Origin of the sequence: Streptomyces sp. NPDC005794 (assembly GCF_042871445.1) — a bacterium.
Classification (GTDB): domain Bacteria; phylum Actinomycetota; class Actinomycetes; order Streptomycetales; family Streptomycetaceae; genus Streptomyces.
The window spans coordinates 57,672-111,985 of sequence record NZ_JBIAIN010000011.1; the positions used below are offsets into that span (position 1 = coordinate 57,672).

At 70.5% G+C, this 54,314-nt stretch carries 53 protein-coding genes, 3 pseudogenes and 1 riboswitch (1 of these 57 only partly in view); of the genes and pseudogenes, 21 read left to right on the top strand and 35 right to left on the bottom strand.

Annotation, left to right across the window (positions count from 1 at the left end; genetic code table 11):
* Positions 1 to 109: 109 nt before the first annotated feature.
* Positions 110 to 235 (top strand): annotated as a pseudogene (fecE, locus tag ACFYQ5_RS19080) (Fe(3+) dicitrate ABC transporter ATP-binding protein FecE); the annotation flags it as partial.
* Here the strand turns inward: fecE and ACFYQ5_RS19085 are convergent.
* From ACFYQ5_RS19085 to ACFYQ5_RS19100, 4 genes are all read right to left on the bottom strand, one after another.
* Positions 228 to 1,586 carry an MFS transporter gene (locus ACFYQ5_RS19085; RefSeq protein WP_389198813.1) on the bottom strand — a complete coding sequence of 453 codons (1,359 nt, stop codon included), beginning with the start codon at positions 1,584 to 1,586 and terminating at the stop codon, positions 228 to 230. The pseudogene fecE and the gene ACFYQ5_RS19085 sit on opposite strands and share 8 nt — an antisense overlap.
* Positions 1,587 to 1,623: 37 nt before the next feature.
* A complete protein-coding gene (locus ACFYQ5_RS19090) occupies positions 1,624 to 2,544 on the bottom strand; it encodes an amidohydrolase family protein (RefSeq protein WP_389198814.1) in 921 nt (306 codons plus the stop codon).
* A 108-nt stretch (positions 2,545 to 2,652) separates the two neighbouring features.
* Positions 2,653 to 3,336 carry a 4-carboxy-4-hydroxy-2-oxoadipate aldolase/oxaloacetate decarboxylase gene (gene ligK, locus ACFYQ5_RS19095; RefSeq protein WP_389199097.1) on the bottom strand — a complete coding sequence of 228 codons (684 nt, stop codon included), beginning with the start codon at positions 3,334 to 3,336 and terminating at the stop codon, positions 2,653 to 2,655.
* 27 nt (positions 3,337 to 3,363) lie between these two features.
* Entirely contained in the window at positions 3,364 to 4,389 is a 1,026-nt protein-coding gene (locus tag ACFYQ5_RS19100) for an amidohydrolase family protein (protein WP_389198816.1), read from the bottom strand.
* Positions 4,390 to 4,590: 201 nt separating this feature from the next.
* Here ACFYQ5_RS19100 and ACFYQ5_RS19105 point away from each other — a divergent pair, with 201 nt between their 5' ends.
* Positions 4,591 to 5,289: a GntR family transcriptional regulator gene (locus ACFYQ5_RS19105; protein ID WP_389198818.1), complete on the top strand. Its 699-nt coding sequence runs from the start codon at positions 4,591 to 4,593 to the stop codon at positions 5,287 to 5,289.
* 27 nt (positions 5,290 to 5,316) lie between these two features.
* On the opposite strand, the gene ACFYQ5_RS19110 is transcribed toward ACFYQ5_RS19105, so the two are convergent.
* The 5 genes from ACFYQ5_RS19110 to ACFYQ5_RS19130 form a co-directional block, all read right to left on the bottom strand.
* Positions 5,317 to 5,811, bottom strand: coding sequence for an FBP domain-containing protein (locus ACFYQ5_RS19110; RefSeq protein ID WP_389198820.1), 495 nt, complete (start codon positions 5,809 to 5,811; stop codon positions 5,317 to 5,319).
* Positions 5,812 to 5,861: 50 nt separating this feature from the next.
* Positions 5,862 to 6,362, bottom strand: a complete 501-nt coding sequence (locus tag ACFYQ5_RS19115) for an NUDIX hydrolase (RefSeq protein WP_389198822.1) — start codon at positions 6,360 to 6,362, stop codon at positions 5,862 to 5,864.
* A gap of 80 nt (positions 6,363 to 6,442) precedes the next feature.
* Positions 6,443 to 7,342, bottom strand: a complete 900-nt coding sequence (locus ACFYQ5_RS19120) for a hypothetical protein (protein ID WP_389198824.1) — start codon at positions 7,340 to 7,342, stop codon at positions 6,443 to 6,445.
* A complete protein-coding gene (locus tag ACFYQ5_RS19125) occupies positions 7,339 to 8,352 on the bottom strand; it encodes an SPFH domain-containing protein (RefSeq protein ID WP_389198826.1) in 1,014 nt (337 codons plus the stop codon). The genes ACFYQ5_RS19120 and ACFYQ5_RS19125 overlap by 4 nt, the downstream gene beginning before the upstream one ends.
* A 208-nt stretch (positions 8,353 to 8,560) precedes the next feature.
* Positions 8,561 to 9,205 (bottom strand): TetR/AcrR family transcriptional regulator, encoded by a 645-nt coding sequence (locus tag ACFYQ5_RS19130; RefSeq protein ID WP_389198827.1) that lies wholly within the window; start codon positions 9,203 to 9,205, stop codon positions 8,561 to 8,563.
* 163 nt (positions 9,206 to 9,368) lie between these two features.
* On the opposite strand from ACFYQ5_RS19130, the gene ACFYQ5_RS19135 reads away from it, so the two are divergent.
* The gene (locus tag ACFYQ5_RS19135) at positions 9,369 to 10,184 is read left to right on the top strand and encodes a phosphatase PAP2 family protein (protein WP_389198828.1); all 816 of its coding nucleotides are present in this window, start codon (positions 9,369 to 9,371) and stop codon (positions 10,182 to 10,184) included.
* Positions 10,181 to 11,152, top strand: coding sequence for a hypothetical protein (locus ACFYQ5_RS19140; RefSeq protein WP_389198829.1), 972 nt, complete (start codon positions 10,181 to 10,183; stop codon positions 11,150 to 11,152). Before ACFYQ5_RS19135 ends, ACFYQ5_RS19140 begins: the two co-directional genes overlap by 4 nt.
* Here the strand turns inward: ACFYQ5_RS19140 and ACFYQ5_RS19145 are convergent.
* Both ACFYQ5_RS19145 and ACFYQ5_RS19150 read right to left on the bottom strand, forming a co-directional pair.
* Complete coding sequence (locus tag ACFYQ5_RS19145) at positions 11,149 to 11,727, bottom strand: PadR family transcriptional regulator (RefSeq protein WP_389198830.1); 579 nt, start codon at positions 11,725 to 11,727, stop codon at positions 11,149 to 11,151. The genes ACFYQ5_RS19140 and ACFYQ5_RS19145 overlap by 4 nt on opposite strands.
* Before the next feature lie 33 nt (positions 11,728 to 11,760).
* Positions 11,761 to 13,776: an FAD-dependent oxidoreductase gene (locus ACFYQ5_RS19150; RefSeq protein ID WP_389199098.1), complete on the bottom strand. Its 2,016-nt coding sequence runs from the start codon at positions 13,774 to 13,776 to the stop codon at positions 11,761 to 11,763.
* Between the two features lie 205 nt (positions 13,777 to 13,981).
* On the opposite strand from ACFYQ5_RS19150, the gene ACFYQ5_RS19155 reads away from it, so the two are divergent.
* Positions 13,982 to 14,521, top strand: a complete 540-nt coding sequence (locus ACFYQ5_RS19155) for a DoxX family protein (protein WP_389198832.1) — start codon at positions 13,982 to 13,984, stop codon at positions 14,519 to 14,521.
* Between the two features lie 42 nt (positions 14,522 to 14,563).
* Positions 14,564 to 15,406, top strand: coding sequence for a DUF1206 domain-containing protein (locus ACFYQ5_RS19160; protein WP_389198833.1), 843 nt, complete (start codon positions 14,564 to 14,566; stop codon positions 15,404 to 15,406).
* Between the two features lie 4 nt (positions 15,407 to 15,410).
* On the opposite strand, the gene ACFYQ5_RS19165 is transcribed toward ACFYQ5_RS19160, so the two are convergent.
* From ACFYQ5_RS19165 to ACFYQ5_RS19180, 4 genes are all read right to left on the bottom strand, one after another.
* A complete protein-coding gene (locus ACFYQ5_RS19165; protein ID WP_389198835.1) occupies positions 15,411 to 16,790 on the bottom strand; it encodes a cryptochrome/photolyase family protein in 1,380 nt (459 codons plus the stop codon).
* Positions 16,787 to 18,298, bottom strand: coding sequence for an SDR family oxidoreductase (locus ACFYQ5_RS19170; RefSeq protein WP_389198836.1), 1,512 nt, complete (start codon positions 18,296 to 18,298; stop codon positions 16,787 to 16,789). Before ACFYQ5_RS19170 ends, ACFYQ5_RS19165 begins: the two co-directional genes overlap by 4 nt.
* A 122-nt stretch (positions 18,299 to 18,420) precedes the next feature.
* Positions 18,421 to 18,657 carry a twin-arginine translocase TatA/TatE family subunit gene (locus ACFYQ5_RS19175; protein ID WP_389198838.1) on the bottom strand — a complete coding sequence of 79 codons (237 nt, stop codon included), beginning with the start codon at positions 18,655 to 18,657 and terminating at the stop codon, positions 18,421 to 18,423.
* 127 nt (positions 18,658 to 18,784) lie between these two features.
* Entirely contained in the window at positions 18,785 to 19,759 is a 975-nt protein-coding gene (locus ACFYQ5_RS19180; protein ID WP_389198839.1) for a sporulation protein, read from the bottom strand.
* Positions 19,760 to 19,915: 156 nt separating this feature from the next.
* On the opposite strand from ACFYQ5_RS19180, the gene ACFYQ5_RS19185 reads away from it, so the two are divergent.
* From ACFYQ5_RS19185 to ACFYQ5_RS19205, 5 genes are all read left to right on the top strand, one after another.
* Positions 19,916 to 20,410, top strand: coding sequence for a MarR family winged helix-turn-helix transcriptional regulator (locus ACFYQ5_RS19185; RefSeq protein WP_389198841.1), 495 nt, complete (start codon positions 19,916 to 19,918; stop codon positions 20,408 to 20,410).
* A gap of 95 nt (positions 20,411 to 20,505) precedes the next feature.
* A complete protein-coding gene (locus ACFYQ5_RS19190; RefSeq protein ID WP_389198842.1) occupies positions 20,506 to 22,635 on the top strand; it encodes an MMPL family transporter in 2,130 nt (709 codons plus the stop codon).
* Between the two features lie 353 nt (positions 22,636 to 22,988).
* Positions 22,989 to 23,657, top strand: coding sequence for a TetR family transcriptional regulator (locus ACFYQ5_RS19195; protein WP_389198844.1), 669 nt, complete (start codon positions 22,989 to 22,991; stop codon positions 23,655 to 23,657).
* The gene (locus ACFYQ5_RS19200) at positions 23,654 to 24,430 is read left to right on the top strand and encodes an SDR family NAD(P)-dependent oxidoreductase (protein ID WP_389198845.1); all 777 of its coding nucleotides are present in this window, start codon (positions 23,654 to 23,656) and stop codon (positions 24,428 to 24,430) included. Before ACFYQ5_RS19195 ends, ACFYQ5_RS19200 begins: the two co-directional genes overlap by 4 nt.
* A gap of 63 nt (positions 24,431 to 24,493) precedes the next feature.
* Positions 24,494 to 25,534, top strand: coding sequence for an NAD(P)-dependent alcohol dehydrogenase (locus ACFYQ5_RS19205; protein ID WP_389198847.1), 1,041 nt, complete (start codon positions 24,494 to 24,496; stop codon positions 25,532 to 25,534).
* 59 nt (positions 25,535 to 25,593) lie between these two features.
* On the opposite strand, the gene ACFYQ5_RS19210 is transcribed toward ACFYQ5_RS19205, so the two are convergent.
* From ACFYQ5_RS19210 to ACFYQ5_RS19230, 5 genes are all read right to left on the bottom strand, one after another.
* A complete protein-coding gene (locus ACFYQ5_RS19210; RefSeq protein WP_389198848.1) occupies positions 25,594 to 27,078 on the bottom strand; it encodes a SulP family inorganic anion transporter in 1,485 nt (494 codons plus the stop codon).
* Between the two features lie 1,013 nt (positions 27,079 to 28,091).
* Positions 28,092 to 28,958: an energy-coupling factor ABC transporter ATP-binding protein gene (locus tag ACFYQ5_RS19215; protein WP_389198849.1), complete on the bottom strand. Its 867-nt coding sequence runs from the start codon at positions 28,956 to 28,958 to the stop codon at positions 28,092 to 28,094.
* On the bottom strand, positions 28,955 to 29,704 hold the full coding sequence (cbiQ, locus tag ACFYQ5_RS19220; protein WP_389198851.1) for a cobalt ECF transporter T component CbiQ: 750 nt from the start codon (positions 29,702 to 29,704) through the stop codon (positions 28,955 to 28,957). Before cbiQ ends, ACFYQ5_RS19215 begins: the two co-directional genes overlap by 4 nt.
* Positions 29,705 to 29,710: 6 nt before the next feature.
* Positions 29,711 to 30,079, bottom strand: a complete 369-nt coding sequence (locus ACFYQ5_RS19225) for an energy-coupling factor ABC transporter substrate-binding protein (RefSeq protein WP_389198853.1) — start codon at positions 30,077 to 30,079, stop codon at positions 29,711 to 29,713.
* The gene (locus ACFYQ5_RS19230; RefSeq protein ID WP_389198855.1) at positions 30,079 to 30,786 is read right to left on the bottom strand and encodes an energy-coupling factor ABC transporter permease; all 708 of its coding nucleotides are present in this window, start codon (positions 30,784 to 30,786) and stop codon (positions 30,079 to 30,081) included. The genes ACFYQ5_RS19225 and ACFYQ5_RS19230 overlap by 1 nt, the downstream gene beginning before the upstream one ends.
* 29 nt (positions 30,787 to 30,815) lie before the next feature.
* Positions 30,816 to 31,000, bottom strand: a riboswitch (cobalamin riboswitch).
* Positions 31,001 to 31,061: 61 nt separating this feature from the next.
* Between ACFYQ5_RS19230 and ACFYQ5_RS19235 the strand changes: the two are divergent.
* Positions 31,062 to 31,328, top strand: a pseudogene (locus ACFYQ5_RS19235) (chorismate-binding protein); the annotation flags it as partial.
* Between the two features lie 72 nt (positions 31,329 to 31,400).
* On the opposite strand, the gene ACFYQ5_RS19240 reads toward ACFYQ5_RS19235, so the two are convergent.
* From ACFYQ5_RS19240 to rpmG, 8 genes are all read right to left on the bottom strand, one after another.
* Complete coding sequence (locus ACFYQ5_RS19240; protein WP_389198856.1) at positions 31,401 to 32,156, bottom strand: class I SAM-dependent methyltransferase; 756 nt, start codon at positions 32,154 to 32,156, stop codon at positions 31,401 to 31,403.
* Positions 32,157 to 32,242: 86 nt separating this feature from the next.
* The gene (locus ACFYQ5_RS19245; protein WP_389198858.1) at positions 32,243 to 33,457 is read right to left on the bottom strand and encodes an aminotransferase class V-fold PLP-dependent enzyme; all 1,215 of its coding nucleotides are present in this window, start codon (positions 33,455 to 33,457) and stop codon (positions 32,243 to 32,245) included.
* Complete coding sequence (locus tag ACFYQ5_RS19250; RefSeq protein WP_389198860.1) at positions 33,454 to 34,773, bottom strand: pyridoxal-phosphate dependent enzyme; 1,320 nt, start codon at positions 34,771 to 34,773, stop codon at positions 33,454 to 33,456. The genes ACFYQ5_RS19245 and ACFYQ5_RS19250 overlap by 4 nt, the downstream gene beginning before the upstream one ends.
* The gene (locus ACFYQ5_RS19255; RefSeq protein WP_389198862.1) at positions 34,763 to 36,247 is read right to left on the bottom strand and encodes a Y4yA family PLP-dependent enzyme; all 1,485 of its coding nucleotides are present in this window, start codon (positions 36,245 to 36,247) and stop codon (positions 34,763 to 34,765) included. Before ACFYQ5_RS19255 ends, ACFYQ5_RS19250 begins: the two co-directional genes overlap by 11 nt.
* 401 nt (positions 36,248 to 36,648) lie before the next feature.
* Positions 36,649 to 36,891, bottom strand: a complete 243-nt coding sequence (rpsR, locus tag ACFYQ5_RS19260) for a 30S ribosomal protein S18 (RefSeq protein ID WP_389198864.1) — start codon at positions 36,889 to 36,891, stop codon at positions 36,649 to 36,651.
* A gap of 43 nt (positions 36,892 to 36,934) precedes the next feature.
* Complete coding sequence (locus ACFYQ5_RS19265; protein WP_389198866.1) at positions 36,935 to 38,089, bottom strand: CobW family GTP-binding protein; 1,155 nt, start codon at positions 38,087 to 38,089, stop codon at positions 36,935 to 36,937.
* Positions 38,089 to 38,343, bottom strand: coding sequence for a type B 50S ribosomal protein L31 (locus tag ACFYQ5_RS19270; RefSeq protein ID WP_389198868.1), 255 nt, complete (start codon positions 38,341 to 38,343; stop codon positions 38,089 to 38,091). The genes ACFYQ5_RS19265 and ACFYQ5_RS19270 overlap by 1 nt, the downstream gene beginning before the upstream one ends.
* 46 nt (positions 38,344 to 38,389) lie before the next feature.
* On the bottom strand, positions 38,390 to 38,554 hold the full coding sequence (rpmG, locus tag ACFYQ5_RS19275) for a 50S ribosomal protein L33 (RefSeq protein WP_389198870.1): 165 nt from the start codon (positions 38,552 to 38,554) through the stop codon (positions 38,390 to 38,392).
* Between the two features lie 68 nt (positions 38,555 to 38,622).
* Between rpmG and rpmB the strand changes: the two genes are divergently transcribed.
* A complete protein-coding gene (gene rpmB, locus ACFYQ5_RS19280; protein WP_359465241.1) occupies positions 38,623 to 38,859 on the top strand; it encodes a 50S ribosomal protein L28 in 237 nt (78 codons plus the stop codon).
* The gene (gene rpsN / locus ACFYQ5_RS19285) at positions 38,859 to 39,164 is read left to right on the top strand and encodes a 30S ribosomal protein S14 (RefSeq protein WP_389198872.1); all 306 of its coding nucleotides are present in this window, start codon (positions 38,859 to 38,861) and stop codon (positions 39,162 to 39,164) included. Before rpmB ends, rpsN begins: the two co-directional genes overlap by 1 nt.
* A 161-nt stretch (positions 39,165 to 39,325) precedes the next feature.
* On the opposite strand, the gene aztD is transcribed toward rpsN, so the two are convergent.
* From aztD to aztB, 4 genes are read right to left on the bottom strand one after another with little or no spacing between them, the layout of a single operon-like run.
* Complete coding sequence (aztD, locus tag ACFYQ5_RS19290; protein ID WP_389198873.1) at positions 39,326 to 40,519, bottom strand: zinc metallochaperone AztD; 1,194 nt, start codon at positions 40,517 to 40,519, stop codon at positions 39,326 to 39,328.
* Positions 40,520 to 40,568: 49 nt separating this feature from the next.
* Complete coding sequence (gene aztC / locus ACFYQ5_RS19295; RefSeq protein ID WP_389198874.1) at positions 40,569 to 41,522, bottom strand: zinc ABC transporter substrate-binding protein AztC; 954 nt, start codon at positions 41,520 to 41,522, stop codon at positions 40,569 to 40,571.
* A complete protein-coding gene (locus ACFYQ5_RS19300) occupies positions 41,519 to 42,733 on the bottom strand; it encodes a hypothetical protein (RefSeq protein WP_389198876.1) in 1,215 nt (404 codons plus the stop codon). Before ACFYQ5_RS19300 ends, aztC begins: the two co-directional genes overlap by 4 nt.
* Positions 42,730 to 43,641, bottom strand: a complete 912-nt coding sequence (gene aztB / locus ACFYQ5_RS19305; protein WP_389198877.1) for a zinc ABC transporter permease AztB — start codon at positions 43,639 to 43,641, stop codon at positions 42,730 to 42,732. The genes ACFYQ5_RS19300 and aztB overlap by 4 nt, the downstream gene beginning before the upstream one ends.
* A gap of 65 nt (positions 43,642 to 43,706) precedes the next feature.
* Here aztB and aztA point away from each other — a divergent pair, with 65 nt between their 5' ends.
* Positions 43,707 to 44,408 (top strand): zinc ABC transporter ATP-binding protein AztA, encoded by a 702-nt coding sequence (gene aztA, locus ACFYQ5_RS19310; RefSeq protein ID WP_389198878.1) that lies wholly within the window; start codon positions 43,707 to 43,709, stop codon positions 44,406 to 44,408.
* A 43-nt stretch (positions 44,409 to 44,451) separates the two neighbouring features.
* Positions 44,452 to 44,808: pseudogene (locus ACFYQ5_RS19315) on the top strand (transcriptional repressor); the annotation flags it as partial.
* Positions 44,809 to 44,983: 175 nt separating this feature from the next.
* Here the strand turns inward: ACFYQ5_RS19315 and ACFYQ5_RS19320 are convergent.
* Both ACFYQ5_RS19320 and rpmF read right to left on the bottom strand, forming a co-directional pair.
* Positions 44,984 to 46,159, bottom strand: a complete 1,176-nt coding sequence (locus tag ACFYQ5_RS19320; protein ID WP_389198880.1) for a GTP-binding protein — start codon at positions 46,157 to 46,159, stop codon at positions 44,984 to 44,986.
* 8 nt (positions 46,160 to 46,167) lie between these two features.
* A complete protein-coding gene (rpmF, locus tag ACFYQ5_RS19325; protein ID WP_389198882.1) occupies positions 46,168 to 46,338 on the bottom strand; it encodes a 50S ribosomal protein L32 in 171 nt (56 codons plus the stop codon).
* Positions 46,339 to 46,521: 183 nt separating this feature from the next.
* Between rpmF and ACFYQ5_RS19330 the strand changes: the two genes are divergently transcribed.
* From ACFYQ5_RS19330 to ACFYQ5_RS19350, 5 genes are all read left to right on the top strand, one after another.
* A complete protein-coding gene (locus ACFYQ5_RS19330; RefSeq protein WP_389198884.1) occupies positions 46,522 to 50,328 on the top strand; it encodes a helix-turn-helix domain-containing protein in 3,807 nt (1,268 codons plus the stop codon).
* Between the two features lie 288 nt (positions 50,329 to 50,616).
* Positions 50,617 to 51,261 (top strand): CHAP domain-containing protein, encoded by a 645-nt coding sequence (locus tag ACFYQ5_RS19335; RefSeq protein WP_389198886.1) that lies wholly within the window; start codon positions 50,617 to 50,619, stop codon positions 51,259 to 51,261.
* Positions 51,262 to 51,293: 32 nt separating this feature from the next.
* Positions 51,294 to 51,812: a hypothetical protein gene (locus ACFYQ5_RS19340; RefSeq protein ID WP_389198888.1), complete on the top strand. Its 519-nt coding sequence runs from the start codon at positions 51,294 to 51,296 to the stop codon at positions 51,810 to 51,812.
* A 105-nt stretch (positions 51,813 to 51,917) separates the two neighbouring features.
* On the top strand, positions 51,918 to 52,307 hold the full coding sequence (locus ACFYQ5_RS19345) for a peptidase inhibitor family I36 protein (protein WP_389198890.1): 390 nt from the start codon (positions 51,918 to 51,920) through the stop codon (positions 52,305 to 52,307).
* 296 nt (positions 52,308 to 52,603) lie between these two features.
* Positions 52,604 to 53,038, top strand: a complete 435-nt coding sequence (locus ACFYQ5_RS19350; protein ID WP_389198892.1) for a VOC family protein — start codon at positions 52,604 to 52,606, stop codon at positions 53,036 to 53,038.
* A 213-nt stretch (positions 53,039 to 53,251) separates the two neighbouring features.
* On the opposite strand, the gene ACFYQ5_RS19355 is transcribed toward ACFYQ5_RS19350, so the two are convergent.
* Positions 53,252 to 54,314 carry the 3' portion of a hypothetical protein gene (locus ACFYQ5_RS19355; protein ID WP_389198893.1) on the bottom strand. The gene runs 107 nt beyond the window's last position, so the window shows 1,063 of its 1,170 coding nt (coding positions 108–1,170); the start codon falls outside the window, past its right edge — the gene reads right to left on this strand; it ends in the stop codon at positions 53,252 to 53,254.

Sequence of the window (54,314 nt, forward strand, 5' to 3'; positions counted from 1 at the left end):
TCTTCGCCCGGCCTCATGGTCAGCGCCGCGCTCGGCATCGCGGGCTGCCTCACCCGGACCCTGGCGGGCAACCGCCTCGCCACCCCCGGCAGGGCCTGCTGCGCCAGGGGGCCAACCGGACGAGACGGTCGACGAGGCCCTCGTGAAGGAGCTCTACGGAGTGGACGCCGACATACTCGGCGCACCGGGCGACGGCTCCCCGGTCGTGGTGCCCAGGGCCCGGCCGCTCAGGTAGCGGACGTGACGGGCGTCGTCTTCCGCACGGCCGGACGGGACGGCCGGGTCCGGGGGCCGAACACGGCCAGGGCCACGGCGCCCACCATCCACACGCCGGCGATGAAGTAGAAGACGCTCTGGTAGCCGGTGCGGTTGTAGAGCGCCGCGATGATCAGCGGACCCGCGGCGTTCGACAGCCGGCCGATCCCGTAGGTGATGCCCGTCCCCAGGGAGCGGCTCCGGGTGTCGAAGAGCTCGGGGGAGTAGGCGTACGCCAGGGCGGTGTAGCCGCGCTCGAAGAGGTTCACCAGGAAGCCGAAGATCACGATCAGGATCGGGTCGAAGGTCAGCCCGTACAGCAGACCGCACAGCGCGATGACCGTGCCGAAGGCGACGAGACACCACTTGCGCTCGAACCGGTCGGTGACCAGGGAGGCCAGGAAGGAGCCGAGGGGCGCGCCGACGGTGGTGAGAGCGATGTAGAAGACGGACTTCTCGACGCTGAAGCCCTCCTTGGACAGCAGGGTGGGCGCGAAGCTCGAGTAGCCGAAGAAGCCGATGGTCTGGGTCACCCACAGGACGGTGAGCAGGAGCGTCGGTGCGAGGTACCTCTTCTGCAGCAGCAGACGCACCGGCGCCCTGACCGCCGGGGGCTCCTCGACGGGCTCCGCCGGTTCCGCCAGCGGCCCCTTCTCGGCGCTCACCGAGGCCTCGATCTCACGCAGGACCGCGTCGGCCGCGGCGTGGTCACCCTTGCTCTCGTGCCAGCGGGGGGACTCCTTGAGGTGCTTGGAGAACAGCACCAGGAGGACGCCGAGCGCACCCCACAGGTACACCAGCCGCCAGGACCAGTCGCTGAGCGGGACGACCAGACTGGCGATCAGGTTGGTGGCCGGTGTGCCGCAGATGCCGATGACCATGGCGTACGCCTGGTACTTGCCGCGGACGGCGGCCGGATACATCTCGTTGACGTAGATGACCGCCACGACGGTCATCGCGGACAGGCCCGCCGAGGTGAGGACCCGGAAGACGCCCAGTGAGAAGACGTCCCACGAGAACACCGAGACGAACGAGAAGAATCCGAAGAACAGTGTGGTGCGGAGCAGGGTCTTCTTGCGGCCCCACCGGTCGGCGACGGCTCCCGCGACGATGGAACCGATGAACATGCCGACGAACGACAGCGAGGTGACGTAGGCGACCTGATTGACCGTCACGCCCCAGAGGTCGATGAGCTTGGGGGCGGTCGTCGCGAAGCTGTTGATGTCCGCGAACTCGAAGAAGTAGGCGAAGGCGACGGCCAGCAGGGTGGTCTTGTGGAAACGGGAGATCGGCAGCCGGTCCAGCCGGTTCGCCGCATTGGCGTGCTGCATGGGGACGGTCCCTGTCGGAGTGCGGGTGGGGAGGGAGTCAGATGCCTTCGCCGGGCCAGTACAGGCTCATCGGGTTGTCGACGAGGAGGCGGCGCTGCTCCTCGGAGGTGACCGCGACCTGCGGCACGTAGTCGACCAGGAGCCCGTCGTCGGGCATGTGGTCGGTGAGATTGGGGTGCGGCCAGTCCGTGCCCCAGAGCACCCGGTCCCCGAACTCCCGGACCACGCGGCGGCCGAAGGGCACGACATCCGCGTACGGGTGCTCCTCCCCGTCGAGGGCGGCGGGACCGGTCACGCTGAGGCGCTCGGGGCAGGTCACCTTCACCCATACGTCGTTGGCGCCGACGAAGCGGAGGAAACGGGTGAACTGCGGGCCGCCCACCGGCAGAGTCACGTCCGGCCGGCCCATGTGATCCACCACGAGGGGGGTGGGCAGGGAGCCGAAGAAGTCCTCCAGCTCGGGAAGATCAGCGCTCTCGAAGTAGAGCACGATGTGCCACCCCAGCGGAGCGATCCTGTCGGCGATTCTGGTCAGGTCCTCCTTCGGGGAGGTGTTGACCAAGCGGCGAAGGAAGTTGAAACGCACCCCGCGCACCCCCGCCGCGTCCAGCTCGCGCAGTTCGGCGTCGGAGATGTCCGGCCGGACGGTCGCGATGCCCCGCGCCCGGTCACCGGCCGAGCGGACGGCGTCGGTCATCGCGGTGTTGTCGGCGCCGTGACAGGTGGCCTGGACGATGACGGCGCGGCTGACTCCCAGACGGCCGTGCAGAGCGGCCAGCCGGCTCTTGCCCGCGTCGCACGGCGTGTACTTGCGCTCGGCGGCGAAGGGGAACTCGTCCTGCGGGCCGAACACATGGCAGTGGGCGTCGACGGCGCCCGCCGGGAGCCGGAACGCGGGTACGGACGGCTCCTGGTGCCAGTCCAGCCAGCCAGGGGTCTTGGGGGAACGCACACTCATGGGATCTCCTCGTGGTTCATGGGGGGAGGCGCGGGGTGCACCCGGGTGCGCGGGGGCGGCGGACCGGGCGGGGTCGCCCGCGTCCGCTTCGCGTCGCCGCGCCCTCGGTCAGTCGATGTAGCGCAGCCCCGCGGCCTCGAGCGGGCCACGCATGCCGTACATGTCGAGGCCGAGCTCTCCCGCGGCGAGGCGGCGGCGCTTGTCCGCCTCGTTGTCCTCACGGCGGCGGGAGGCGTTCGCGACCTCCGCGACCCGGCCGGCGGGTACGACGACCACGCCGTCCGGGTCCGCCACGACGACATCGCCCGGGTGCACCAGCGCGTTGGCGCACACGACGGGCACGTTCACCGAGCCGAGGGTGGCCTTGACGGTGCCCTTGGAGTTGACGGCACGGCTGAAGACGGGGAAATCCATCTCCCGCAGTTCTCCGACATCACGGCACCCGCCGTCGATGACCAGACCCACGCCACCGCGAGCGCGGACCGACGTGGCGAGCAGCTCGCCGAAGAACCCGTCCTCGCACTCGGTGGTGCACGCCGCCACGAGGACGTCGCCCGGCTGCAGTTGCTCCACGGCCACATGCAGCATCCAGTTGTCACCCGGCTGAAGAAGTACGGTCACCGCGGTGCCGCGGAACGCCGCCCCCGGATAGACGGGGCGGATGTACGGGCGCATCAGACCGGTGCGGCCCATGGCCTCATGGACCGTGCTGACACCGAACGGCTTCAGGGCCTCGACGTCCGCACGGTCCGGGCGTTCGACCGTGCGGTGGACGACTCCGAGTTCGTACATGGCTGTGCTCACTTCCTTCCGCGGGGTTCAGCGGCCCTGACGCTTCAGCAGGGCGTCCAGGCGTGGGTACACGGAGCGCGCGTTGTGCTCCTGGATGTCGGCCAATCCTTCCGGGGACAGCCCGGCGGCCTCGGTGTAACGGCGCGTGTCGTCGAAGTGGTGACCGGTCCGGGGGTCGATGTCGCGGACGGCGCCGATCATCTCCGAGGCGAAGAGGATGTTGCGGGTGGGGACGACGTCGAAGAGGAGGTCCGAGCCGGGCTGGTGGTAGACGCACGTGTCGAAGAAGACGTTGTCCAGGACGTGCTCCTCGAGCGGCGGCTTCCCGAGTGCCGTCGCCAGACCGCGGAACCTGCCCCAGTGGTAGGGGACCGCGCCGCCGCCGTGCGGAATGACCAGCCGGAGCGTGGGGAAGTCCGTGAACAGGTCGCCCTGCACGAGTTGCATGAACGCGGTGGTGTCGGCGTTGAGGTAGTGCGCCCCGGTCGTGTGGAACGCGGGGTTCACGCTGGTGCTGACGTGCACCATCGCGGGGACGTCGTACTCGGTCATCTTCTCGTACAGCGGGTACCACGAGCGGTCGGTGAGGGGAGGGGCGGTCCAGTGGCCCCCGGAGGGGTCCGGATTGAGGTTCAGCGCGACGGCGCCGTACTCCTCGACGCACCTGGTGAGTTCCGGTACGCAGGTGGCGGGGTCGGTGCCGGGTGACTGCGGAAGCATGGCAGCGGGGGCGAAGCGTTCCGGGTAGAGCCGGCTGACGCGGAAGCACAGCTCGTTGCAGATGGCCGCCCACTCGGCGGAGGTGCTGAAGTCGCCCACGTGGTGGGCCATGAAGGACGCCCTGGGCGAGAAGATCGTCATGTCGATGCCGCGCTCGTCCATCAGCCGCAGCTGGTTCGGCTCGACGCTCTCGCGCAACTCGTCGTCGCTGATCTTCGGATCGGCCCTCAGCGGGGAGGCGGACGGGTCCGAGAGTCCGGCGATCTGCTGATTCCGCCAGGTCTCCAGCGCGGGCGGGGCCGTCGTGTAGTGGCCGTGGCAGTCGATGATCATCGCGTTCCTCTGTGAAGTGCCTGCGGGTGTTGCCTGCACGCATCGCCTGCGCGCACGAGCCGGAGGGATGCTCGCCGGGCTGTCCCACCCGGCCGTCCGTTCACGTCACCGTAACGGTCGATGAAATTGTTGACAATATGCCTGACGAGAAAGTTTCAGGCATCATCGCTGGTGTCGCGGTGTGGGTTCACGCGGTGTGGGATGTCCCGACGATGTGCGAAAGGCGGAGGGGTGACGTCGAATCAGGTCACCGGCCGGACAGGCCGGAACGCGGTCTCCAGCGGTATCCGGGAGGCGCTCGCGGCGGGCGACATGGTGCCCGGACAGCGCCTGGTCGAGCAGGAGTTGTCCGAGGTCTTCCGGGCGACGCGGAGCTCGGTGCGGGAGGCGCTGCAGGATCTTGCCGCCGAAGGGCTGGTGGAGCTGATTCCCCGGCGCGGGGCGCGGGTGCGGGTGATCTCGGTCGAGGAGGCGATCCAGATCACCGAGTGCAGGGCCCTGCTGGAAGGTCTGTGTGCCAGGCGGGCGGCGGAGTACGCCTCCGACGAGGTGCGTCAGGAGCTGAAGGACATCGGCTCGGCGATGAGCAGGGCCGTGGCGGACGGTGACCCGGACGCCTACTCGGTGCTGAACCGCAGGCTGCACGAATGCGTCGGTGAGGTCAGCGACCAGAAGGTGGCGCAGGCCCTGCTCGAGCGGATGAACGGCCAGATGGTGCGCTACCAGTTCCGGCTCGCTCTGCGCCCGGGCCGTCCGGCGCAGTCGCTGCCGCAGCACCTGGCGATCATCGACGCCGTGGTCGCGGGCGACCGCGACGCGGCGGAGGCGGCCGCGCGGGCGCACGTCGAGAGCGTCATCGCGGCGCTGAAGGACACCCCCGTGGCGATCCGCCTCGGCTGACCGGGCAGCCGGTCACGCCCCGCCCGGTCAGGCGGCGAGCAGGCCGAGGAACGCGGAGAGCTTGCTCCTGGTCCGCTCGATCTGCTGTTCGAGGGTAAGTGACTCCTCGAAGCGCCCGCCGGGGGCGGGGTCCTTCTTGCCGCGTACGTACAGGGAGCAGGCCAGGTCGGTGCACAGGTAGATGCCCACCGAATTGCCGTCCCGGCCGGCCTGTCCCCGCTTCCGGGCGGTCATCAGCGACACCCCGCTGCCGGGGTGCGTGGTCAGGCAGACCGAACACATGCTGCGGTGCAGGAAGCCGCGCTGATGGGACGGGAAACGGAGCGTGATCCCGATGAGCTCGCCGTGCAGCTCGGTGACGATATAGCTCCGGTCCGGCGCCGAGAGGTCACGCCAGCCCAGGAAGTCCAGATCGTCCCACCGGCGCTCCTCCAGGTCGCGGGGCATCGGCAGGCGCTTCGCCTCCCCCTTCGAGCAATTGACGAACGACGCGCGGATGTCCTGCTCACGTACGGCTCTCATGGCACCGACGCTAACTCTGCCTATGAGGCCTAGGCAAATGATTAATTGCTCTAGGTCCCCACCTGGGGTGCGGCGATCCGCAGGTGGTGGGCAGCCGGATGGGCGATGCCGAGATCGGGACGCCAGGCCGACAGGATCTGGGCCGACGGGTCGAACAGAGGGCTCGGCAGCTCCTCGGGGACGGTCCACCGCCACACGCTGATGAGATGCGGTTCGGTGACCCGGGCACTCGCGGACTCCGCTTCCACCAGCGCGCCCATGCTGATCCGGTTGATGCCGCCCACCACGTCGTGCACCATCGCGAAGACGGTCACGGCGTCCACGGGTACCCGTAGACCCGTCTCCTCGCGCAGTTCGCGGGCGGCGGCCGCCGCGACCGACTCGTGCGTCGGGTCGACCTTGCCGCCGGGAAGCTCCCAGGTGCCGCCGTGATGCCTGCCGAGCAGGATCCTGCCCGCCGCGTCGCGCACGACGACGCCCACCCCGAAGGAGGCCTGGGCGAGCGGCGGGCGGGCGTTCCGCGGCGGGACGTTCGTGGAATCGGTGGTCATGCGCTGCCTGCTCCCGGCCGGTCGGATGCGGGCCCCCGGAATCCCAGGGCCCCAAGGACCCGGTCATCCTCACACGGAGGTCACGCCACCAGGTTCAGAGTGGTGTCCGAGACTCCGAGCCGAATGGACTGGCCCCACGTCAGCTCCAGTGCGTCGGACTCCATCCCGTCGCCGAACACCACCATCCGGTCCGACTCGACGGTGAGCCTGAGGCCGTCCCGGCGCCCCAGTTCGCCCGCGACCATCGAGGTGCCGGTGACCGGTGACGGCCAGGCCTCGCGCACGAACCAGACCAGCCGGGGATCGGAGGGAGCCGGCAGCCGCAGCGGGCTGCCGCGCTCGGTCCACAGGGAGCGCAGCCAGCCGGTGGAGCCCGTCCCCGTGCCGACCAGGACACCCGACGACGCCTGGGACTCGCCGGCGGACGGGGCGCCGTCGGGGCCGATGCGATAGCGGGCGGTCTGGTGGCCGGACGATCCGAGGTAGATCTCGTTGAGGGCGAGCAGCCGCTGTGTGTCGTCGGCGACGGCCTCGGTCATCGTGAGGGCGTCCACGTGTCCGTCGGGTGACAGGGCGGCCCGGCACAGAGCCGCCGTGTCGCGGGCCCGGTGGCGTACGAGGACCCCCGGGTTGCGGCCCGGATCGCTGTCGATGCCCACCACCGGCTGTCCGGACAGGTACTTCGCGGCGTTGGCGACCAGTCCGTCCTGCCCGACCACGACGACCACGTCCTCGGGCCCGAACAGGAAACGGTCGAGGTCCGCCCGCTCCACCCGGGAGCGCCGCCACCGCAACGGCACGGCGGCCGCCACCTCGGTGAGTGCCCGCTCGTTGCGCCGGTGGCGCTCGGCCACCTCCTCGATGGACCGGCCGCGGCCGGCGAGCACGAACGCGGCCTGCCCGTGTGTGCCGTGCCGCGCCAGGAGTTCCTCGTACTCGGTCGTACGGTGCACCAGCACCGCGCGCGGGGCCAGGCTCACGCCCGCGCCTCCGGCTCCGGCCTGGCGAGTCGGCCGAGCAGGCCCGTCAGGACGTCGGGGGAGAGGGTGAGGCTGTCGATGCGTGGCAGGTTCTCGGCCAGCCGCGTCGCGGCCAGGGCGTGCAGCGTGCCGGGATCGACATCCGCGTGCGCCCGCAGCCAGGCCGCCTGGGCCTCGGCGCGCGCCGCACCGATGTCGCGGGCGGCCTCCGCCTCCGCGCGGGCCAGCCGCACGGTGCGGGCGGCCTCGGCGGCCGTACGCACTCCGTCGGCCGCCGACTTCTCCTCGGCCTCCCGGCGGGCGTTGGTACCGCGCTGGTCGACCAGCTGCTCCTCGCGGCGCGCGAGCTCGATCTTGCTGGCGAGCTCGTTCTCGGCGATCGTTCGCTCGCGCTCGACCGCGACCGCCCGGCGCTCGTACACCGACCGGTCGGCCTCCTGCTGGATCTGTTCCCTGGCCGGGGTGCGCAGGGCGCGCTCGACCTCCGCCTCGGGGCGGATGGCGACGACGCGCACGGCGACCACGTCGATGCCGGTGGCGGGCAGCCGGGGCTCGGCGGCGAGTCCGTGGGCGACCCGCTCCCGTACGGCGGCCACCCCGTCCACGAGGGCGGCTGCGAGCGGAGTGCGGGCCAGGACGTCCAGGGTGTGCTGCTGCGCGGTCTCGGTGAGCAGGGTGGCGAGCTGCTCCAGCGGCGCACCGCGCCAGACCCCGGTGTCGGGGTCCACCGAGAAGTCGAGCCGGGCGGCGGCCTCGGCCGGGTCGCTGATCCGGTAGGTGACCGTGGCCTGCACGGTGACGTCCTGGAAGTCGGCCGTGCGGGCGTGGAACGCCATCGCCAGCTCCCGGTCGTCGACCGGGACCTCGGAGAGCGCCGCCGAGAGCGAGCGGTACCAGAAGCTGATCCCGGGGCCGTCATGGGCGAGCCTGCCGCGATGGTGGTGGCGGATGTGGGTGGTGGGCGCGGAGCGCAGGTGGCGCCAGCCGAAGCGCCGGGTGATGTCAGCCATGTCGGGACCCCCTCTTTCTCGTCATGGAGACGATAATGGATCCCGATAGATATCGTCAAGAGGACGAGAAAGGGGGTGGGTGGGAAAAATGCGGCCGGCCGGTGGTCTCCTCGGAAACCACCGGCCGGCCGGTGTGCGCCGTCCCCGTCCCCACGGTGCGGCGCGCGGGTGGGCCGTCGTCATCCGCTCGGGCGACGGCCCACGTTCATCAGGTCCCGCCGCCCTGGGTGGCGGGCGGGGAGGTGGGGAGTCCGAGTGCGGGAAGTACGGCGCACTCGATGAAGCGGGCGAGGAAGGCGTCGTCGTCGTAGCGCTCCCGCAGGAGTGGCCGGGCGCGCATGACGCCGAACATCTGGGCGGCCACGTAGTCCGCCGCGGGGTTGCCCGCCTCGATCTCGCCTCGCCGGACGGCGCGCTCGACCATCGCGTCGATCGCCCTGATGGCCGGTGTGATCAGAGTGGAGCGCAGGGCGCAGTGCAGGTCGGGGTTCTGGAGTGCGGCGTGGCTGAGTGCGTGCATCAGCGCGGTGTCCTGGTTGGACGCCGCCTCCACCACCCGTGCCGCCTCGTGCAGGTCGCCCCTCAGGCTGCCGGTGTCGATGTCCGAGAACAGGGTCCTGCGGGTGCCGTGCAGCGCGGCGACGACCAGCTCCGGCTTGGAGCCCCACTGGCGGTAGAGCGTGGACTTCCCGCACCGGGTGCGGGAGGCGACGCCCTCCATGGTCAGTGAGTCGTAGCCGCTCTCCCGGAGCAGGTCCAGCACGGCGGAGTAGAGCTCCTGCGCCCGCTCCGGTGTGATCTTCGACCGGCGTGACGCGGGTACGGACTCCTGTGCTGAACCGGGCGACGGCATCTGCTTCCCTCTCTGCGACTCTGCGGCGGGGACCCTCGGTACGCCAGTGTACCGATACGCCAGTGTACCGATACGCCGACGTATCGGTACACTGGCGTATCGATACGGCATGGACTGGCCATGCGGTACGTCGTCACAGCGCATCGTCAGCAAAGGGGCACGGGTGATGTACACCCGCAGTGAGCCTGCGGAGCGGGAGCCGGACACCTCAGCCCGACCGCCCCTCGTCCGTGAACTGCTTCTGGTAGCCGGACTCTTCCTCGTCTACAAACTCGGCCGGCAGGCCGCGAACGGCCATGTCGAGGAGGCCTTCCACAACGCCGGCCACGTATGGAGCTTCGAGCGAGCCCTCGGGCTCCCCGGTGAAGGAGCCGTGCAGAGCGTTCTGCTGCACGACACCACGCTCGTCCAGGCGGCGAACACCTACTACGCGGCCGTGCACTTCCCTGCCACCCTGGCTTTCCTCGCCTGGCTGTACTGGCGCCGCCCGCGCCACTACGTCTGGTCCCGGCGCATCCTGGCCGTGCTCACCGGCGCCGCGCTCGCACTGCATCTGCTCTTCCCGCTCGCCCCTCCGCGGATGCTGCACACGGCGGGCCTCGTCGACACCGGGCAGGTCTACGGCCCCACGGTGTACGGAGACACCCCCGCGACCGACTCGATGGCCAACCAGTTCGCGGCCATGCCCTCACTGCACTTCGGCTGGGCCCTCGCGGTCGCCGTCGGGCTGATCGTCGCCACGCGCTCCCGCTGGCGCCTGCTGTGGCTGCTGCACCCGTTGTTCACCCTGCTGGTCATCGTGGGCACCGCCAACCACTACTGGCTCGACGCGATGGTGGTCTCCGCGCTGCTCGCCGTCGCCTACGCCGCGCTCCGGCTGCCGCGCACGCCGGTCCGTACGCACCTGTCCTGGCCGATGGTCGTCCCCGCGCAGAGCTACGCGTCCCCCGCGTACGCACGGTCCGGAGTGCGGCGATGAACGCCACACTCATAGCCGTCGCGCTCTCCCTCGTCTCCGCCGGCGCCTACGCGGCCGCCGCGGTGGCGCAGGCCCGGCTCGCCGGCCGGACCGAAGCCTCGGCCGGAGCGCTGAGCCTGCTGGGCCGCGGAGCCTGGTGGTCGGCGGTCGGCCTGAACGCCGGCGGAGCGCTGCTGCACGTCGCCGCGCTGAAGTACGGACCGCTCACCCTGGTCCAGCCGCTCGGCGCGCTCACCCTCGTCGCCGCAGTCCCGCTCGGGGCCCGCTCCGCGGGCCGCCGGGTCAGCCGTACGGAATGGCGCGGCACGCTGCTCACCCTCATCGGTCTCGCCGCGCTGCTCCTGGCCGCGGGCGGCGCCTCGCCGCACGACACACTGAGCCTCCCCGAGGCCCTGGGCGTCGGGGCCGTCACCATGGCACTCGTGGCCGCGCTCAGCCGCCCCGGCACCCGCCCCGGCCTCCGGCACGCCGCGGCGTCGGGCGTCACGTCCGGGGTGGCCTCCGCCCTCACCCAGACCCTGACGGTCGCCGCGACCGACCACTCGGGCCCGCTGCTGAGCTGGCGGCTGGTGATGGTGGCGGCACTCGTCTCCGTCTTCGCCCTGGGCGGCCTGCTGCTCTCCCAGACCGCCTACCGGGGTGGCCTCGGCGCGCCGCTCGCCGTCGTCACCCTCGCCAATCCGGTCGCCGCCGCCGCGATCGGCCTGGTCCTGCTCGGCGAGCGCCTCCAGGGCGGACTGCTCGGCCTGGTCCCCGCGCTCCTCGGCGCCGGGGCCGCCGTGCAGGGCGTGATCCTGCTCAGCCGCGCGGCGCGGAGCGCGGCCGGGGCCGTTCCCGCGCCGGCCGACGTCACCAGGCAGCGGTCGAGGGTCGTCATCACCGGTGGGCCTGTCACCGCCCCACGCGCCACCGAGCCGCTCACGCTGCGTCCGGAACCGGTCGGTTCCCCGGGCGGCGGCCCCGGTTAGGAAACGTCCGAAGAGCGGGGCGTCCGGGTGCCGCCCCGCTCTTCGGAGCCCTCCAGGTCGTCGAGCGCCCTGGTCAGCCAGCCCGTCCAGAAGGTCTCCAGGTCGATGCCCCCGCGCAGCACCAGGTGGCGCAGCCGGTCCTCCTCGGTGGTCCGCTCCGGAGGGAAGTCCCGCTTCTCGATCTCCAGATACTCCGCCAGCTGCTCCTGGTGCAGCGCCAGGTGCCTGCGCAGTTCCCCGGCCAGTCCCGGGGCTCCGACCACGGCGGCCGCCCGCATCCTCAGCAGCAGCGGATCGCGGACCGGCCGGGGATCCTCGGCCAGGGACACCCAGGCCGTCAGCTCCTCGCGACCCGCGGCCAGCACCTCGTACTCTTTCTTCTGCCCCCGGGCCGGCTGCGCCGTGGGCAGGACCCGGATGTGTCCGGCCTGCTCCAGCTTCCCCAGATCGCGGTAGATCTGCTGATGCGTGGACGGCCAGAAGTAGCCGATCGACCGGTCGAACCTGCGCGTCAGTTCGAGACCCGACGACGGCTTCTCGAGCAGGGCGGTGAGGATCGCGTGCGGGAGTGACATGGAGTGCATCCTAGGGACCTCAGGACCGGGCGCTCACAGCTCCGCGGCGAGCTCCGTGCCCTGGCGGATCGCACGCTTGGCGTCCAGTTCGGCGGCCACGTCGGCGCCGCCGATCAGATGCACCGGACGCCCCGCGGCCCGCAGCTCCTCGTACAGTTCACGGCGCGGTTCCTGACCCGCGCACAGCACCACGGTGTCGACCGGCAGCAGGTGCTGCTCGCCGTCCACGGTGAGGTGCAGACCCTCGTCGTCGATCAGGTCGTAGGAGGCGCCCGCGATCATCGTCACGCCACGGTGGCGCAGTTCGGTGCGGTGGATCCAGCCGGTCGTCTTCCCGAGTCCGGCGCCGACCTTGCTCGCCTTGCGCTGGATCAGATGCACCGTGCGCGGAGGCTTCGGGCGTTCCGGTGCCCGCAGCCCGCCCCGGTCCGCGTATCCCGTGTCCACGCCCCACTGCCGGAAGAAGACCTCCGGGTCGAGGCTCGCCGCATCGCCCCCGTCGGTCAGGAACTCCGCGACGTCGAAGCCGATCCCGCCCGCTCCGACGACCGCCACCCGGTCACCGACCTCCACGCCGTCGCGCAGGACGTCCAGATAACTGACCACGCTGGGGTGCCCGACGCCGGGGATCGCGGGGGTGCGCGGCTCGACGCCGGTCGCCAGGACGACCTCGTCGTATCCGTCCAACGCGGCGGAGTCGGCACGCGTACCGAGCCGGAGCTCGACCCCCTCCTCCGCGAGCCGGGTACGGAAGTAGCGCAGCGTCTCGTCGAACTCCTCCTTGCCGGGGACCCGGCGTGCGACGTTCAGCTGACCGCCGATCTCGTCGGCCGCGTCGAACAGCGTCACCGCGTGTCCGCGCTCCGAGGCCGTGACCGCGCACGCCAGCCCCGCGGGCCCGGCGCCGACCACGGCGACGCGCTTGCGGACGCGGGTCGGCGCAAGCACCAGTTCGGTCTCGTGGCAGGCGCGCGGATTCACCAGGCACGAAGTGATCTGCAGGCTGAACACGTGGTCCAGGCAGGCCTGGTTGCAGCCGATGCAGGTGTTGATCGCGTCGGCGCGGCCCTCGGCCGCCTTGGCGACGAAGTCGGGGTCGGCGAGGAAGGGCCTCGCCATCGACACCATGTCCGCGCGGCCCGAGGCGAGGATCTCCTCCGCCAGCTCGGGGGTGTTGATCCGGTTGCTGGTCACCAGCGGAACGGAGACCGCGCCCCGCACCTTCTCCGTCACCCAGGTGAAGGCGCCGCGCGGTACGGAGGTCGCGATGGTCGGGATGCGGGCCTCGTGCCAGCCGATGCCCGTGTTGATGAGGGTCGCGCCCGCCGCCTCCACCTCACGTGCGAGACGGACGACCTCCTCCAGCGTGGAACCACCGGGCACCAGGTCCAGCATGGACAGCCGGTAGATCAGGATGAAGTCGGGACCGACCCGCTCGCGGACCCGGCGCACGATCTCGACGGGGAAGCGGATGCGGTTCTCGTACGACCCGCCCCAGCGGTCCTCGCGGTGATTGGTCGCGGCGACGATGAACTCGTTGATCAGGTAGCCCTCGGAGCCCATGATCTCGACACCGTCGTAGCCCGCGCGCCGCGCCAGCTCCGCGGCCCGGACGAAGTCCTCGATGGTCTCCTCGACCTCGTCGTCGGTGAGCGCGTGCGGGGTGAACGCGCTGATCGGAGCCTTGAGCGCGCTCGGAGCCACCAGGTCCGGGTGATGGGCGTAGCGTCCGAAGTGCAGGATCTGCATCGCGATCCGGCCCCCCTCGGCGTGCACCGCCGCCGTGACCTCGGCGTGCTGCTCCGCCTCCGCCTCGGTGGTCATCATGGCGCCGCCGGGGAAGGAACACGCGCGTGGACCGGGAGCGATCCCCCCGGTGACCATGAGGCCCACCCCACCGCGTGCGCGGGCCGCGTAGAACGCGGCCATCCGCTCGAAGCCGCGCTCGACCTCCTCGAGACCGATGTGCATCGATCCCATCAGGACCCGGTTCGGGAGTGTGGTGAATCCGAGGTCGAGCGGGCTCAGCAGGGTGGGGTACGGGCTCATCCGGGGCTCCTCGCAGGTGTCGTCGAGCCAGTTGTAGACCACCCGAACGAGATTGTGCAACTAGTTGCACAATGACGTACGTCGCAGTCCTGGCGCGGGCGGCCCACGAACGGCGTAGCTCCACCGGACCCCACAGCCCGGCCCGGACGACAGTGGATCCGTACGGCTCACCGCCGCTGCTCCTCCTTGCCGACAGGAGACCTCCATGACCTGCATCAACCGACGTGATCTCGGACTTCTCGTACTCCGGGTCGGTACGGGAGCCGTCCTGGCGGCCCACGGCAGCCAGAAGCTGGGCGGGTGGTTCGGCGGCGGGGGCGTCGAGGGGACCACCGCGGCCATGGAGGCCATGGGCTTCCACCCGCCGAAGCACAGCGCCCTGGCGGCCGGCCTCGGCGAGGCGGGCGGCGGGGTCCTGCTGGCCCTCGGCCTCGCCACCCCCGCGGCCGGTGCCGCCGCGGCGGGCACGATGGCGGGTGCGGTCGCCGTGCACGCGCCCGCCGGCTTCTTCGCGATGGGCGGCGGCTACGAGTACCCGGCGTTCCTCGGCTTCGCCGCCGCCGCGATCGGGGTGACGGGCGCCGGCCGCTACTCCCTGGACCACGCCACCGGGCACGTCCTCGACAAGCCGTGGGTCGTCGCCCTCGCGTTCGCGGGCAGTGCCCTGGCAGCGGCGTCCGTCGTCGGCCGGCGCGCCAGGGGGCAGGCGGCGGCCCGGAGCGAGCCGGGCGACGAGGAGGTATAGCTCTCCCGCATTGATCGCCGTTTCACGGGCAATCGGCAGTGCATGAACGCGAACGCACTGTCGATGAACGCACGTGGTCAGGCCAGAAGAGCCGCGCGCAGCCGCGCCATGGACGTCGGCGCCCGCGCCGGGTTCGTGGCGCGCGGGGTGATCTACCTGCTGGTGGGGTTGCTCGCCCTGCGCATCGCCTTCTCCGACGGAGGCGGCAAGCAGGCGGACCGAGGCGGTGCCATCGCTGAGATAGCCGAGAAGCCCTTCGGAAGCATCCTGCTGTGGGTGCTCGGGGTGGCGCTGGCCGGCATGGCCCTCTGGCGCCTGTCCGAGGCGTTCTTCGGCCAGGCGGGCCCCGACGGCAACAGGACGAGCCGGCGCGCCACGGCCGCAGGACGCTTCCTCTTCTACGCCTTCGTGTCGTACTCCGTGCTCTCCTACGCCGCTGGTGACCGGAGCAGCGGCAGTGGATCCAGCGACAGGCAGACCGACGACGTCACAGCGCGTGCCCTGCAATGGACCGGCGGCCGGTGGATCGTGGGTGTCGCGGGCGCGGCCGTGATCGGTGCCGGTCTCTGGATGGCCTGCCGGGCCGTCGCGCGCACGTACCACAAGCATCTGAGGACGGGCACGATGACGAGGAAGGTCCGTCAGGCCGTCGACGTCACCGGCGTCTTCGGCGGCACCGTCCGCGGCGCGGTCTTCGCCACGGCGGGCGGGTTCGCCGTGGCAGCCGCGGTCCAGCACGAACCCGGCCGCGCCAAGGGCATGGACGACACCCTGCGTTCCTTCACCGAGACGCCCGCGGGGCCCTGGCTGCTCGCGTTCATCGCGGTCGGCCTGGCGGCCTTCGGTCTCTTCTCCTGGGCCGACGCCCGCTATCGGAAGATCTGAACGCTCAGCCGAGTCCGCGCGCCTCCTTGAAGCGGGACAGGCCCTCCGCGAGTCCCACGACCGGTTCCGGGTAGCCGCAGCGGGAGCGTTCCGCCTCCGGCAGCTTCCACGGCTCGTGCACGGCGGGCCCGGAGATCTCCGCGAGCTCGGGAACCCAGCGGCGGACGTACGCTCCGTCCGGGTCGTACCGCTTGGCCTGGGTCACCGGATTGAGCACCCGGTTGGGCCGGCTGTCCGTGCCCGTCCCCGCCACCCACTGCCAGTTGAGCTGGTTGTTGGCGATGTCCCCGTCGACGAGCAGTTCCAGGAAGTGACGCGCTCCGGTCCGCCAGTCCACGTACAGCGTCTTGGCGAGGAAGCTCGCCGTCAGCAGCCGGCCCCTGTTGTGCATCCAGCCCTCGTGGAGCAGTTGCCGTATCGCCGCGTCCACCACCGGGTAGCCGGTGCGGCCCTCCTTCCAGGCGGCCGTGTCGTCCGACGCCGCCCGCCCGCTGCGCCAACCGTCCTGCCGGGGACGGTAGTCGGCGTGGGAGGCCGCCGGGCGCGCGGCCAGGACCTGGCGGTGGAAGTCCCGCCAGCACAGCTGCCGTACGAACGCCTCCGCACCCGGGCCCCCCGCGGCGCGGGACCGGCCGACCAGCTCGGTGGGGGAGAGCGTGCCGAAGTGCAGGTGCGGGGAGAGCCGTGAGGTCGCGTCGCCCGCGAGGTCGTCGTGGCGTTCCTCGTACGACGCGAGCCCTTGCCGGCGCCATGCGGAGAACAGCTTCCGCCCCTCCGCCTCTCCGCCCTCGGCGAGACCGGGGGAGAGCCCCGGGATGTCCGCCCGTGAGGGCAGCGCGGCGGAAGCCGGGCCCTCCGGCACGCGCACGGCGCGAGGCGCCCGGAACGGGGCGCGGACGCCCTCCTCGGACCAACGGCGGAAGTACGGGGTGAAGACGGAGAAGTGGTCCCTGCCCGCGCCCGAGGGCACCACCGCTCCGGGCGCGACCGCGGTGACCACGGCGTCGTGTACGCGCAGCCGGCAGCCCACGGACGTGAGGACCTCGCGCAGCCGCTCCTCGCGGCGCTGCGCGAACGCGCTGACGTCCGCCGCCATGTGCACCGTGTCGGCACCGGTCTCCGTGACGATCCGGCCGGCCTCGGCGGCGACGTCACCCTCCCGCAGGACCAGGCGCCCGCCGCGCTCGCGGAGACCGGTGTCCAGGTCCCGGAGACAGTCGGCCAGGAACGCGCGTCGGTTGGGCGCGCCGAATCCGGCGGCCTCGACGGCTTCGTCCAGGACGAACAGGGGGACCACCTCGTCGGCCGACGCGAGGGCGGCGTGCAGCGGCGGATGGTCGTGCAGCCGCAGATCGGCGGTGAACAGGACGACTGCCACGGTCATGCCGGACCACCCGCCGCCTTCCTGGCGGCGGCCCGTGCGATGTTGCGGGCCATCCCGCCGAAGACCACCGCGTGGAAGGGGGACACACTCCACCAGTACGCGTGGCCGGGCAGCCCGTTGGGATGGAAGAGGGCCCGCTGCCGGTAACGGGACCGGCCGTCCTCGCCCTGTTCGGCGTACATCTCCAGCCAGGCCAGGCCGGGCAGCCGCATCTCCGCGCGGAGCCGGAGCAGCCGGCCGGGCTCGATCTCCTCGACCCGCCAGAAGTCCAGCGAGTCACCGACCCTCAGCCGTTGGGCGTCCCGTCTGCCCCGGCGCAGGCCCACCCCGCCGACCAGCCGGTCCAGCCATCCCCTGACCGCCCATGCCAGGGGGAACGAGTACCAGCCGTTGTCACCGCCGATCCCCTCGATGACCCGCCACAGGGTCTCGGGTGCGGCGTCCACGTCGAGCTCGCGCACATCCGTGTACAGACTGCCGCCCGCCCACTCGGGATCGGTGGGCAGCGGATCACTCGGGATGCCGGGGGTGGAGGCGGAGGACCAACGTGTCGTCACCCGCGCCTCGCGGATCCGCTGCAGGGCGAGCGAGAGCGAGGTGGCGAAGGAGAACGGCTGCCCCGGGCCGTCGGGGACGTGGCCGGCGATGTCGTGCTCGTGGCACACGACCTCGTAGCGCAAGGACTCCGCGAGCGGGCGGGCGATCGACGCCGGCACGGGCGTGACCAGTCCGACCCAGTGACTCGACAGCCCCGGCGACAGCATCGGCACCGGCAGGATCAGCCGGTGGCGGAGCTTGGCGACCTGCGCGTACTTCTGCATCATGTCGCGGTACGTCATGACGTCCGGTCCGCCGATGTCGAACGCGCGGTTCACCTCGGCGGGCATGTGCGCACTGCCCACGAGGTAACGCAGGACGTCCCGGACCGCGACCGGCTGGATCCGGGTCGACACCCAGCTGGGGGTGACCATGACCGGGAGCCGCTCGGTGAGGTAGCGCAGCATCTCGAAGGACGCCGAACCCGAACCGATGATCACCGCGGCGCGCAGCGCGGTCGTCGGCACGCCCGACTCGAGCAGGATGCGTCCGACCTCGGCGCGCGAGCGCAGATGCGGGGACAGGTCCCGTTCGGGGACACCGGCGGGGGTGAGCCCGCCGAGGTACACGATGCGCCGGATTCCGGCGGCCCGCGCCTGCTCGCCGAAGACGCGGGCCGCCTCACGGTCGGTCCGCTCGAAACCCGGCCCGCTGGTCAGCGCGTGCACCAGGTAGTACGCGACGTCGATGTCCGTCATCGCCGCGCGCACGGACTGCGCGTCCGTCACATCACCTTTGACGACCTCGGCCTCGGCCGCCCACGGATGGTCCCGCAGCTTCTCCGGCGTGCGCGCCAGGCAGCGCACCCGGTGGCCGGCGTCCAGCAGTTCGGGTACGAGGCGGCCACCGATGTATCCCGTCGCGCCCGTCACGAGACACCGCAGTCCGCCGCTGTCGTCCTTGCTGTCCATGGCCCCTCGCTCCGGCTCGTGTGTCCTTCGTCCACGGTGTCACCCGTGCGGAGGATTCCGTCTGCCGACGGGGCCCTGACACGCCGAAGCCCACCCCACCGGGTGGCGGGGCGGGCCGGACCTCAGTGCTGTTCGGTCCTCTCGGTGACGGTGCCCTTGATGACGCGCGGGTCCGCCGCACCGGCCCCGGGGCCCGCCGGGCCGGCAGGAGCGACGTCGTCCGTCTTCAGGGCCCGCGCCTCGCTCTTCAGGATCCGGGCCGACTTGCCCAGGGAGCGGGCGAGTTCGGGGAGCTTCCTGGCACCGAAGACCAGGACGGCGAGGACGATGAAGATGGCGATCTCGCTGATTCCGAACATGACGGCTGTCTCTCCCTGACGGTGTGGGCCACTCGCACGGCGACCGCGAAGATGCCCTGGGGCGCCCGGGCGAGCAAAATCTACAGCACTGTAGAAGGATGCGGCAGGGTGTCTCCCCGTCCCGGCCTCAGCCTTCGTCGTCCTCCTCTTCCTCTTCGTCGCCCTCGAAGAAGTCGCCCACCTCGTCGATGACTTCGGCGGCGACCATCCCGCCCACGACGCCGACGGCGACACCAGCCGCCCCGACGGCCACGGCGGTGCCGAGGCCGGGGCCCGAGTGATGCGCAGGCCCGTCGGCGTGTCCGTACGCCCCCGGGGCGCCGTGCGGCGAGCGGGTGTCGGCCAGCGCCCGGATCCACCGGTCGATCTCGGCGGCCAGGTCGCGTCCCTGGGCCTCGTGCGCGCCGATGGTCAAACGGCTGACGGTGTCGCCGCCGTGGGAGTGGAGGCCTCCCCGCTTGTCGGCCTCCAGTACGACCTCCAGGCCGTCGGCTCCGGCGAGGAACGTCACCTCGACCTCGTTGACCCGGTCCGCGTACCGCGGTGCGGGTGAGAGCTCGATCTCCTGGTAGAAGGGCAGCCGCTGTCCGCTGCCGCGGATGTGCCCGAGCTCCAGGTCGGCGGAGCTGAAGCCGAACCCGAGCTGCCCGAACGCCTCGAGTACGGCCTCCTGGGCGGGCAGGGGGCGCACGGTGAGCCGGTCGAGGTCTCCCTTGTCCCTGGCGCCCGCGACGGAGAGCTCCGTGCGTACGCCGAGGACGATGCCGAGGTCCTGTCCGTAGAGCTCGGTGACCGGGGTTTCCCAGGGGACTGCCACGGTGAACGGAATGCTGTGCTCCGTGTCCGCGGTCAGGATGAAGCCGCCGCTGACGGTGAAGCGCTCGAAGGCGACAGTGCCTTCGGACTCGCCGTCCTCCTGCTCGGCCTCGACGCGTGCGACGAGCTCCAGCGTGATGTGCTCGATCGTGAAATCGGCGCTGCCGCCCTTCAGCCGGACGTGGCCGCCGAGGCTGCCGCCGGGCGTGACGGCCCCGGGCTCCAGGACCGTGTCGACGGTCGGGCCGCCCACGCCGAGCGAGCCGAGCAGTTTCTTGAACACCATCGTGGCGTCCGCTCCTTCTTCCGTACGCGGAGTACGCGTTCAGCAGATTTCTACACAACTGTAGAAGTATAGAGGGGTGATGGACTGCCGAAGTGGCGTCGCCGTCCCGTGGGGGAGGGAGCTCGCGCGCTCGCGTCCGCGCCCTAGTATGGGGCGGTGAACAGTGCGGACGACTCTCGTGACGGAGCGCGCCCCGGTGCCACCGGGGTGCCGGAGCTCCAGGCGCTCGCCGTGGAGTTGCGCCGGATGAACGGCGAGATCAACCGACTGGTTCACGCTTTCGCGCATGCGCAGGGTCTCCACACCACCGACGTACAGGCGCTGGGTGCGATCCTCGACGCGGACGCGCCGCTGACCCCCGGCAGGCTGCGCGAACACCTCGGCCTGACGTCCGGCGCGGTCACCGCCTGTCTGGACCGCCTGGAGCGTGCCGGTCACATCCGGCGCGCGCGGGAGAGCTCCGACCGGCGGGTCGTGCACCTGTACTACGAATCCGGGGCCAAGTCGGCCGCCCGTTCCTTCTTCATGCCTCTCGCCGAGGCGGCGGCGGAGGCGCGCTCCGCCTCCGAGCCGCAGGAGCTGGAGGCCGCGCTCCGTTTCCTCGGCCGGATGAACGGCGAACTCGCCCGAATGCAGGTTCCCCGGCGCTGAACCGCCCTGCCCTCGCAGAGGTGTGCTCTGCGGCATGTAATCTTAATCATTGAGATACATTATGATTGAGAGATCGCGGCCGCCCCAGGAGCCCCATGTCCACCGCATCGAAGCCGGTTCGCCGGCTGTTCCTCGTCCCCGTATTCCTTGTTCTCGCCTGGCTCGTCGTCGGCGGGGCGTTCGGCCCGTACGCCGGGAAGCTCGGTGAAGTAGCCACCAACGACCAGGCCTCGTTCCTGCCGCAGAGCGCCGAGTCCACCCGGGTCGTCGAGGCCCAGAAGGCGTTCAGCAAGCAGCAGACCGTCCCCGCCGTCGTGGTCTGGACCTCCGACGCCGAGGGCGGAAAGCTCGACGCCGAGCAGCAGAAGGCCGCGACGGCCGCGCTCGCCTCCGTGGAGGGCGGGCCGGGCGTCGCCGGTCAGGTGAGTCCCGCGCTGCCGTCGAAGGACCGTCAGGCGCTCGAAGGTGTCGTCCAGTTGCGGCCGGACCTCGGGGACGGCCTTCCCGACGCGCTCGCGGACATCCGCAGCGCGGCGGAACGCGTACCCGGAACGGTGGTCGGACTGGCCGGCCCCGCGGCCTCCCAGGCCGATCTGTCCGACGCCTTCGCCGGCATCGACGGACTGCTTCTCGGTGTCGCGCTGGTGACCGTGCTCGTCATCCTGCTCCTCGTGTACCGGAGTGTGCTGCTGCCCCTGATCATCATCATCGGCGCGGTCTTCGCCCTCGGCGTCGCCTGCGCGATCGTGTACGTACTGGCGGACCACGACATCGTCCGGGTCGACGGGCAGGTCCAGGGCATCCTGTCGATCCTGGTCATCGGCGCCGCCACCGACTACGCCCTGCTGCTCACCGCACGGTTCCGCGAAGAGCTGGTGCGGCACGCGGACCGGTGGACCGCGATGCGAGCCGCGCTCCGTGAGTCCGCGGGGCCGATCACGGCCAGCGCCGCCACCGTCGCGCTGGGCCTCCTCGCCCTGCTGCTCAGCGACCTGACCAACAACCGCGCCCTGGGGCCCGTGGGCGCCATCGGCATCGTGTGTTCCGTCCTCAGCGCTCTCACCTTCCTGCCGGCCGTCCTGGTCCTGCTGGGCAGGGCCGCGTACTGGCCGGCCAAGCCGAAGGAGGGGGAGGCCGAGCCCGCCTCCGGCTCGACGGGGATCTGGTCGCGGATCGCCGGTCTGGTCGACCGCTCCCCGCGCAAGGTGTGGGCTGTCACGCTGATCGGTCTCCTCGCGTGTGCCGCCTTCATGCCGACCCTGAACTCCAAGGGGGTGCCACTCAAGGAGATCTTCGTCAACGACGCACCGTCGGTCAGCGCGCAGGAGACCCTGGGCCGGCACTTCCCCGGCGGATCGGGCAACCCCGCCGTCGTGATCGCCGACGCCGACCGCACCCAGCAGGTGGTCACCGCGGCCCGGGACATGCCCGGCGTCGCGAACGTCTCCGTGGTGACGGCCTCCGGGCGCCCGGGGGGCGGAGACCCGCTCGTCGTGGACGGCCGGGTCCGTATCGATGCCACCCTCGCGGACGCGGCCGACAGCGACGCCGCCAAGGAGACCGTCACGCGGATCCGCGACGCGGTCCACGCGGTCCCCGGCGCCGAGGCACTCGTCGGCGGTTACACCGCGCAGCAGTACGACACGCAGAAGACCGCCGAACACGACCGCAACATCATCGTGCCCGTGGTGCTGGTCATCATCCTCGTCATCCTGATCGGTCTGCTCCGCTCCCTGCTGATGCCGCTGCTGCTCGTGGCGACGGTGGCGCTCAACTTCCTCGCCACGCTGGGAATCGCGTCCCTGTTCTTCGAGCACGTCCTCGGCTTCAGCGGCACCGACTCGTCCGTCCCGCTGTACGGATTCGTCTTCCTGGTCGCGCTGGGCGTCGACTACAACATCTTCCTGATGTCCCGGGTCCGCGAGGAGTCCCTGATCCACGGCGCCCGGGAGGGCGTACTCCGTGGACTGACCACCACGGGCGGGGTCATCACCTCGGCCGGGGTCGTGCTGGCGGCCACCTTCGCGGCCCTGGGGGTCATCCCGCTCGCCTTCCTGGTCCAGATCGCGTTCATCGTCGCGTTCGGCGTCCTGCTGGACACCCTCGTGGTGCGTTCGCTCCTGGTGCCCGCGCTCGTCCGGGACATCGGGCCCACCGCCTGGTGGCCGGGGGTGCTCAGCCGGGGCGGCAAGGACGCACCTGAGGGGAGCAGGCCCCTGTCGTAACTCCGGCCCGGGATCCGAAGGGATACGGTCCCGGGTGCCCCAGGGCGGCACCCGGGCGCCCCGGGGTGCCCGGCACCGGGAGAGAAGGGGGCGGCCTGCAACACGGGCGTGGTCCGCTGTACCGGGTGGTGCGGCGGGCCGCATCCCAACTGGCGGAGTCCCAACCGCAGCCGGGTCCCGACGAGCCGATGGTCGCGGCTCTCGTCGAGAGGGTGAGCAGGTCCGCCGGCGAGTGACCGGCGCCGCCCGTGCCCTTCACGTCCCCGTGCCCTGCGCGTCCCCGTGTCCTCGTACTCTTGTGTCCCGGTGAGACAAAAGTCCCATTGGGACATTTGAAGGTGTACGATGCAACTATGAGTTCGACAGGGAACGGCCCGGACAGGCGTAGCCGCAAGGCGCGCAGGACCCGGGACACGCTGGCTCAGCACGCGTTCGATCTGGTACTCGAGCGCGGTACGAGGAGCGTGACGGTCGAGGAGATCGCGCAGGCGGCCGACGTCGACCGGCGCACCTTCAGCCGGTACTTCCCGAGCAAGGAGGCCGCCGTCCTCGACGCAGTGCGGGGCGACGGCGACAGAATCAACCGGGCGCTCCGCGAGCGTCCCGCGGCCGAACCACCGCTCACCGCCTATCGTCTGGCCGTCCTCGACTGGCTCGACGACCCGGAGGCGGAACCCTGGCATCTGAGGCCGCGCATCTTCGACCTGCTGGTCATGGTCGAGGAGGAACCGACGCTGTACGCGGCGTACCACCACATCCGTGTGGACGCCCAGGAGGAGTCGGTCAGGATCATCGCGGAACGGCTCGGTGTCGATCCACGACAGGACCTCCGTCCCGCCGTGGCGGTCGCCGCAGGGGCCGGAGCGCTCCTCGCGGCCCAGGCGGCATGGGTACGGGGCGGCCGGCCGGCAGCCCTGCCCGAGTTCGTCGTACAAGCCTTCGACGCCCTCTCCACGAACCTGCCGCAACCCCGGCAGGACGGGCCGGCGCCCCACAGCACCACGCAAGGAAGCACACCATGAGCACCCACCTCCCCACCGCCTACGAGACGGAATTCGCGGGCAAGGTCGCCCTTGTCACCGGCGGCGCGTCCGGTATCGGCCTGGCCCTCTCCCGGCGGCTCGCCGCGAGCGGCGCGGCCGTCGTCGTCGCCGACTACAACGAGGAGAGCGCCCGTAAGGCCGCCGACGAGCTGCGGGCCACCGGCGCGCGCGCAGCAGCGGTCGCCCTCGACGTCACCGACCCCGCCTCCGTCGAGGCCGGTGTCCGGTTCGCCGTCGACACGTTCGGCGCCCTGCACCTCGCCGTGAACAACGCCGGCATCGGCGGCCCCGCGCAGCCCACCGGCGAGTACGGGATCGAGGACTGGAACAAGGTCGTCGCCACCAACCTCAGCGGCGTCTTCTACTCGATGCGGTACGAGCTCCCCGCCATCCTCGCCGCAGGCGGCGGCGCCGTCGTCAACATGTCGTCGATCCTCGGCACCAACGGCTTCGCGAGCTCCCCGGCCTATGCCGCGGCCAAGCACGGCGTCGTCGGCCTCACCAAGACCGCCGCACTCGAGTACGCGGCACAGAACGTGCGTATCAACGCGGTCGGCCCCGGCTTCATCGACACCCCGCTGCTCCGCGACACCGACTCCCCGGCCCGTGACCACCTGATCTCCCTGCACCCGGCCGGCCGCCTCGGCACGTCGGAGGAGGTCGCCGAGCTCACCGCCTTCCTGCTCTCCGACCGCGCCTCCTTCATCCACGGCAGCTACCACCTGGTGGACGGCGGCTACTCCGCCTCCTGACCCCCGAGTGGCGCATCGCCACCACGAGGGTCACAAAGGACGTACGGAGAACGAGGGAGAGACATGAAAGCCGTCCAGTACCGCACCGTCGGCGCCGCGCCCGAGGTCGTCGAGATTCCCGAGCCCGTGGCGGGGCCCGGCCAGATCCTGCTGAAGGTCAGCGCGGCGGGTGTCTGCCACTCGGACATCGCCGTGATGAGCTGGCCCGCGGAGGGATTCCCCTACGAACTGCCGCTCACCCTCGGACACGAGGGTGTCGGTACGGTCGCCGCGCTCGGCGAGGGCGCCGAGGGCTTCGCGGTGGGCGACTCGGTCGCCGTCTACGGCCCCTGGGGCTGCGGCACCTGCGTGAACTGTGCGGAGGGCAGGGAGAACTACTGCCTGCGCGCCGCCGACCTCGGCATCAACCCGCCCGGACTGGGCAACCCCGGCGCCATGGCCGAGTACATGATCGTCGACGACGCCCGTCACCTGACGCCCATCGGTGACCTGGACCCGGTCAAGACGGTCTCGCTGACCGACGCGGGCCTCACGCCGTACCACGCGATCAAGCGCTCGCTTCCGAAGCTGCTGCCCGGCGCCACGGCCGTGGTCATCGGCACCGGCGGCCTCGGTCACGTCGCCATCCAGCTGCTGCGCGCCATGACCGCCGTACGGGTCATCGCCCTCGACGTCACCGAGGAGAAGCTCGCGCTCGCCCGGACCGTCGGAGCTCACGAGGCCGTGCTCTCCGACGAGAACGCGGCGGCCAAGGTCCGCGAGCTCACCGGCGGCATCGGGGCCAAGGTCGTCTTCGACTTCGTCGGCGCCGAGCCGACCGTGAAGACAGCCGGTGCGATGGCCTCCGTCGACAGCGACGTCACCATCGTCGGCATCGGCGGCGGCCTGCTGCCCGTCGGATTCGGTGTCCTGCCGTTCTCCACGTCGGTCTCCGCGCCGTACTGGGGCTCGCGCAAGGAGCTCGCCGAAGTCATCGAGCTCGCCCACGCCGGCGCCGTCGACGTCCACGTCGAGACGTACTCCATCGACGAGGCCCCGCTCGCCTACGAGCGGCTGCACGCCGGCCAGATCAACGGCCGCGCGGTCATCCTGCCCAACGGCTGACCACCCCGGACGACTCGCCGGGACGCCTGCTGAAGGCGCCCGGCGAGTCGTCCGTGTCCTCAGGGAGCGGCCGTCACTGCGTCCGACCGGGTCAGCCGGACAGGCTCGGTACCGGACGCGCTGTGCCGCTCCGCCCAGTTCTCCAGTGCCGTGCGGCAGGCGTGGTCCAGGTGGTTCAGGCCGGACAGGTCCAGTTCGACGGGCCGATCCTGGGGCAGTTCCTCCAGGCTGTCGAGTATCTTCGGCAGCCGCAGGAAGGTCGCGTTGCCGGTCAGCCTGGCCCGGACGCCTTCGGTACTGCTGTCCACGATCTCCAGTCTGACGTGCGAGGCGTCCCAGGCCGCCTTGGCCACCGACAGGGCCAGCCCCGTCAGCACACCCTCGAACATGTTCACCGTCACGATCGCCACGGCGGTCACGATCAGGATCAGCGCCTCGCCGCGGTGCTCACGCCACAGCGCCACGAGCGGGCGCAGCGGGATCAGCTTCCATCCGGCGTGGATGAGAATGCCGGCGAGGGCCGGCAGGGGGATGAGACCCAGCGCGGACGGCAGCAGTGCCGCGAACAGGAGCAGCCACACACCGTGCAGCACCCGGGAGGCCCGGGTCCGTGCGCCCGCCTGCAGGTTGGCGGAGCTGCGCACGATGACGGCGGTCATCGGCAGCGAGCCGAGGAACCCGCACACGGTGTTGCCCGTGCCCTGGGCCATCAGCTCCTTGTCGTAGTCGGTACGCGGCCCGTCGTGCAGCCGGTCCACCGCGGCGGCGCTGAACAGGCTCTCCGCGGAGGCGATCAGGGTGAAGGCCGCGACCGTTCCGAGCAGGCTCACGCTCGCGAGCCCGCCGAACTCGGACAGGGCGGGAACCTGGACGGCGTCGAGCAGTCCCTGGACCTGGACCGTCTCGACCGGCAGGCCGAACGCCAGTGTGACGAGTGTGGCCAGCACGACCGCGGCGAGCGCGCCCGGAACGGCCCGCACCCGCTCGGGCAACCTGCTCCATCCCACGATCAGGGCGATGGTCCCGGCGCCGACCGCGAGTGAGGCGAGCGCCGTGGGACTGGACACGACGTCGGCCAGCAGCCCCGGGATGCCGGCCATCTTGCCGGTGCCGGAGAGCGGTGCCTCGGCGCCGGCGGCCGCGTAGAGCTGGCCCGCGATGAGGACGAGGCCGATGCCGGCGAGCATGCCCTCGACGACCGAGACCGAGATGGCCCGGAACCAGCGGCCCAGCCGCAGCGCTCCCATGGCGAGCTGCAGCAGCCCGGAGGCGAGCACGATCACCCCGAGCGCGGGGAGTCCGAAGGCCTGGACGGCCTCGAAGACGAGCACGGTGAGACCGGCCGCAGGCCCCGACACCTGGAGACTGCTGCCGCGCATGAAGCCGGTGACGAGACCGCCCACGATGCCGGTGATCAGGCCCAGTTCGGCCGGGACCCCGGATGCGACGGCGATCCCCACGCACAGGGGCAGAGCGACCAGGAAGACGACGAGTGACGCGGCGAAATCCTGCCGCAGGTGGGGGAATTTGCTGACACGGTCCATGGCGGCCCTCATCCCGTGCGGAAGGGAGCCGAGCGCACGTCGCCGGGCGGGGGTGCCCAGACGGTGTTGCCGCTGATCCTTGGGACCTGTTCCGTGGGGTGGTCGGCGAGAGATCGCATACCGGTGATACCTCCTGGCGCACCTGAGGTCGGCGCGTCGGCATTCGTACGAGAACGGGGGCGCGGCGGGCAGCTCGGTACGGCCCCAGGCCGATGGGTCCCGCAGGACCGCGAGCAGGGGCAGGGGAGTTCGTCGAGCGGCCTCAGGTCAGCTCAGCAGCGGAAGACCTGAAGCAGGGTGCAGGAGTGCGCGGTCGAGGACCGGGAGGTGTGACGCGCGTTGCCCATCGCCGCGACGGCTGCCGGAGCGAGTATGCCCCTGACGTCACTCGTCACCGCGGAGCGCGACGGGAGTTCGGGAGCGGAAACGGTCGCTGAGCGGTGCCGGTCACGATGGCGCAGGAGGCCGTTCGACTCACCCCCGCGATCCGGTGTGCCACAGGTGCCGTACTCCCCGTGCGTCGCTCCCGCGCCCGCTTTCGGGGGAGTTTCCACACCGATTTCCGCGGCGTACGCGGGTACGTCTGTTGACGGCGTGCCGGAGTACGGGGCCAATAGGAAGACCAACAGGAACGCGAGCACGCACCGGACTGCCGCAGCTCGCACCCGTTACCTCCTGCTGGATTCTCACCCCTCCTTCGGGACGCTAACAGGCGCGAGCGCTTATGGAGTTAACCCTCTGTGAAGAGTCCGAAAGTCGATGCCCATCGAGCCGAATTGTGTGACGGAGGTCTGTGGCCTGGAGATGTGCCCCACTATCGATTCTCAGTATTCGAGATCAACCGCGCCTGTGTGGCTCATGCATATGCCGGTGGAGTGGCAATGGCCGCATTCGTACGTCGGTTCGGCTGGTGAATATGTGTCAACCAGAGAGGAAAGCGGCCGATGTTCAGAGGTGTCCTCACGCGGCGCGTTTGCCTCGAACGGGCAGCGGAAATGGGGCACGAGGGGCGTTCAGCCGTCTGCCGACGCTCCCTCGGCGACGGTCGGCGGGGCGAAGCCGGCTGCCAGTTGCTCCGGGGTGCGGGGGCCGGGTGCCGTGTCGTCCAGCAGACCGTGCGCACGCAGAAGCCGGGTGGCCGCGATGCCCCACGGCAACCGCAGCCCGGCCTCCCGCAGGAGCTCCGTACGGGCCAGCATCGCCGGCGCCGGGCCGGCCCGGACACCGGCCGGGGTGAGGAGCGCGGCGTCGTCGGCCCAACGCAGGGCGAGGTCGACGTCATGGGTGGCCATCATGACGGTGGTGCCACCGTCGCGGAGGGAACCGAGCGTGGCGAGCAGCCGTTCCTGACCGTCCGGATCGAGCCCGGCGGTCGGCTCGTCGAGGATGAGCACACGGGGCCGCATCGCTACCGCGCCCGCGATGGCCGTCCGTTTGCGCTGCCCGTAGGAGAGGAGATGGGTGGGCCGGTCCGCCAGGGCCGTGATGTCGAGGGCGGTGAGCGCCTCGTCCACCCGGGCCCGCACCTCGGCGTCGGACAGGCCGAGGTTCAGTGGTCCGAACGACACGTCCTGCGAGACGGATGCGGCGAACAACTGGTCGTCCGGGTCCTGCACCACCAGTTGGACCGTGGTGCGCAGCCGGGTCAGCCCCTTGCGGTCGTACGTGACAGGGCGGCCCTCGACCGTCAACTGCCCGTCACGCGGGCGCAGTCCGCCGCTGAGGAGCCGCATCAGCGTGGTCTTCCCACTGCCGTTCCGGCCGAGCAGGGCGAGCGCACGCCCTTCGTGCGCCTCGAAGTCGAGGCCGCTGAGCACGGCAGGACCGTCCTCGTACGCGAAGGACGCGCCCCGCAGGGCGAGCAGCACGGATTCGCTCAAGGCAGAAGCCTTTCCAGGACGAAGGTCAGGGCGGTGAGAGCCGCGAGCACGGTGATGCTCACGGTCACGAACCGGATGGAGACGCGGGCCTCGGGCACCAGGACACGCAGGGTCCCGTCGTAGCCGCGCCCGGCCAGCCCCGCCTGGAGACGGGCCGCGCGGTCGAAGGCCCTGATGAACGCGGTCGCTCCGAGCCCCGCCACGGACCGCCAGGCGGCCGCCCGGGTGGTGTGTCCGAGCCGGGCCGCCTGGGCCTCCCGGATGCGGCGTACCGAGTCGAGGAGCAGAAAGCTCATGCGGTACGTCACCAGTGCGACGTCCACCACCGGTGCGGGCACCCCCGCCACGACCAGGCGGGGCAGCAGGTCGGACATCGGGGTGGTGAAGGCGAACAGCAGGACCCCGAGCGAGGCGGCCGAGGTGCGCAACAGCAGTTCCCCGGCGCGGACGAGCCCCCCCTCGGCGAAGGTGACGGGCCCGTCCGGCCCGCCGATCTGGACGAGGAGTGTGGCCGCCCCGGTGACACAGAAGCCCAGGGGTACCCGGTACGCCCGCCACAGGAGGCGGACGGTCACGCCCGCCGGCCCGAGCAGTACGGCGAGGGAGGCCACGAGGACCAGGGCCGCGCCGGGCCAGGGTGGCAGCGAGATCGCCAGAACCGTGAGCCCCAGACCGAGCACGGCCTTGTCGACGGGATGGCGGCGGCGCCAGCGACTGCTGTGCGCCGCCGCGTCGATCGGCAGCACGGGTGCTCAGTTCCTCCGGGCCGTGGAGTCCCCGGCGCGGCCTTCGGCGCCGCCGCTGTCCTGCTGCGCGGTCGCGCGCAGCTCGCCCTGGCGGCGCCCGCGCCGCAGGCCGAAGTAGTAGGCGAGGACGCCCGCGCCGAGTGCGGCCTGCAGGGCGAACAGCGCCGACTCGATCTCGCCGGACGGCGGTTCGTACAGCGGGGAGAACCAGGGTTCGTAGTCGGGATCGATCTCGGTGATCGCCGTCTCGGCCTGGGAGTCGGCGCCCGCGAACGGCTCCTTCTCGCCGTCACCGAGACCGAGGGCCACGGGCAGGACGGCCAGCGCGGCCACGACGAGCAGCAGAAGGGCGTTGATCTTCGTGTTCCGGTTCATCACGCCACCGCCTCGGTCTCGGCTGCCTCGGTCCGGGTCTGCCTGCCGGTGAGGAACACGCCGAGCCGGGTCAGATCCCCCTTGCTGGACTGCACGAGAAGGCGCATCACCAGCACGGTCAGAAGCCCTTCGCTCACCGCGAGCGGGATCTGGGTGACGGCGAAGATGGAGCCGAACTTGCCGAGCGCGCCCGCGAATCCGCTGCTCGGGTCCGGGAAGGCGAGCGCCAGTTGCACGCTGGTGACGCAGTAGGTGGACAGGTCGGCGACGAACGCGGCGAAGAACACCGCCACCATCAGCGACACGCCGTACCTGCGCAGCACTTTGTAGACGGCGTAACCCGCCCAGGGCCCCACGATCGCCATCGAGAAGACGTTGGCGCCGAGCGTGGTCAGGCCGCCATGGGCGAGAAGCAGGGCCTGGAACAGCAGGGTGACGGTGCCCAGGACCGCCATGATCGGAGGGCGGAACAGGATGGCGCCCAGCCCCGTGCCGGTGGGGTGCGAACAACTCCCCGTCACGGAGGGGATCTTCAGGGCGGAGAGAACGAACGTGAAGGCCCCGGAAGCCCCCAGGAGCAGCGTGCTCTCAGGGTTCTCCCTGACCTCACGCGTGAGTGACCGGACTCCGTGGACGACGAACGGCGCGGACGCGACACCCCAGGCGATCGCGTGCGCCGGAGGCAGAAAACCCTCGGCTATGTGCATGGCTCAGCAGACCCTCTCCAGCACCTCGTGGATGGTTGAAGTGCCTTGGCCGGTCTCCTGGCTTACGGGTACCACCGCCCGAACTCCGCCTTCCCGGGTCACAAGGACCCAGTGGCTGCCCGCGAGGGCCGGAGCCGGACTTCCCGATCACAGTGGCGAGGGCCGCACCGGCATCACACCGGATTTCCCGTTCACCAAGGCGTGGCGACAGTAGTGCCCGGCGAGGGGCGAAGACAAGCTCGGGAGCTGCCTAGGTGTACTGACCCGTGAGGTTGGGGACGCGGAAGCGCGCTGCCCTGAGCGCGCCGGCGCGATACGAGCAGGGGCCCCGCGGCCTGTACGGCGGCGCGGTCTCCCGAGGCGGCACGGACGGTTCACCGGACGCGGCCCTGGCCCTTCGCACGCTGCTGGGCGAGGGGGACAGGACCTGGCTCCGTGCGGGTGCCGGTGGCACAGGCCGGTCCGTCCCCGCACGGGAGACCGAGGAGACGTGCGAGAAGCTGCGCAGCGTCGCGCCCCATCTCAGGTACGCCGAGAGGTGACGGCCGTGCCGCACCGTTCATGAGGGCGGGGGCGACGCCGTGCCGGCGCGCCCCCGCCCCGTCCTGCCCGGCCTACTGCCGGATGGCGACGAGGACGTAGCTGTTGCCCACCTGCCAGACCGGGCTCGCATGGCCGAAGCCCGCTTCGGCCAGCAGCTCGACGTGCCGGCCGAGCGTGACGGCGCAGTCGGCGTGGGCGGAGCCCGGCTTACGGCGCTCCGCACACAGCTGCGTCAGCTCGGGCTCGTTCTCGACGGCGGACCACCATGCCTCCCAGTCCTCGTGATCGAAGGCGTGCCGCCGTTCGGCCCGGCGGACCCCGACGAACTCGGCGATCTCGGCGAACCCGGCCCCGTCCTGTGACAGATGGTCCGCGTTGATCAGTACGCCGCCGGGCCGCAGCAGCGCGGTCAGCTCCGCGTACGTGCTCCGCAGCATTCCTTCGGGGAGATAGTGGAGCGCGGTGGTGGACACGACCGCGTCGACCGGCCCCTGGAGCTCGAGAGCGCTCGTCCAGCCCTCCTCACCGATCACCGCCTCGACGTACCGGGCGGCGTCCGGATGGCGGGCGCGGGCCAGCGCCAGCAGCAGCGGGTCCATGTCGACGGCGACGATCTCGGCCCGCGGCAGGCGTTCGATCAGCCGTGCGGGCAGCGAGCCGGGCCCACACCCCAGATCCAGCACGCGCGGAGTCTCATGACCGGCCGTCACGTGTTCCACGACATCCGCGACCACGGTGAAGCGTTCTTCCCGGTCGATCGCGTACCGCTGCTGCTGCTGTTCCCAGCGGTCCACCCACAACTGGGCCGTCGACATGCTCACGCTCATCTTGCTGTACCACCTCTACGCGCTCGGTTCCGCTACGTGACCCCGAATCTACAGGTGAAAACGATTGTCATCGGCACTGGTTCGGCTCAGCTCAGCTCGGCGAGCACCTCCAGCAACCGGTCCACCTCGTGCCGGCTGTTGTAGGCGTGCAGACTGACCCGTACGGAGCTGCGGTTCTCACCGGCCCGGCCCTGGCAGAGGCCATCCGCCCGCACCATGAAACCGTGGCTGAACAGGATGAAACCGAGGTCGACCGAATCGATGTCCCGGTGCCTGAACGTCACGATGCCGTGCCGCTGCTGCACCGAGGAGCCCTCCGCCAGGCTCAGTTGGCACCCCACCACTTCGTACGGCGCCAGCGTGCGCAGCCCGTCCGTCAGCCGGGCGGTCAGCTCCACGGTCCACCGTTCGATCCGCTCCAGCCCGGCCCGGTCGAGCCAGTCCAGGGCAGCGCCCAGACTGACGATGCCCACCGTGTTCGGTGTGCCGCTCCAGCCGCGCGGCGCGAAGGGAGCCCCTCGTACGCCTCGGGACCAGATCGCTCCGGAGCCGGGCAGGGCCAGTGCCTTGTGGCCGGAGAAGACGGCGAAGTCGACGTCCAGCGCCTTCATGGAGACAGGGAGATGTCCGACGCTCTGGGCGGCGTCCACGCAGATCGCCACGTCGGGCCCCACCGCCCGGCGGATCCGGTGCACGTTCATGTCCCCGCCGTAGACGTGATGGACGTGGGTCACCGCGACGAACCGCGTGCGGGAGGAGACGAGCGCGGCGAGCTCCTCCGTGTCGTAGTCGCCGGAGGAGGACTGGTAGGGCATCTCCCGGACGATGACGTGAGTGCCCTGGCGGGCCAGTGACTCGACCGCCTCCAGCCAGGGCGAGGCGTTCGCCTCGTGATCCGCGAAGGGCACGATGATCTCGTCCCCCGAGCGGAGTTCATGGGCGAGCCAGTCCAGGGCCACCCGACGCAGTCCCTCGGTGGTGCCGCTGACGAAGTGCACCGCCGAGGTGCCCGGATCCGGGTCGTCGAGGAAGGTCTTGACCCGCCCCCTGGTCTCCTCGATCAGACTCGTCGTCCTGTTGGCCCACGGGTAGGTACCGCGCCCCGCGTTCGCGTTGGAGGTCGTCAGGTACTCCTGGACCGCGTCCAGGACGGCCTGCGGCTTCTGCGCGGTCGCGGCGCTGTCCAGATAGGCCAGACCGGGGTGACCGGCCACGATCGGGAACTGCGCGCGGAGGGCGCTGTTCCAGGCGGCCAGGTCCTCCTTCGCCGCGTCCGCAGCGTCGCTCGGCAGGCGGGTCACTCCCGCACCAGCGGTGCGCCCGCATCGCGCCAGGCGATGATGCCACCGGCGAGGCTGCGCACGTCCGGATGGCCCATCCGGGTCAGGAGCGCCGCGTACTGCAGGGACTTCTCACCGACAGGACACGCCAGCAGCACCGGCTGGGACTTGCTGAACGGCAGCCCTCCGCGGACGAGATCCTCGAACAGCTCGTCGACGATGTTGATCGACCCCTCGATGTGCAGGGCCGCATAGGCGTAGGGGCTGCGCATGTCCACGACGAGGGGCTTCTCCTCGGCCATCCATTTCCGGGCCTCGGCGACCTCCACGGCGGTGGCTCCGCTCAGCTCCTCGGGAGACACGGACGCAGCCGAGTTGTTCCGCGGCTGCTGGCCCAGGAGTTCGGGGCGACGCTTCCTGATGTAACTCAGATAGCTCTCGACGCGGTCACACACGATGAACACGGCTGTCGCGGGTTCGGTGAGCTGCGGTCCGATGTCCCGAAGATGCCGGACCGCTCCGAAGTACGCGGCACCGCCGGTCGGCCCGGCCAGAATCCCGCACCGCCGGACGAGCGTCAGCATTCCGTCGATCGCCTCGGAGGAGGTGACCTTCTCGATGGTGTCGTAGGTGAGGGGATCGAAGATCCCGACTTCCTGCACCTCGTCGATGTTCCTGATCCCGGGGATGAAGTCCGACTTGTCCGCGACGAGTCCGACCACTCCGACCTTCGGATTCCGGTCCCGTAACGCCCGCGCCACTCCGGTGGACGAACCGGCGGTGCCGACACCGGAAATGAACCAGTCCGGTGCCCGTCCGTCGAGGTCCGCCACGATCTCGGGCCCGGTGCCGGATTCGTGGGCCTCCGGATTACGCGCGTTGTAGTACTGATCCGTGTGGAGGTAGGCGCTCCCCGGCTCGTTGAGACCGCGGTGGAACAGGGTCAGGGGATCCTCCGAGTTCGTGGGATCGAGGCACTCGGTCTGCCCCGGCAATTCCTCGATCTCGGCGCCCAGCAGAAGGAGCATCTCCTTCATCTCCGGAATCTTCATCCGGTTGGTTACGCTCTTGAACCCGATCCCGTGCATCCCGGCTATGGCGGCAAGGGCCTTCGCCGTGTTCCCGCTGGACAACTCGACGATCTGGCTTCCCTGTTCGACTGCCGAAGGGAGGCCGGGCCGGACCATGTTCCAGGCTGCCCGGTCCTTCAGCGAACCGAAGGGATTGCAGAACTCGAGCTTCGCGTAGAGGTCGATGTTCTGCAGACCGTGGACGTGAGGGGCGATACGCACCAAGGGTGTGTCGCCGACTGTCTCGATGATGCTGTCATACCTCATGTGCGTCCTCTGCGGAATGTATGGGCCAGTACTGATCGTCGAGTCGCCACTGCCAGCCGTCGGAGCCCCGGTGAGCCGCAACCTTGCGGGCGAGGGGGCGTTGCTGGGCGTGATGGGCGGTGAAATCCATGCAGTATCCGGCCGTGTTGGGGAACGCCAGAAGGTCACCGGGGGCCGGCAGGCGGGGGAGGAAGACCAGCCTGCGGGTGATGAGATCGGACTCGAGGCACAGGTTTCCGTGGAGGTGGACCGCGAAGGCCTCCGCGGAGCCCTCCGTCGCCTCCCACGGCTTGCCGCGGTGGAGAACGATCGGATCCATGAGGATGCCGTGCTCCTCGAGAGCACAGTCGTCGGCGTTCATCGACAGGCGTACCGAGTGGGTTCCGTCCGTCTCGAGACGCGTCTCCAGCACGCGAGCCAAGGTCAGCCCGCACTGGTCCAGCAGCGCCCGGCCCGGCTCGACGCACAGGTCGTACAGGTTCTCCAGCAGCAGCGTCGCCAGCGGGCGGCCGAGCGTGGGGCCGGGACTGCGCAGGAGCTCGTCCAGGTAGTCGGCCCCGGCGACCGGGCGGTGGGAGGGGTAGAGCTCCAGACTGCCACGGAGGGTTCCCCCTTCGCTGCTCAGCCCGTACGCGTGATTGCGCCAGGCCAGCGCCTCGCGCCGGCCCATCGCGGCCAGGGTCAGCTGGCTGGTGTACCGCTCCCACTGGGCCCCGTCGGCGAGGTAGCTGACCCCGAATCCGCCGCCGATGTCGATCACCCGTGGCCGCATTCCCCGGGCCCTGCACGCGTCCATGGCCCGTACGCAGCCCTCCAGCGCGAGGGCCTTCTCGTCGAGGCTGGTGGTGTCGAGGTGGTAGGAGACGCCGACCACCTCCACGGAGTCGCGGTGCCGCTCGCAGGCATCCAGCAAGCCGGCCAACTCCGATGCGGGGGAGCCGAAGCGGCTGCGGCGGCTCAGGACCTTCACCGCGGTGCCCGAGAAGTCCGACAACCTCAGCATGACCCGCACCCGTGGCAGCTCGTGGCGGCGCACCAGCGCGGCGAGTGCGTCCAGTTCGGCGTGGCCCTCGATGTTCACCGTGACGCCGGCGCGTGCGGCCAGCCAGAGGAACTCCGGCTCCTTGGGCCCGGTCGCACCGATGCGGCCAGGGGTGAACCCGCAGGCCAGCGCGTGTTGCAGTTCGCCGAGCGACGCGACGTCCATGGCAGCGTCGGTGGTCGCCAGCCGGCGTACCAGTGCGCTCGACCTGTTGGCCTTGTGGGCGAAGCAGATCTCACCCTCGAGGTGGTGGCGACGGTACACGGACCGGAACCGTGCGACGTTCTCGGCGATCCGGTCCGGAAGCACCACGTTGAGGGGCGACCCCAGCCCGTCCACGAGGTCGTGCAGGAAGCGGGAGGAGGTCAGTAAGGACGTGAGGGGTTGTTCGAGCTTCGGGTCCAGGAACAAGGGGACAGCCAACAGCGGCACTCGCCTCTCAGTGGGGGGCAGCGACAGCTCGACTGCCGTGGGCACTGGTCGGCGCGCCGCCGCAGGTGATGGGTCAGCTCGGCAGGAGGATTGTCGTATCCATGATGTCCAGGCCGAGTGGCCTCTATGCCTGCGTCATGTATGAACGTGAACAGCGACAGGCGCCGGTGCGGTGGTCCGCACCGGCGCCTGTCATATGCGCGCTGTCACCCGATCAGCCCTTGCCGACGGGCAGCCGACGGAAACGGCCGATCAGTGGTCCTCCCAGTACCTATGTCTCGCAGCGTAAGCCTGCCCGGGTGCGGACACCTCCGGACGCTCTGCCGGAGTTCAGGCCCGTCACCCAGGGCTTTCGGACGTCACCCCAGGGCAGTTCCGCGACGGCTGCCCCGGACCACGGATCACTTGCCGGAGCCGGCGTACGGCAGCAGTGCCATCTCGCGCGCGTTCTTGATCGCCGCGGCGACCTGTCGCTGCTGCTGGGCGCTGACGCGGGTGACCCTGCGGCTGCGGATCTTGCCCCGGTCGGAGATGAACTTCCGCAGCAGATCGGTGTCCTTGTAGTCGATGTAGGTGATCTTCGCCGCGTCGAGCGGGTTCGGGCGGTCCTTGGCGGGCTTACGGGGTTCCTGGCGTCGGGCCATGGGTCTTTCCTTACGGGGCTGGGTGGGCGGGTGCGCGACGGGGTCAGTGGACCGGGTCGAGGAGCGCGTCGAACGCGGCCGGCAGGTCCTTCCACGCCGCGCGGCCCGCGGTGTACTCGGCGTCGGTCAGCAGGCAGGAATCGAGCAGAGCGGTCAGTCCGTCCCGGTCGAGGCCGGGAGAGACGAAGACCAGGTGCTGGCAGCAGTCGCCGTGCTCGGGGTGCCAGTCCAGTGCGGCGGCCGCCCGCCGGACCGGCGGAATCATGTCCCAGGCGGCGTCCGGCAGGGACGCGAGCCAGGGGCCGTTGTTCTCGACGCAGAGCGCGCCGCCCGCCGCGTCCCAGGACAGGAGGGTGTCGGGGCGGTCGGCGAGCCAGAACCGGCCCCGGCTGCGGGCGGCCGCGCAGCTCAGGTCCTCCAGTGCGTCGTACAGGCGCTCGGGATGGAACGGGCGGTGCCTGCGCCACACGAGAGTGCTGACGCCGGCCTCCTCGGCCTCCTGGGGCAGCAGGGCGCAGGCGGGATGCTGGCCGGCACCGGCCGCTTCCACGTCGAACCCGGCGAGGGCCAGCTTCGTCAGCTCCTTCGAACCGGCCGCCGCCTGAGGTGCGGTCGGGTGCAGCTGACCGATCAGCGCCCGGTCCTCCTCGTCCGCCCGGCCGTCGTCCACGAGGGCGACCGCCGACGCGTACTCCAGCTGCCGGGCCCAGGTGTCGCCGATCGTCCGCTGATCGGTGGCCGCGGCCGCCAGTCCCGCCTCGGCGAGGTCGTCGCCGTTGACGAGGTAGGGCAGCACGAGGGCGGGATCGACGGCGGTGATCACACCGGTCACCTCGACCAGGCCCTCGCCGTGTGCGGCGATGACCTCGGCCATCGCCCTGGGCTCGACGGAGTCCCACAGTTCGACGACGGCCATCGCGGTCACTCCGTCGGCCGCCAGTCGCTCCAGCTCCGGCATCAGGTCCTCGCGCAGGGCGCAGCAGGCGCAGTCGTTCACCAGGGGGGCCTCGCCGCTGGAGAGCGTCCCGGAGATGTCACGTACGGTCCGGTGCACCGTGCCTTTCTCCGCTGTCGCCAGGTCATGGTGCAGCGCGACGCTGTGCGGTACACCCCTCAACAGCCCTTCCACCACCTCGTGGCGGGCGTCCGAGTGCAGCCCGTTGACGAGGACGACGGGGAGCGCGTGCTTGTCCTCCATCACCGGCCCTCACTGCGGCCGTAGCGCCGCTCGAAGCGTTCGACGCGTCCCGCGGTGTCCAGGACACGGGCGGTCCCGGTGTAGAAGGGGTGGCTCGCGGAGGAGATCTCCACGTCGACGACCGGGTAAGTGTTGCCGTCCTCCCACTCGACGGTCCGGTCGCTGGTCAGGGTGGAGCGGGTCAGGAAGGCGAAGTCGGCGGCCATGTCGCGGAAGACGACGGGGCCGTAGGCGGGGTGGATTCCGGGCTTCAAGGCGGTGTCCTCGTGGTCGGGGGTGCCGGGCGGGGGATTCGCGGTGTCAGCGCTCTTCGCGGAAGTCGACGTGGCGGCGGACGAGCGGGTCGAACTTCCGCAGCACCAGTCGGTCGGGATTGTTGCGCCGGTTCTTGCGGGTGACGTAGGTGAAGCCCGTTCCCGCGGTGGAGCGGAGCTTGATGATCGGGCGTAGTTCGTTGCGAGCCATGCCGCTAGTATATGACAATGGTTTCCATGTTCAATATGGGGCCCACTTGATGAGAGGCAGGTAACTTCATGTCCGCCCACTGCCAACTGACCGGCGCACAGCCGGGCTTCGGCAACAAGATCTCCCACTCGCACCGGCGCACGTCGCGGCGGTTCGACCCCAACATCCAGCGCAAGCGTTACTGGCTGCCCAGCGAAGGGCGGCATGTACGCCTGGTGCTGAGCGCCCGCGCGATCAAGGTGATCGACACCATCGGTATCGAGGCAGCGGTCGCCCGCATCAGGGCGAGGGGAGTGAAGGTCTGATGGCCAAGCAGAGCAAGATCGCGCAGAACGAGAAGCGCAAGGCGATCGTCGAGCGGTACGCCGCACGGCGTGCGGAGTTGAAGGAGATCATCCGCAGGCCCGGCACCCCGGAGGCCGAGCGGGGCGCCGCCGTCGAGGAACTGCGCCGCCAGCCGCGCAACGCCAGCGCGACCCGGGTCCGTAACCGGGACAGTGTGGACGGCCGTCCCCGTGGTCACCTGCGGAAGTTCGGGCTGTCCCGGGTCCGGATGCGCGAACAGGCGCACGCCGGGTTCCTTCCTGGAGTGACCAAGTCCTCCTGGTGACACCTCGGTGTCGATGACGGGTGGTGGGTGCGGCCGGCGGGCCGTGACACCACCCGTCGCCGTTTCCCGGCCCGGAGGGCGAGGCGACGGCACGGGGCAGCAGGAGGAGCGCGCTCCCGCCCGGCGGGAACGCGCTCCTCCTGCTTCGGGAGTGGAGAGGGTCAGTGCTGCTTGACGCCGCTCAGCTCGTTGGGGGCCTCGGGCAGTTCCGTCGAGGCCAGCTGCTTGCCCGACTCGATGTCGATGGCCAGCAGCTTCTTGTTCGTGGGGTCCGAGACGTACGCCGTGTGGTCGCGTACGAACAGCGCCGGGCGGGGCTGCTGCCAGTCCAGCGGCTCCTGCCACGAACCGAGGGCGGAGATCTTCTTGGTCACCTTGCCCGTGGTGGGGTCGATGACATGGATACGGCCGTCGGTGCCCAGGACGAGCGCCTCACCGTGCGGACCGCGTGCCAGCGAACGGAAGGTGTAGCTCGTACCGAGGTCGACGAGCCGCAGCTTGCCCGTCGCGGTGTCGATGAGCGAGACCTGCTCCGGGCGTTCCAGCTCGGCGTCCTTGTCCTTCTTGTAGTCACCGAGGACGACGGGCGACTCGTCGGACCCGGCCTGGTTGCCGATCCGGCCGTACTCCGTGGGGCTCTTCACCTTCTTGATGACGCCGTCCTTGTAGATCAGGACACCGTCCTGGCAGCCGATGACGACGGCCTCGCCCTGCGCGGCCGCCTCCCCGTGGACGCCGGGGCAGTCCTCGCTGCGGGCGATCTCCTTGCGGTCCTTGTCCAGTACGGCGATGCCGACGCCCTTCTCCTCCGTACCGAGGGTGGTCACCAGCTTGCCGTCCGCGAGCTGGACGGCGACACCGTGGTGCGGGGCGGCGGAGGTGTACGTCTCGGCCTTCGGCTTCGTCTCGCCGAGGTCCTTCGGGTCGAAGACCGTGACCACTCCGGTGCCGTCGGCGAAGAGGATGGTCCTGCCCGCGTGACGTACGACGTGACCCGGCTTGCTTCCTTCGAACTCGACGTCGGTGAGCTTGCGTCCCGCTGCGTCCAGCACCTGGAAGCCGGTCGAGGTGGAGACCATCACGTGGCGGTCGCTGCCGGCGGGGTTGACGCGGTTGAAGCCCTCCAGGGGTATGTCCTCGGCGAGCTTCAGAGTCTTCCCGTCCAGTACGTACAGGCCGCCGTCGTACGTGGTGACGATCGGGTCCGCGACCTCGGCGGCCGGTGAACCGGACGCTTTGTCCGCCGACTTGGCGGCGGACGCCTCGTTGTCGCCCCCGCAGGCGGTGAGTGTGACGGAAGCCGCGAGCAGGGCGGCGACGGCAGTCGCGGTCCTCGGGCGTGCTCCATGCTTCATTACGTGTGTTCCTCTCCGTGGCTGTCGCTCATGACCGGCGACAACGTGGCTATTCGGTGCCCAGTCCCGTGGATATGGACCGGGTGTTGGCGCGCATCATTTCCAGGTAGGTCGCCGCCCCCTCTCCCTCGGCGGTGAGGGATTCGGAGAACAGCGGCACGACGTCGACCTCGATGTCGCTCTCGCGTTTCAGCACCTGGGCCAGTCGGTCGGGTTGCGACGAGTCCGCGAAGATCGCCTTCACACCCGCCGTCTCGATCGCGGTCGACAGGGACTTGAGGTCCGAGGCGCTCGGCGACGCGAGGCTGGTCCCGCTCGGGATCACCGCGCCCACGATCCGGAATCCGAAACGCTGGGCCAGGTAACCGAAGACATGGTGGTTGGTCACCAACTGGCGCTGCTCGGACGGGATGTCGCTGAACTGTTTCCGCATCCACGACGTCAGTCCGGTGACCTGTGATCCGTAGTCGGACGCGTTCTTCGCGACGACCGTCCGGTCGACGCCCCTGACGTGCTCGGTGACCTGATCCGCGATGAGCCCGACGGCCTTGCTGACCCGCTCGGGGTCCGTCCAGAAGTGCGGGTCGGGCTCGTCGGCCGACTCGCCCGCCGTGTAGGTGAGCGGATCGACGGCCTCCCCGACCGCCAGGGTGGAGACACCGGCTTCTTCGGCGGCCTCCACATGGCGCAGAACGTTCTCCTCCAGGCCGAGCCCGTTGTAGACGACCAGATCGGCCTGTTCGATGGACGCCGCCTGCGGAGCGGAGACACCGAAGGAGTGCGGATCGGCTCCGGCCTGCATCAGCACGGTCACCTCGGCCTCGTCGCCCACGATGTTGCGGGTGATGTCACCGAGGATGTTCGTGGTGACGACCACGGAGGGGCGGCCCTGCTCGCTTCCCGCGCAGCCGCTCACCCCCAGGAGCAGAACGCCGGCGAGGGACGCGAGAAGGAGACGTGCGGGCACCCGACGCGTGCGCCCGGTGGCGGAATCGATGCTCATCGGCCTGTCTCCACCATGTAGGTCGGGGCGAAGTCGAGCGGGAAGGTCCGGGCGAGCCGGAGCCGGTCGTTGTAGTCGATCTCGTAGACCTTTCGTGCCGCGCCGTCGTTGACGTACGCGCGGGTGGTGTCGACCTCGATGGCGGCGGACCCGGCCCCCTTCGAGAGGAGTTCCTTATGGGCGACGCTCTTCCCGGTGGCGATGTCGTAGGCGGTGAGCACACCGTCCTTGCCGAGCGCGAGCAACGGAGAGCCTTCTCCGGCGGTGTTGGCGGCCACGACCGGGCCGGTCTCGATCCGCGTCCAGGCGCGGTCGGTGACGTCGAGGACCCAGACGGACGCGTCGCCCGACCTGGCCGCGAGCGTGGTGCTGCCCGCCCGGTGGTGGAAGTCGACGGCCCGTTCCGAGGCCTTCACCGCTGTGCCGTACGGGATCTTCTCGGCCTCGAACGTGCCCTTGTCCTCGCTGACCAGCAGGGCGCCGTCGGCACATCCGAGGACCACGCCCCGGCGGGTGACGGCCTCACCGCGCACCTGGGCACACGGTTCCTTCAGCGTGCTGACCCGTGCGCCCTCACGGTCGCGGACCTCGACGGTGTCCTTCCCGGCACCTGCCCCCGTGACCAGCAGATGTTCCTTGTAGGGGACGACCGCCCCGCTGCCCGCACCGGTCAGCGCGCTGCCACGGGGGACGGTGCCGTCCTCGAGTTCCTTGCGGTCGAGCAGGTGGGTGCCGCCCTTCGAGGAGGACACCGCGGTGACGGCCTGATCGCTGTGGATGTGGGCGGCGTCCGTACCGGCGACGGACCCCACGTCGCGAATGGCGGCGCGGTAGTAGTGGACGTGGTCGCCGTGTTCCACCGTCCAGGCGCCGGAGTCGACGACACGGGTTCCGCCGGCGGTGCTCAGGTAGGCGAACCGGCCGTCGGTGCGCAGCCCTTGCACGCCCTCACTGCCCTGGAGTGACGTGATGTCCTCGGTGATCAGGTCCAGGACCTTGACCGTCCCCGTGTCCGCGTCGGCGAGCACGAGTCGGGACTGCTGTTCGGAGGCTTCTTCGGCTCCCTCGACGTACCCGTGGGGTTTCGCCGAGGCCGATGCCTTCGACGGGGCCTTCACGTCGTTGCCGCTCTGGCAGCCGAGGAGCAGCCCGGAGCCGGCGAGGGCGGCGCAGGAGAGTGCTGTGGCGGTTCGGATCTTTCTGAGTGTCATGACGGATGTCCGTATTCCATGTGCGGGCGGTCGGTCGCGGAAGTGGGGATCGCGGAGGTGGGGGGAGCGGGGGTGGGGGGAGTGGACCGCGCCCAGCGGTTGCGGAGGCCGGAGGCCGCGGTGGAGAGCAGGAACTGGACGACTGCCGTAGCCGCGATGCTCGCTCCGGCGGCCGTGTGGAGGTGCCACGAGAGCAGCAGGCCGATGAACGTCGCGCCGGCTCCCAGGCAGGCGGCGCCGATCATGATCGCCGGGATGCGCCGAGCCCATGGCAGCACGGCTGCGGGTGGTGCGATCAGCAGGCCGAAGACCAGCAGGGTGCCCACCACGTGGAACGACGCGACGATGGCCAGTGTGAGCAGGGCGAGCAGAGCCGCATGTGCGAGGCGCGGCCGGAGCCCCAGCGTGTGCGCCTTCCGCTCGTCGAATGCCAGCGCGAGGAACGGCCGGTAGCCGAGTACGGAGATCACCAGCGCGATGACCAGCGCGCCCCCGAGGTAGGCCAGGTCGGCCGAACGTACGGCGAGCACGTCACCGAAGAGGAAGCCGGTCAGGTCGACCGCGAAGGACTGCGAACGCGAGACGATGATCACGCCCAGCGACAGCATCCCCACGAAGAGCAGACCGATGCTGGTGTCCTGCGACAGCCGGGGTGAGCGGCCGACGACGCTGACGCCGAGCGCCATCACGGCCGCGCTCACGGCGGCGCCGACCAGCAGGTTGCCCCCGAGCAGTGAGGCGAGTGCGATTCCGGGGAGCATGCCGTGCGACATCGCGTCCCCGAAGAACGCCATACCGCGCAGAACGACCCACGTACCGGCCAGGGCGCAGATCAGCGACACGAGTATGCCGCCCCACAGGGCCCGTTGGACAAAGGTCACCTCGAAGGGGCCCATCAACCATTCCATGCGGCGGACACTACAATGAAAACGATTATCACTACAATGAAGCGTCATGGGAAGAGGTTCGGGAGATGCAGCGGCAGGTAAGGCTCGACGGAGTGTCGGCCGGTTACGTGAATCGTGCGGTACTGGATCAACTCACCCTGCAAGTACCGGCGTTCACCACCACGGCTGTGGTCGGACCGAACGGCTCGGGCAAGTCCACGCTTCTCGGGGTGATCTCCGGGGTGATCCAGGTGACAGCGGGAGAAGTGGAGCATCGGACCGGCAGGCGTGCGGCGTTCGTGACGCAGCGCAGCAGGGCGGCCGACGTGCTCCCGCTGACGGTGCGGGACGCCGTCGCGATGGGGAGGTGGGGGCGCTGCGGTCTGTGGCGGCGGCTGTCGCGGCGGGACCGGGATGTCGTGGAGTCGAGCATGAGCCGGCTCGGCATCAGCCCACTCGCCCATCGGCAGCTGGGGGAGTTGTCGGGTGGCCAGCGCCAGCGCGCCCTCGTTGCACAGGGGTTGGCGCAGGAGGCTGATCTGCTCGTACTCGATGAGCCCACCACCGGCCTCGATGCGACGGCTCAGCGGCTCATCGCCGAGGTGCTGGCCGAGGTGACCGAGGAGGGGGTGACGGTCGTGCAGGCCACCCATGACCTCGAGGTGGCCAGGTCCGCGGGCCACGTCCTGCTGCTCCAGGAGGGGCGGTTGCGAGGAGAGGGGGATCCTCGAGAGGTGCTGACCGATGACGCGATCGACGAGATCTGGCAACTGCCCCGGCGGGTGTGAGGTGTTCGCGTCGTCCAGGCCCCTCCGTGCGAGCGGCACGACCATGGTCACCGCCCCCGATCGACGCCGCAGCGCGGCGGACCGGCGGCCCGAAGTGCTGGCCGCCCTCCGGGAGAACGGCGGATTCCTGAGTGCACAGGGTCGCCACGCGGCGATGACGCAGCGGGGCATCCGCATCGGCCTCACGGCGGTGTACCGGGCGTTGTCCGACGCGGACGCGGAGGGGCGGCTCGAAACGGTCCACGCCCGGGGCGCGGTGAAGTCGTACCGGTATCTGCCACCCGTGCACGAGCGCCATCTGAGGTGCCGGGTCTGCGGGGCCGGCGTCGCTTTCGTCTCCCAGGCGCTGGAGGAGTGGGTGGCGCAGCTCGGGCCTCGTCACGGATTCGAGGACGTACGGCACGCCGTCGCCGCGACGGGCACCTGCCCCAACTGTGCGGAAAGCGGTGCGGGCTGGGCGAGGCGGGATCGTCACCGCCTGCCGGGGCGCCAGATGGCGCCCCGGGACGAGGGGAAGCGTGCGACAGGGCCGGACCGGACGATGCCGTGGCTGCGACCACCGTCCGGCCCGGAGTTCAGGGGTGGGACGCCACCGGTTCCGGGTGCTCCTGCTCACACGTGTCGTCGATGCCGTACGTGCCCCACTCCGGGAACGGATCGGCTGTGGGCCGCGCCTCTCCCTCGGACATCAGGCACCCGGACAGAGCTTCGTGGACGGCCTCGGTACGCAGATCCGTGCCGATGAAGACCAGCTCCTGGCCCTGCGTGGTGTCGGCGTCGCGCGCGCCGGACGGCTCGAAGCGGGCCACGGAGCCCGCCTGTGACCAGAGTCCGGTCACGTCGGGCCGGCTGGACAGCCAGAAGAAGCCCTTGGAGCGCAGAACCTGCCCGTACCGGCCGCTGTCGAGCTCGTCGGTGACGAACGTCCACAGGCGGTCGGGATGGAAGGGGCGGTCCGAGCGGAAGACCGTGCTGGAGATTCCGTATTCCTCGGTCTCCGGCATGTGGTCCCCATTCAGTTCCCGGACCCATCCGGGGGCCTGCTGGGCCCGTTCCAGGTCGAAGAGGCCGGTGCCGAGAACCTCGGACAGTTCCACGCGTCCTCGGCGGGCGGGCACGATCCGGGCCACCGGATTGAGGCGAGTGAGTGCGGCCACGAGCTGTTCTCGCCCTCGTTCGTCCACGAGGTCCAGCTTGTTCAGCACGATGACGTCGGCGAATTCGATCTGGTCCATGAGCAGGTCGCTGACCGTGCGCTCGTCGTCCTCGTACTGGTCGAGTCCACGCTCGGCGAGGCCGTCACCTCCCGCCAGTTCCGGAAGGAAGTTGGCCGCGTCGACCACGGTGACCATCGTGTCGAGCCGGGCGAGGTCGCCCAGGGTCGCCCCGTCGTCGCGCGGGAAGGAGAAGGTCGCCGCCACCGGCATCGGTTCCGAGATGCCGCTGGACTCGATCAGCAGGTAGTCGTAGCGCCCCTCGCGGGCGAGCCGGTCCACCTCTTCGAGCAGGTCGTCGCGCAGGGTGCAGCAGATGCATCCGTTGGTCATCTCGACCAGGCGTTCCTCGGTGCGTGAGAGTGCGGCCTCGCCCCCGCGCACCAGTGCCGCGTCGATGTTGATCTCGCTCATGTCGTTCACGATCACCGCGACCCGCATGCCCTCGCGGTTGCCGAGGACATGGTTGAGCAGCGTCGTCTTGCCGGCTCCCAGGAAGCCCGAGAGCACGGTGACGGGCAGACGGTTCTGCGCCATGGAGCGGATCAGTCCTCGGGGTGCAGGAGGCCGCGCTCGTACGCCTTCACCAGTCGCTGCGGCACCTGGTGGACGGTGCCGTCGACCGTGACGGGCACGAGCTGAGGTGTCGTGGCCTTCCACTGGGCGCGACGGTGACGGGTGTTGCTGCGGGACATCTTCCGCTTCGGGACTGCCATGGGGACCTCCTGGGTCGTCGTCGGCAACGAACGCTATATGAAAACGATAGTCAATATCAAACTCTCCTTTCGGGTGCCCTTCGGCGGGGGACCTCCCGTCATCCGTATCGCTGCGAGATCACTCGATCGGCTTCTTGCCCGAACCGGGAGCTACCTCGGAGCCCGCGAGCCCCTTAGAAGGTCATGAGCAACGAATCGGATGTCGGAGAGCCCGGTGACCAGGGGAGCCGTCCACATGTCCACCCCGGACACGAACTGAGACGTCTCCGTCAGGAGCAGGGGGTGTCCCTGGCGAAGCTCGGTGAGCGGATCCACTACACCAAGGGGTATCTCTCCCGGGTCGAGACCGGTGACAAGCCGCTGACTCCGGCGGTCGCCGGTGCCTGCGACGCGGCGCTGGGGACGGGCGGGTTACTGGGGCGCCTGGCGGTCGCGTTCCCGGACCAGCGCCGCCGTGCGAACGGAGACGAGTGCCCCTACCGCGGACTCGCTCCGTACCAGGCGGCGCACGCGTCCTGGTTCTTCGGCAGGGAGCGTGCCACGGCAGCACTCGTACGCATGGTGACGGCGAGGCTCGACGGTGGGGGACCGGCGGTCGTCGTGGCCGCGTCGGGAACGGGCAAGTCCTCGTTGCTGCACGCGGGACTGGTGCCGGCGCTGTACCGGAAGGTGCTCCCGGTGAGCGGATCGCACCGGTGGCCGGTCCTGGCGATGTGCCCCGGGGAGCAGCCCGTCAGTCAGGCGCTGATGCTGATGGCGGACGCGGTCGACACCGATCCCGGGACGCTCAGGACCGCCCTGGAGGAGGGCCCGCGTCAGCTGGCCCGCGCCGTCCACGAGCTGGTGGCCCCGGAAGGCAAGGAAGGTGCCCGGCTCGTCCTCGTCGTGGACCAGTTCGAAGAGGCCTTCACCCTGTGCGAGGACACCGCCGAGCGGACTCGCTTCATCCGCGTCCTGCACGCGCTGTCCACCGTGCCCGACGACCCCCGTGAACGGCAGAAGCACCCGGCCGCCCTGGTCGTCCTCGGTGTACGCGCCGACTTCTACGGGTCATGCCTCGTCCACCCCGAGCTGGCGGCGGCCCTGCGGAACGGTCAGCTCCCGCTGGAGCCCATGTGCCCGGGTGAGATCCGCGAAGCGGTGACGAAGCCTGCCGAGGCCGCGGGCCTGGAGCTGGAACCCGGTCTCGTCGAGGTGATCCTCCGTGACCTCGGATCCCTCACGGCGGACGAGGACCACGTGGTCGACGACGGTCCCGGCGGGCCGGGCGTGCTGCCGCTGCTCTCCCACGCCCTTCTGACGACCTGGCAGGAACGGGACGGGACGCGCCTCACCGTCGGAGGGTACGAGCGCGCCGGTGGCATCGTCGGCGCGGTGTCGGCCACCGCGGAAGGCGCGTACGGACGCCTGTCGGCCGACCGCAAGGAAGCCGCCCGTGCCGTGCTCCTGCGCCTGGTCCGTGTCGACGAGGACGGCCGTGCCACCCGCCGCCACGCCGGCCGGGAGGAACACGTCCTCGGCGTCTCGGGTCAGGCCGGTGAGGTCGTCGAGGAGTTCACCCGCGCCCGGCTGCTGACCGCCGACCGAGGCCAGGTGACTCTGGCCCATGAGTCCGTACTGCGCGCCTGGCCGCGCCTGAGGGGCTGGATCGACGCCGACGCGGCGTCCCTGCGGGCCTGGCAGCGGATGAGCGAGACCGCCGGGCAGTGGCAGGCGGAGGACCGCGACCCCACGCTCCTTCCTCGAGGCAGCAGGCTGGCCGCCGCGAAGGAGGCCGCGGGGCACCCTCTGGTGCTGCTGGGCGAGACCGAACGCGCGTTCCTGCGGGCCGCCGAGGCCCAGGACCGTGCGGAGCGGCGGCGGGAGAGGCGCCGGACCCGGCGCCTCCACCAACTGCTGGTGGCTCTCGTGGTGCTGCTCGTCATGGCACTCGTCAGTACCGCGACGGCCGTGCGGATCAGCCGCGAGGCGATCGCCGGCCAGCGCATGGCGCGCCTCAACGAGAAGCTCGCGCTGCTCGCCGTTCCCAGTACCGCCGCCAATGCCGAGGCGAACATGCTGCTGGCCGCGTCGGCCTGGGCCACCGCCCGGAGCGGTGCGTCCGCGAGCGGCGTGCTCAGCACCCAGGCGGCGCCTTACACCGGATCACTGAAGGGTCACGCCGGCTTCGTACGCGCCGTCGCGTGGGCCGGAGACCACCTGGTGTCGGGCGGGGCGGACGGAACCGTCCGCATCTGGAACAGCCGCTCACGGCGCGAGGTGCGGAGAATCGACCAGAGGGACGCCGTCCGGGCCCTCGCCGTCGCTCCGGAGACGGGCGCGCTCGTCTGGGGTGACCAGCGAGGCGGCCTGACGATGGTGAAGGGCCTCGGCGCGCGGGAGGCGCCGCTCCCCTTCCGGCATGACGGACGCGTCACAGGTCTGGCCGCCTCCGAGGACGGCCGGACCGTGCTGTCCGTCGGTGACGACGGTGTCCTGGCCCAGCTCGACCTGACCTCCCGGGACGTTCCGGTCACTCGCACCGGCCTGAACCATCCCCTGTACTCGGTGGCGGTGACGCCCGACGGCGGTCGTGCCGCCGTGGCGGGGGCCGAGGGACGCCTGTGGCTGGTCGACCCGGCAGGGGGCACGTCCGTGGAACTGGAGACCGAGGAACGCGACGCCGTCTGGGCCCTCGCCTTCTCCCGGGACGGCAGCAGGCTGTTCGCCGGAGCGTGGGACGGTGATGTCACGGTCTGGAACACCCGGACCCGACGGGTGGAGACCACGCTCGTCGGGCTGACGGACTCCGTGGTCGACCTCACGGTCTCACCCGACGGACACCAGGTCGCCGCCTCCGGCCACGAGGACGTCGTCGCGGTCTGGGACCTGTCCACCCACCGTCTCCTCACCACACTCGTCGGCCACCAGGGCTTCGTCTGGGGTGCCGAATACGCGCCCGACGGCAGGTCCATCGCCACCGGCGGAGAGGACGGCACCGTCCGGCTGTGGACACCCACGAGCTCCCTCGGGCTCCTGGAAGGCAGCGAGCCCTGGCTGGACGGCGCGTTGTCGCCGGACGGGTCGATCCTCGGGATCGCCGGCGGGAACGGCACGGCCCGCTTCGTCGACCAGCGCTCGGGAAACGCCCGCCGGCTGCCGAGCGGTAACGGCGCCGCCGTCCGCGCGGTCGCGTTCAGCGACGACGGGGCTCACTTCGCCGCCGCCGACGAGCAGGGCGACGTCAGCGTCTGGCGCACCTCGGATCCGCGCAGGCCCGTCACCGAATGGCGGGCGCACCGACGCACCATCAGGTCACTCGCGTTCCGCCCGGGACACCGGGACGTCCTGGCCGTCGCCGGTGACGACCACGTCGCCACTCTGTGGAAGCTGCCCGCCGGCGCAGGCGCGCCCGTCCGGTCCCATCAGCTCAGCGGCCACGCCGACGGTGTGCACAGCATCGTCTTCCTGGACGAGAACACCGTCGTCACCGGAAGCCTCGATCACGAGGCGAGGCTCTGGAACTACTCCGACTCCCGCCTCCTGCGCAGGCTGCGCCACGGCAGCCTCGTACTGGACCTCGCCGCGGGCCCAGGAGGTGTACTGGCTTCCACCGGCTGGGACGACACGGTGAAGATCTGGGACCGGCCGCTCGGGACGGGGCGCCCGCGTACGCTCACCGGTCACACCGGACCGGTGAACACCGTCGCCTTCAACCGGACGGGGACCCGGCTCGCCACCGCGGGACGGGACCACACCGTCCGCGTCTGGAGCACGGCGGACGGCCGGCTCCTCCACACCCTGAGAGGGCATCAGGAGCCCATCCGCGCAGTCGCCTTCATGAGCGACGACGGACCGGTGGTGTCGGTGGCCGAGGACGGCACGATCCGCAGATGGAGCCTCGACACCGAGGCGGTCCTGCGCGACGTCTGCCGTGCCGTCGGATCCGTCGACCGTGCCACATGGCAGAAGCAGCTCCCGGGAGTTCCCTTCGAGCCGGGCTGCCGGTAGACGCCGGCCCCTGTCACCCACATGCGTAACAGCCCTGGTCAGGAGTGTTTACCGACGGCCCGCCCGCCGGAGGCAACCCGGAAACCCTGTGATCCTTCTGGCCGGTGCGACAGACTCAGGGCACAGCAAAAGCCGCTGAACGTCACAAAGGTGACTGCTGATCACCCGACGCGCACGGCCCGCTGCCGCACCTGTCCGACCGACCGCGAGGGGTCCTCGCTGTCCACTCGACCTGCTGGCACGCTCCCGGCCGAAACCGGCCGCACACCGAAAGAGAGTTGCTGAACCATGGCCCGCAACACCCGCCTCGTCGCACTCGTCCTGAGCACCTTCCTCGCCGGCGGTCTCACGGCCGGCCAGGCGCAGGCCGAACACCCCACCTCCAAGAGGACCGCCACTTCGGCGGCCCCCGCTGCCCTGGCCCGACAGCAGATCGTCACCAACGCCAACCGCGCTCTGACAAAGCCCACCAAGTACAAGGCGACGAAGAACGGCTCGGTCCGCCTGAGCAAGCCGAACGGCAACAACAACTACCTCGGTGGCCACAACCTCAACGAGTACAACAACTACAACGGCCAGTCGTGGTGCGGTCACTTCGCGGCCGCGATGTGGGGCAAGCGGGGAGTTCCCGCGAAGTACGAGGCGTCCCAGCGGTGGCGTACGCACATGGGCAGCCGCTTCCACGCCTACAACGCCAAGAAGCTCCCCCAGCCCGGCGACGTCCTGGTGTGGACCAACAGGAGCAACGCTTCTTTCGGACACGTGGGCGTCGTCGTCGCGGTGAAGGGCCGCACCATCACCACCGTCGAGGGCAACGCCGGTACGGGCACCGACAGCGTCACCCGCCAGACCTACAACTGGAACGACACCCGCAACACCGGTGGCCCCTACGTGAGCGCCAAGAACTTCCGGGGCTTCGCCACCCCGTCATGAGGCACCACCACTTCCTCCTGGAGAGCATGCCGATGAAGTTTCCGAGTGTCAGCAGCAAACGCGGCCGCAGCCTCGTCGCCGGCCTCGCCGCCGTAGCCGTTCTCGGTGGTGCGGCGGCCTCCGCCGCGGCGGCAGCCGCACCCGCGAAGTACCGGACGCACGCCGAGGCCGCCGCGCAGCTGAAGAAGGCCGGTGTCACCTGGTCGTCGAGCGGAGGCTGTACCAACCGCGAGAGGTCCGACTGCACGTCCTTCACCAGGATCAACAAGGCGACGGTCTCCGGAGTGATCGCGTTCCGGAAGGCCGGTGGCTGCGCCGTCCGCGTCACGGGGGGTTCCGAACGCGGCCATGCCGCCGGTACCTACAGCCACTACAACGGCTACAAGGCCGACGTAGCCCTCGGCCGGTGCGTCGACACGTACATCACGAAGCACTTCAAGGACGTGGGCGAGCGGGGCGACGGCGCCCGCATGTACCGGTCCGCGGCAGGCAACGTCTACGCCCGCGAAGGCAACCACTGGGACATCACCTACTACAACAGCCGCGTCTGACCGTCCGCCGGGACAGGCGGCCCGGATCGATCACACCCGAGTCCACCCGGCACGGCGGCCCGCTCCGGGCCGCCGTGGGAAGAAGGAGAAAGCACCATGAGCCTCATGAGCAGGACGACGCGCACGGTGGTCGGCCTGGCCGCCGCCGCCCTGATGAGCACCCTCGTCACACCTGACCCGGTGGGCGCGGCGCCCCTGAACCCCTGGTCCTGTACGCCCGGCGCCTTCTGCGCCTATCCCCAGCCCAACGGCAAGGGCGGCGCCTGCGGTTGGCAGATCGACGACCCCGACTGGCTGGGAGGCAGCTCTGTCTGCAAGTGGTCCAGGAACACCCGGGTGAAGTCGGTCGTCAACAACGGCACGTCCGGCAGGCCGGTCTCGATCTACACCAGGGCGGGGCTGAAGGGCACGAAGGTGCTGTGCCTCAAGAAGGGGCAGCGGCTCAACCTCAAGGGCGCCGGTACCTTCGTACGGAGTCACACCTGGAAGTGCTGACAGCTCGCCGTCGCGAGGTGCCCGCCCCCTGCCCCCTCCGGGTTCCAGCCGCTCGATGGCGCCCGGTGGGGCCGGTGGGGCCGGTGGGCCGGACATACTGCGCACGGTCCCGGTCGGCAGGCGGAAAATTGTTTGAGCCTCGCGTGATCATGTGGCAGGCTCGCCCGCCATGACCGAGCTCACCACGTTGCACGACGACGAGGTGGACATCGACGCGTTCCTGCTGGTGGCGTGTCTGCTCTCCACGCGGCGATGACATCCGGGTCTCGGTGAACAGCGTGCGTTACGGAGGACGGATGGCATCGGTCAAGCAGTTCCAAGTCACCTTCGACTGCGGGGAACCTGAGCGCGTCGCTCGCTTCTGGTGCGAGGTGTTGGGGTACGTCGTACCGCCGCCACCGGAGGGGTTTGCTGCCTGGGACGATTTCGACCGCTCGCTGCCTCCTGAGCGTCAGGGCGCAGCATTCGTCTGCATGGATCCCTCAGGTGTGGGCCCGCGCATGTACTTCCAGCGCGTTCCCGAAGGCAAGGTCGCCAAGAATCGGGTGCATCTCTGTGTGCGGGCCGGCACCGGGCTCGTGGGTGAAGAGCGCCTCGCCACACTCCAGGCCGAGTGCGCACGACTGATCGCGCTCGGCGCGGCACACGTGCAGACGCTCCTCGCCGATGGCACCAACGAGTCGTGCATCGTGATGCAGGACATCGAGGGCAACGAGTTCTGTCTCGACTGAGGGGCCGCGCACCACCCTCTGCGGCTCGCTCGGCCGGCGACGAAGTCGTCGCTGGTCCCGGCGGGTACCCGTTCGAGCTCCTGCGTCCCATGGCGGAGCTGGGCAAGCTCGCCTCTCAACTCGTGTTTGTGGGCGCTCAGTTCACCGACCCGCTCCGTGAGGCCGGCCGACTCCGTGGCGGGGCGGGCGGAGCCGGCGGGACGACGACTGACGTCAGCCGAGGGGGGCGAACGGGCCCGGGGTCTTGCCCGTCCAGCGGTGCAGGCGGATCTCACCTTCCTGCTCGAGGACGCCGTCCTTCTCCACGGCCCGGCCCTCCGCCACGTAGTACCGTCCGTCGCCCAACGCGTCGAACCCGTAGCTGCCGTGGAACTCCCAGCCGCGGATGCCGGTCGCGTCGTCGCGCAGGCCGGCCTCGCGGAGGGTGAGGAGGTTACCGGTCTCCGGCGCGGGCTGTCCCTCGATCCCGCCGCGCACCGGCTCGGCGGAGCCGTCGACAGTGAAGAAGGAGTAGTTCGGGAAGCCCTCCTTCCTGCCCTTGTAGACCGCCATGATCCAGTTCCTGGTGTACGGGTCGTACTGGAGGTTCTGCACGCCGTACGTGGTGTTGCCGGTGTGGACGAAGAACTTGCCGTCGTGGTGCTCGGGGCCGCTGTGGTGCGGGGCGTCCTGGTTGAGCGGTCGCGCGTACCTGCCCCAGGTGCTGGTGTCGTACCCCAGGATCACCTGGTGGTCGTTGTCGCTCCGGCCGGTGTGGGAGTAGACGCCGTACGCGACCTTCAGCGTCTGCTTGCCGCCCCGCTCGCCGAACTCGGGTCCGAAGGACACACCGTCGATGCCGCTGCATCCGTAGCGGTGGTCGAGGGTGTCGGCGGTGTCGCCGTCGAATACGCCGTCGCCGTCCATGTCGGCGGTGAAGTCCTTTGCCACCTCGTCGAGATGGACGGCGGTCATGACACCGTCCCGCTCGGCGTTCATCCCGGCGCGGTCGATCGCGCGGGCGTCGAAGACGGCTATGTAGAACGATTCCGCCGCCTTGTACTCGAGCGATCCGTAGACCCTGCCGTCCCGGTCGTCGACGTCGATGTCACCGAGGTGGCCGGTGAGGCCCTCGACCGTCCCGACGACCTTGCCGTCGAGGTCGGTCTTGACGAGCCTCTGGGTGAACGACCAGTAGACGAAACCGCGTTTGCGGTCCACGGTCACGCCTTGCACATGGCTGGTCGGCCAGGCGCCGCCGTATACGTAGGAGGGCAGCTCGGGCTGCCGACCGCCG

What these genes read in the sequence shown, in the direction of transcription:
- ACFYQ5_RS19160 (WP_389198833.1), top strand. Translation starts at nt 14,564, where the DNA reads ATGAACGCGAACGCACTGTCGATGAACGCACGTGGTCAGGCCAGAAGA.
- ACFYQ5_RS19145 (WP_389198830.1), bottom strand. Translation starts at nt 11,727, where the DNA reads ATGTCACTCCCGCACGCGATCCTCACCGCCCTGCTCGAGAAGCCGTCG.
- ACFYQ5_RS19100 (WP_389198816.1), bottom strand. Translation starts at nt 4,389, where the DNA reads ATGATCATCGACTGCCACGGCCACTACACGACGGCCCCGCCCGCGCTG.
- rpmF (WP_389198882.1), bottom strand. Translation starts at nt 46,338, where the DNA reads ATGGCAGTCCCGAAGCGGAAGATGTCCCGCAGCAACACCCGTCACCGT.
- ACFYQ5_RS19225 (WP_389198853.1), bottom strand. Translation starts at nt 30,079, where the DNA reads ATGAACCGGAACACGAAGATCAACGCCCTTCTGCTGCTCGTCGTGGCC.
- aztA (WP_389198878.1), top strand. Translation starts at nt 43,707, where the DNA reads ATGCAGCGGCAGGTAAGGCTCGACGGAGTGTCGGCCGGTTACGTGAAT.
- ACFYQ5_RS19110 (WP_389198820.1), bottom strand. Translation starts at nt 5,811, where the DNA reads ATGAGAGCCGTACGTGAGCAGGACATCCGCGCGTCGTTCGTCAATTGC.
- ACFYQ5_RS19265 (WP_389198866.1), bottom strand. Translation starts at nt 38,089, where the DNA reads ATGGAGGACAAGCACGCGCTCCCCGTCGTCCTCGTCAACGGGCTGCAC.
- ACFYQ5_RS19130 (WP_389198827.1), bottom strand. Translation starts at nt 9,205, where the DNA reads ATGCCGTCGCCCGGTTCAGCACAGGAGTCCGTACCCGCGTCACGCCGG.
- ACFYQ5_RS19240 (WP_389198856.1), bottom strand. Translation starts at nt 32,156, where the DNA reads ATGAGCGTGAGCATGTCGACGGCCCAGTTGTGGGTGGACCGCTGGGAA.
- ACFYQ5_RS19150 (WP_389199098.1), bottom strand. Translation starts at nt 13,776, where the DNA reads ATGAGCCCGTACCCCACCCTGCTGAGCCCGCTCGACCTCGGATTCACC.
- ACFYQ5_RS19115 (WP_389198822.1), bottom strand. Translation starts at nt 6,362, where the DNA reads ATGACCACCGATTCCACGAACGTCCCGCCGCGGAACGCCCGCCCGCCG.
- ACFYQ5_RS19105 (WP_389198818.1), top strand. Translation starts at nt 4,591, where the DNA reads ATGTCCCGACGATGTGCGAAAGGCGGAGGGGTGACGTCGAATCAGGTC.
- ACFYQ5_RS19250 (WP_389198860.1), bottom strand. Translation starts at nt 34,773, where the DNA reads ATGAGGTATGACAGCATCATCGAGACAGTCGGCGACACACCCTTGGTG.
- ACFYQ5_RS19140 (WP_389198829.1), top strand. Translation starts at nt 10,181, where the DNA reads ATGAACGCCACACTCATAGCCGTCGCGCTCTCCCTCGTCTCCGCCGGC.
- rpmB (WP_359465241.1), top strand. Translation starts at nt 38,623, where the DNA reads ATGTCCGCCCACTGCCAACTGACCGGCGCACAGCCGGGCTTCGGCAAC.
- ACFYQ5_RS19350 (WP_389198892.1), top strand. Translation starts at nt 52,604, where the DNA reads ATGGCATCGGTCAAGCAGTTCCAAGTCACCTTCGACTGCGGGGAACCT.
- ligK (WP_389199097.1), bottom strand. Translation starts at nt 3,336, where the DNA reads ATGTACGAACTCGGAGTCGTCCACCGCACGGTCGAACGCCCGGACCGT.
- aztB (WP_389198877.1), bottom strand. Translation starts at nt 43,641, where the DNA reads ATGGAATGGTTGATGGGCCCCTTCGAGGTGACCTTTGTCCAACGGGCC.
- aztC (WP_389198874.1), bottom strand. Translation starts at nt 41,522, where the DNA reads ATGAGCATCGATTCCGCCACCGGGCGCACGCGTCGGGTGCCCGCACGT.
- ACFYQ5_RS19195 (WP_389198844.1), top strand. Translation starts at nt 22,989, where the DNA reads ATGAGTTCGACAGGGAACGGCCCGGACAGGCGTAGCCGCAAGGCGCGC.
- ACFYQ5_RS19125 (WP_389198826.1), bottom strand. Translation starts at nt 8,352, where the DNA reads ATGGCTGACATCACCCGGCGCTTCGGCTGGCGCCACCTGCGCTCCGCG.
- ACFYQ5_RS19170 (WP_389198836.1), bottom strand. Translation starts at nt 18,298, where the DNA reads ATGGACAGCAAGGACGACAGCGGCGGACTGCGGTGTCTCGTGACGGGC.
- ACFYQ5_RS19190 (WP_389198842.1), top strand. Translation starts at nt 20,506, where the DNA reads ATGTCCACCGCATCGAAGCCGGTTCGCCGGCTGTTCCTCGTCCCCGTA.
- aztD (WP_389198873.1), bottom strand. Translation starts at nt 40,519, where the DNA reads ATGAAGCATGGAGCACGCCCGAGGACCGCGACTGCCGTCGCCGCCCTG.
- ACFYQ5_RS19335 (WP_389198886.1), top strand. Translation starts at nt 50,617, where the DNA reads ATGGCCCGCAACACCCGCCTCGTCGCACTCGTCCTGAGCACCTTCCTC.
- rpsN (WP_389198872.1), top strand. Translation starts at nt 38,859, where the DNA reads ATGGCCAAGCAGAGCAAGATCGCGCAGAACGAGAAGCGCAAGGCGATC.
- rpsR (WP_389198864.1), bottom strand. Translation starts at nt 36,891, where the DNA reads ATGGCCCGACGCCAGGAACCCCGTAAGCCCGCCAAGGACCGCCCGAAC.
- ACFYQ5_RS19320 (WP_389198880.1), bottom strand. Translation starts at nt 46,159, where the DNA reads ATGGCGCAGAACCGTCTGCCCGTCACCGTGCTCTCGGGCTTCCTGGGA.
- ACFYQ5_RS19200 (WP_389198845.1), top strand. Translation starts at nt 23,654, where the DNA reads ATGAGCACCCACCTCCCCACCGCCTACGAGACGGAATTCGCGGGCAAG.
- ACFYQ5_RS19340 (WP_389198888.1), top strand. Translation starts at nt 51,294, where the DNA reads ATGAAGTTTCCGAGTGTCAGCAGCAAACGCGGCCGCAGCCTCGTCGCC.
- rpmG (WP_389198870.1), bottom strand. Translation starts at nt 38,554, where the DNA reads ATGGCTCGCAACGAACTACGCCCGATCATCAAGCTCCGCTCCACCGCG.
- ACFYQ5_RS19165 (WP_389198835.1), bottom strand. Translation starts at nt 16,790, where the DNA reads ATGACCGTGGCAGTCGTCCTGTTCACCGCCGATCTGCGGCTGCACGAC.
- ACFYQ5_RS19210 (WP_389198848.1), bottom strand. Translation starts at nt 27,078, where the DNA reads ATGGACCGTGTCAGCAAATTCCCCCACCTGCGGCAGGATTTCGCCGCG.
- ACFYQ5_RS19175 (WP_389198838.1), bottom strand. Translation starts at nt 18,657, where the DNA reads ATGTTCGGAATCAGCGAGATCGCCATCTTCATCGTCCTCGCCGTCCTG.
- ACFYQ5_RS19330 (WP_389198884.1), top strand. Translation starts at nt 46,522, where the DNA reads ATGAGCAACGAATCGGATGTCGGAGAGCCCGGTGACCAGGGGAGCCGT.
- ACFYQ5_RS19180 (WP_389198839.1), bottom strand. Translation starts at nt 19,759, where the DNA reads ATGGTGTTCAAGAAACTGCTCGGCTCGCTCGGCGTGGGCGGCCCGACC.
- ACFYQ5_RS19085 (WP_389198813.1), bottom strand. Translation starts at nt 1,586, where the DNA reads ATGCAGCACGCCAATGCGGCGAACCGGCTGGACCGGCTGCCGATCTCC.
- ACFYQ5_RS19230 (WP_389198855.1), bottom strand. Translation starts at nt 30,786, where the DNA reads ATGCACATAGCCGAGGGTTTTCTGCCTCCGGCGCACGCGATCGCCTGG.
- ACFYQ5_RS19155 (WP_389198832.1), top strand. Translation starts at nt 13,982, where the DNA reads ATGACCTGCATCAACCGACGTGATCTCGGACTTCTCGTACTCCGGGTC.
- ACFYQ5_RS19345 (WP_389198890.1), top strand. Translation starts at nt 51,918, where the DNA reads ATGAGCAGGACGACGCGCACGGTGGTCGGCCTGGCCGCCGCCGCCCTG.
- ACFYQ5_RS19205 (WP_389198847.1), top strand. Translation starts at nt 24,494, where the DNA reads ATGAAAGCCGTCCAGTACCGCACCGTCGGCGCCGCGCCCGAGGTCGTC.
- ACFYQ5_RS19090 (WP_389198814.1), bottom strand. Translation starts at nt 2,544, where the DNA reads ATGAGTGTGCGTTCCCCCAAGACCCCTGGCTGGCTGGACTGGCACCAG.
- ACFYQ5_RS19300 (WP_389198876.1), bottom strand. Translation starts at nt 42,733, where the DNA reads ATGACACTCAGAAAGATCCGAACCGCCACAGCACTCTCCTGCGCCGCC.